Raw genomic sequence first — 56,146 nt, 5'->3', positions numbered from 1 at the left:
CAGATCGACGGCCCGTGCAGCCGCGCGAAGCGCTGCGCGAACGAATCCGGTTCCGCGTTGATGATGAAGTTGATGTCGCCCTGGCGGTATAGCGTCACGTCCTTGTGGCGATGGCGCGCGACCGCGGTGAAGCCCATCCGCTCGAACAGTTGGCCGAGCGCTTTCGGATCGGGGGCGGTGTATTCGATGAATTCGAAGCCGTCGGTGCCGACGGGATTGTCCCAGGTGGGGATTTGCATGGCGTCTCCTAGCCCCCGGCGGGGCATGCGTCTTGATGAATGTCTGCGGCAAAGTGTAGCGGGGCGGGCCGGGTGGAAACTTGCGAACTTGGTCGTGCAACGCTACGCTTGCGCAATTTCTCGTCCACACGAACAAGCAGGGAGACAGGAAATGGCGCGCGTGGAATTGGATGCGATTGACCGGCGCATTCTTTCGATTCTTCAGGAGAATGGGCGTTTGTCGAACCAGGACATCGCCGAGCGGGTGAATCTGTCGCCGAGCCCCTGTCTTCGGCGGATCCGCCGGCTCGAGGAGATGGGCGTGATCACCGGCTACGTCGCGCTTCTCGATCCGCAGAAGCTCGGGCTCGATCTGCTCGCGTACGTGAGCGTGCGGCTGGAGAAGCGCGGCGGCGTTGCGTCCGCGCGCGGCGACGAGACGTCCGCGCGCGCCGGCGCGACGCATGCCGAGCTGTTCCGCGCGGCGGTGCAGGCGTGGCCGGAAGTCGTCGCGTGCCACGCGATGACGGGCGACATGGATTATCTGTTGCGCGTGCAGGTCGAGGACATGGCGCATTTCTCGCGCTTCATGCAGGAGCAGTTGCTGCATCATCCGTCGGTGATCGACGTGAAGACGAGCTTCTCGCTCGAACGCTTCAAGGAGACGACCGCGCTGCCGATCCGCTGAATGCGGATGTGGCGCGCCGGCCGAGCGGCCGGCATCGGCCGAATGGCCAAAAAAGAACGGGCGTCCCGTCGTGGGCCGCCCGTTCTCGTTCGTGCGTGGCGAAGCGCTTACGCGGTGAGGCCCGCGGGCAGCAGCGATTCGAAGATCTGCGTCGCGCGGCGCGCCTGGCGCTTGAGCGCGTAGTCGAACACGGCCGCCTGCTCCTGCATCATCTCGGCGATGATCGTCGAGTGATCGGCGGGCGGCAGCGACAGATACGCATCGGCTTCGCCGTACGCGTACTCGATGCGCATTCCCGATTTCTTCGCGATGTGCATCATCGTCGCGTTGCGCGACAGGCAGTGCATGTAGAGCGTCGTCACGTGCGTGTTGCGGCTGCGGATCGCGGCGCGCTCGAACAGCTTCGAGCCGACGCCCTGGCCGCGCGCGCGTTCGAGCACCGACACGCCGAATTCGGCGGTGCGTTTGTCGCCTTCCGCGGGCAAGTATGCGAGATGGCCGACGCCGATCAGTTCGAGCGCGTGATCGAACACGCCGAACACGGTGTCGCGGCCGAAGTCGATCGTGCGCACGTAGTTCTCGATTACGTGATCGGGCACCGCCTGGCCGAAGCGCAGCAGCCGATCGTCCGCGTCGAGCGCGAGAAAATGGGTGAGCAGTTGCTGGCGGTCGCCGGAAGCCAGTTCCCGAACGAGAACTGGCGCGGGACCGGCGATGCCGACCGACTCGGCAGGGCGGAGGTCTGGCTTGTTCATCGTAGGTTCCTCAAAAAGACCGCACATTGATTTGTGCATTGCAGCGCAATTTTAACCGAACGGCCGTGCGGAGATTGGGGAAAACCCGGATATTTGAGTCGAGGTCAAGCTCTAAACTCATCGATTGATGTGTGTAAGTATTTGATTTTATTAGTATTTAAATGATCTTTGACAAGGGTGTGAGCAAAGCATCGCACTGTTACGCCGGCGCAACGCTTGCTGCTCTGCAATAAATCAGACGATTCAGCTACCGAGCCCGCGCTCGATCATGCCGATCACCTGCTCGGCGAAATCGCGATAGCCGAGGCGGCCGCCCGGCTTCAGCCACGTGAACGTCCAGTTGATCATCCCGAACACCATCATCGTCACGGGCGTCTGGTTGTCCTTCGAGATCCGTTCCGGATACGCGCGCGCGAGCTGGCGCGAGAACGCGGCGACGATGTCGCGCTGGCGGTCGAGGATGATCTGGCGCTGCGTGTCCTCGAGGTACTTCACGTCGTTCAGCAGCGCAACATGGCGGCTGTGCGACGTCTCGTATTCGGCAAGGAACGCGCGCACGAGCTCAGCGAACGCCTCGCGCTCGGTGAGCCCGCGCCGCTGGCTCGCGCCCTCGACCTCGGCGATGATCAGCATCAGCCGCTTCGTGTAGCGGTCGAGCAGGTCGAAGAGGATCGCTTCCTTGCCCTCGTAATAGTGATAGAGGCGTGCCTTCGACGTGCCGCTCGCGTTCGCGAGGTCGGTCATCGACGTGCTCGGGTAGCTCGTCTGCGCAAACTTGGCGGCGGCGAGATCGAGGATCTGCTCGCGCTGGGATTCGTGGTCGGGGGCGCGGGTGCGGGCCATGTGATTCGGTGCGTGTTCGGTGCGTGAAGCGGGGGCGGGTTAGCGGGGGAGGGCGACGGCGGGCGTCGTGCGCAGCGTCGCCGTTCTCAGGTCGTCGATCGATCGGGCGTCGCCTTGCAGCTCGATGCGGCCGGCCGCCGCGAGCTCGCGGCAGCGCCAGAACGCGATCACGTCGCCGACGAACAGGTGCCCGTGGTCGGCGAACGCCATCACGGCGCCGACCGTGCGCGCGGCGGGGCCCCATTCGTCGGGCGCGTGCTCGAGCACGAGCGCGTCGATGTCCGCGTAATGGCCGCTCTTGAACGTGTTGCAGATCCAGTAGCGCAGCTCGGCGTTCGTCTGCTTCGCTTCCTGCCATTCGAGCGCGAGCCGGCTGATCCGCAGCACCGAGATCGGCGCCGCCTCCGGCAGTTTCGCGAGCAACCGGGCGGGCGAAAAGATGCCGGTGGCCGTCGCCTGGTCGGCGCGCAACCGCACCCACGACTGCGGATCGTCGATGTCCGCGCTCGACAGCCGCACCTCGTTGAGGCGCTGCGGCGCATTGCGCAGGTGGTAGGCGACGCGCCGCAGCATCAACTGATCGGCGACGCTGTGCGCGTGCCAGACGACGACCTGGCCCGTGCCGGCCGCGAGCGTCTCGAGCTTCGCGAAGTCGTCGCCGAGCCCGGCGATCCAGTCCTGCTGCACATCGCCGATCGCGCGCTCCCAGAACGCGGCGCGCACGTCCGGCGTGTCGTCCGCGCCGCGCAGCGGGCCGACCGACAGATCGTCGAACAGCCCGACGACGCTTTCGTCGCGGCCCGCGTCGGCGAGCGCGATGCGAAGAGAAGCGGCGGCGGAGCCGCCCATGGTCACGTGGATGGTGCTCATTGGCCTGTCGTCAACATGAGAAAAGCCGCCGGGAAGCCGGCGCGCGTCCGGCCTGCAGGCGGCCCCTAGCAGGCTGTTGAATTTGGGCCCAGCGTAAACGGGCGTTGAGAGTCGCGCGTTATGGATATCGTGTTCATGACCTTGGGCAATGAGAGCGATGCGCGGAATGGACGAGATGCAAGAACCGCTGTTCACAACGGTCAAGCTGGAAGACTTCGTGCCGGCCGATCACCCGCTGCGGCCGGTACGGCAACTTGTCAACGAAGCGCTCAAGCAGCTCAACGGATTGTTCAGCGTGATCTACGCGGACAGCGGCCGCGCGTCGATTGCGCCGGAGAAGCTGCTGCGGGCGTTGCTGCTGCAGGTGCTGTACTCGGTGCGCAGCGAGCGCATGCTGATGGAGCAGATGCGCTACAACCTGCTGTTCCGCTGGTTCGTCGGGCTGGCGATCGAGGACGCCGTGTGGGACCACTCGACGTTTTCCAAGAACCGCGACCGGCTGCTCGAACACGAGGTCGTCGAAGCGTTCTTCACCAAGGTCATGGGCTTGGCCGAGCAGCGTGGCCTGCTCTCGCGCGAGCACTTCTCGGTCGATGGCACGCTGATCCAGGCCTGGGCCAGCCACAAGAGTTTCCGCCCCAAGGACGGCCCGGGCGACGAGCCGCCCGCGGGTGGCGCTCGCAACGCCGACACTGACTGGCGTGGCCAGCGGCGCAGCAACGAGACACACCAGTCGAGTACCGATCCGGATGCACGCCTGTTCAGGAAGAGCAAGCAAAGCGGGGCCATCCTCGCTTACCAAGGACACATTCTCATGGAGAACCGCTCGGGCCTGGTGGTGGGTGCCGTGGTGAGCCATGCCGACGGCTTTGCCGAACGCGCGAGCGCCCTGCGCTTGCTTGATTGTGTACCGGGCCGCCATGCCAAGACGCTGGGCGCCGACAAGGGTTACGACATGCGCGACTTCGTTGGCGATTGCCGGGCACGCAAGGTGACGCCGCACGTGGCACGCAACGACACCCGCCAAGGCGGCAGCGCGATCGACGGCCGCACCTCGCGGCATGCCGGCTACCGGATCAGCCAAGTCATCCGCAAACGCATCGAAGAGCACTTCGGTTGGGGCAAGACGGTGGGCCGGATTCGGCAGACGGTGTATCGCGGCATCCGGCGCGTCGATCAGCACTTCAAGCTGACGATGCTCGCCAGTAACCTGACTCGCATGGCTCGAATACTGACGGTGGTGTCGCCCCGAGTTGCGCAATAAGCCGCCTGAGCGGGGCCGACGTGCGTCGGCATGCCGGCTGGCATGTCCACCAGCCGGGAGATTTGCATGGTGCTGCTGTAATTCACCGCTTGATCGCACGTGAAATCCTTTTAACCAGCGCTCCGGTTGTCATGACGGAGGGCTTTTCAACAGCCTGCTAGAGCAAAAACCCTGACGCCGCGCCTTCCTCGGGTCAAGTCGCCCGTTCCCGCAGCCGTAAACCAATAGGTCCGCTCCACACCCACCGCTCCTCATGCTCTCCTCGATCCGGTCCCGCATTCTCGTCGCGTGCCTTGCCATCGTCATCGGTTCGCTCGTCATCAACACGGCGCTCAACTATTTCGTCGCCAATCGCTACAACCGCGAGTCCATCAGCCAGAACCTCAGCGCGGTGCTGACCGGCCACGAAACCGGCATCGCCGACTGGGTTGCGTCGAAGACGCAGATGATCGTGTCGGTCGAAGACGCCGCGATCTCGCCCGACCCGATCCCTTCGCTCAAGCAGATCGCCGCCGCCGGCGGATTCACGAACGTCTATGTCGGCTACGCGGACAAGACCGCGAAATTCTCGGACCCGACCGGCATTCCGCCCGACTACGATCCGACCGGCCGCCCGTGGTACAAGCAGGCTGCGCAGGCGGGCAAGCCGGTCGTCACGCCGCCTTACGTCGACGTCGGCACGGGCAAGCTCGTCGTCGCGTTCGCCGCGCCGATCGTGCGCGACGGCGCGCTGAAGGGCGTCGTGTCCGGCGACGTCGCGATGGACAGCGTGATCGCGAACGTCAAGGCGATCCATCCGACGCCCGGCAGCTTCGGGATGCTCGTCGACCGCGGCGGCCACATCGTCGCGCATGCCGATCCGAAGCTCACCCTCAAGCCCGTCACCGATCTCGCTGACGACCTGAGCATCGACGCGCTCGCCGCGTCGTCGTCCGACGAGAACGCCGCGCCGATCGACGCGCACGTCGCGGGCGCGGCGAAGCTGATGCGCGCGCGCGCCGTGCCGGGCACCGACTGGCTGACTGTCGTCGCGCTCGACAAATCCGATGCGATGGCCGGCATGCATTCGCTGCTGCTCGTGTCGATCGGCACGCTCGTCGCGCTCGTCGCCGCCGCCGCGCTGATCGTCGGCGCGATCACGGGCGTCGCGTTCCGGGGGCTCGCGCGCATTCGCGACGCAATGGAATCGATCGGCTCGGGCACGGGCGATCTGACGCAGCGCCTGCCCGATGCCGGCCGCGACGAAGTGGCGCAGATCGCGCGCTCGTTCAACGCGTTCGTCGGCAAGCTGCAGGACGTGATGCGCGTGATCCGCGACGCGAGCGATTCGGTGCGGCATGCGGCGGGCGAGATCGCGTCGGGCAATCACGACCTGTCGCGGCGCACGGAATCGGCGGCGGCGAGCCTGGAGCAGACGGCCGCGTCGATCGAGGAGATCACGTCGACGGTCACGCAGTCGGCGGGCGCCGCGCGCCAGGCCAACGACATCGCGACGAACGCGGCGAGCGTCGCGTCGCGCGGCGGCACGGTCGTGTCCGACGTCGTGTCGACAATGCACGAGATCGAGGGCGCGTCCGGCAAGATCAGCGACATCATCGGCGTGATCGACGGCATCGCGTTCCAGACCAACATCCTCGCGCTGAACGCGGCCGTCGAGGCGGCGCGCGCGGGCGAGGAGGGGCGCGGCTTCGCGGTCGTCGCGGGCGAGGTGCGCTCGCTCGCGCAGCGCAGCGCGCAGGCGGCGAAGGAGATCAAGGCGCTGATCGACTCGAGCGTGTCGAGCGTCGCGACGGGCGCGACGCTCGTCCAGCAGGCGGGGCAGACGATGAACGACATCGTCGGCACGGTTTCGAACGTGACGACGATCATGCGCGAGATCTCGAACGCCGCCGACGAGCAGACGCGCGGCATTCAGGAAGTGAATCGCGCGGTGGCGCAGCTCGACGAGATGGTTCAGCAGAACGCGGCGCTCGTCGAGCAGTCGGCTGCGGCCGCTTCGGCGCTGCAGACTCAGGCGGTCGAACTCGCCGAGGCGGTCGGGAAGTTCAAGGTTGCGTGATCCGATTCCGCGGGGCGGCGCGCGACGCATTTTTTCAGCGGCGCCGACGCGTCGCCCGGCATCGTCAGGTTCGGCATGTCGCATGCGCCCGGAGACGAACGAACCGCGGTGCAGCGCATCGGGTTCAGTCGCCGCCGCGCGCGAGCCAATCGATCAACGCCTGCGTGACGAACGCCGGATTCTCGAGATTCGAAATATGCCCGGCTTTCGGCACGAACACCTTTTCGCAGCCGATCAGCGCTGCGATTTCGTCGGCTTCCTCGGGCGGCCGCGCGACGTCGTTCGCGCCGCACATCACGAGCGTGCGCTCAGCCGGCAGCGCGCTGAGTTTCGCGCGCGCGTCTTCGCGGCCAAACGTGATCTTGCCGAGCGGAATCACCGAGTCGCGCAGCCTTTCGGCCGTGAACGCCTGCAGCGCGCGCCGGAAGCCCGCAGGCAGCTCGCTCGCGAGATCGATGCCGGGGCGGAAGAAGATCGGCACGATCGCGTCGAGCAGCGGCGCGGGAATCGCGCCTTGCGCGTCGATGGCCGCGAGCATCTGGAAATATTTGCTGCGCGTCGCGTCGGGCTCGACGCCGACGTAGGTGTCCATCAGCACGAGACGGTCGATCCGTTGCGGCGCGCGATGCGCGAGCGGCACCGCCCACATGCCGCCCACCGACAGCCCGACGATCGAGCAGGTGTCGATGCCGAGATGATCGAGGAGCGCGCACATCTGCATCGCAAGATCGTCGAGGTCGTTCGTGCCGTCGGGCAGCGGGCCGGATTGGCCATGTCCCCACAGGTCCGGCGCGATCACGCGATACGACTTCGAGAGCGCTTCGAGCTGCGGCTCCCACATCGACGAATCCCACAGGTAGCTGTGCCCGAACAGCACGGGCGCGCCGGAGCCCCTGATCTGATAGTGCAGGGGTTGGCCATCGATAGTGACGAAAGGCATGTCGATAAGGTCGCTTGGCAATGAATCGGTTAAGGGAATTCGGTGAACGCGCGCAATCGATGCGCGTGCCGAAGCAATCGGCGGCAATCGTGTGAATTGCCGCTTTCGAGTGCGGGATGGGGAAATTGTCGCACCACCCTATCTCGGCCGTTTGTCGAAATCGAGCGCACAGGCGGCCGTCGCCGTTGCCCAGGGGGCGGGCGAATTCGTGCGGTCTGCGCGTGCCAAGTGGGTCTGCACGGTCGACATCGCGAAATGTACGGATCGAATCGCATCGACGAAATGCGCGACAGGCGCGTGCTGTTGCGGTCGCTCGACATTCGGCACTTTTTTGTTGTCGCGCGTGCATGGTTGCCGTTATCGTTGCGCACTACGACAATAATCGCGTGTTGTGAGAGCTTAGTGGCAGCACATAAGAAAAGTTTGCGCCTGGCTTCGTTCAGGCATCGGGGGGCGGCGAAAGGTTGCGGCCGCATCGAATCCTCGCGTCGCGCGTGCGGGCTCGGCGCCGTCAGGCCGCACGCGACGCCGCGTCGCGCGCCCGCACGGACGCGCCGGCGCGCGGCCGCAACCGCCGGCCGCCGCGCGCGAATCCGCTCCATTCGCGTCATTCGCGCTTCCCATTCGATTCCTCATCTGACGTACGGCGTCGCATCGCGTGTTGCTTGCGCGATGCGACGCCGTCGACACGGCATGTTTAGCGATCTCCAAGGAGGGACCATCGTTTGAAAACTTCGAAGACAGTTCTGGCGTGCCTCGCGGCATCGGCCATCGTCGCATTGAGCGGTTGCGCGACCGAGGCGTCGCGCACGCTGCCCGTGCCCGCGTCGGCGAGCGCGCAGAAGCCGTTCGCGGGCAAGCCGGTCGGCATCGCGGTCGGCAAGTTCGACAATCGTTCGAGCTACATGCGCGGCATCTTCACCGACGGCGTCGACCGCCTGGGCGGCCAGGCGAAGACGATCCTCGTCACGCAGCTCCAGCAGAGCCGCCGCTTCAACGTGCTCGATCGCGAGAACCTCGACGAGATCAAGCAGGAAGCCGCGTTCATGAAGAAGGCGCAGGCGGTGAAGGGCGCGAACTATGTCGTGACGGGCGACGTCACCGAGTTCGGCCGCAAGGAAGTCGGCGATCAGCAACTGTTCGGCATTCTCGGCCGCGGCAAGAGCCAGATCGCATACGCGAAGGTGAACCTGAACATCGTCGACACGACGACGTCGGAAGTCGTGCTGTCGAGCCAGGGCGCGGGCGAATACAGCCTGTCGAACCGCGAGATCATCGGCTTCGGCGGCACGGCCGGCTATGACTCGACGCTCAACGGCAAGGTGCTCGACCTCGCGATCCAGGACGCGGTCAATCACCTCGTCGAGCAGGTCGACGCGGGCGCGCTCGCGTCAGGCAAGTAAGCGCGCCCGCACGGCGCGGACGAATTCGTTCATCCATCGTTTCCATCGACAACGACAACAATGAAGAAGACCTTCAAGACGGGAGTCTGGCTGCCGGCCGCGGCCGCGGGCGTGCTGCTCGCGGGCTGCGCGGCGAATCAGCCGAAGCCGCTCTATCAATGGGACGGCTATCAGCCGCAAGTCTACGAATACTTCAAGGGGCAAAAGAGCCCCGAAGACCAGATCGACGCGCTCGAGAAGGCGCTGCAGCAGATTCGCGCGAAGGGCAACCGTCCGCCGCCCGGCTTCGAGGCGCATCTCGGCATGCTGTACGCGAGCGTCGGCAAGGAGCAGCAGGCCGAGCAGGCGTTCCAGGCCGAGAAGGCGTCGTTTCCCGAATCGTCGCCGTTCATGGATTTCCTGTTGAAGAAGAAAGCCGCGGCGCCGCAATCGAAGCCGCAAGCGCCGGCGCAAACGCAAGTACAAGCACAACAACAATAAGGGCTGCCATGTTCAAGTTCATTTCCGCAAGACTCCTGTCGGCCGCGTCCGTGCTGGCGCTGCTCGCCGCGTGCGCGGCGCCCGCGAAGCACGTCGACTACACGGCGTTCAAGAAGAGCCAGCCGCGCGCGATCCTGCTGCTGCCGCCGCAGAACGACACGTCGGACGTGAAGGCGACGTACGGCTTGCTGTCGCAGATGACGCGGCCCGTCGCCGAAGCGGGCTACTACGTCGTGCCCGTCGCCGTGATGGAAGAGACGTTCAAGCAGAACGGCCTGACGAACGCCGCCGACATCCAGACCGTTTCGCCCGCGAAGCTGCGCGACATCTTCGGCGCGGACGCGGCGCTGTACACGACGGTCACGCAGTACGGCTCCGTCTACACGGTGCTCGACAGCACGACGGTCGTGTCGGCGTCCGCGAAGCTCGTCGATCTGCGCACGGGCGACCTGCTGTGGCAGGGCAGCGGGCGCGCGACCGGCAAGGAACTCGGCTCCAACGTGGATTTCAGCGGCTTCGGGTTGATCGCGACGCTCGCGCAGGCGGCCGTCAAGCAGATCGCGCACACGCTGAGCGACGACGCGGTCGACGTGGCGGGGCTCACGAGCGGCCGGATGCTGTCCGCCGGCCAGCCGAACGGCCTGCTGTACGGCCCGCATTCGCCGAAGTACGGAACCGATTGAGCGAAGGTTTCGAGCGATCGACTCAAAACGGCCCGGCCCGGGCCGTTTTTCTTTGGAGCGACGGCGCCGGCTTGGTCCGCGCTTGCCGCGACATCGCGCATCGATGTTTCGTTTTTCTGTTCATGCATCGATCAAGCAAGGTTTCATGCAAGCGGCACGCTATAGTCGCGATTGTGGCGTTTTCGTGACAATGCGCGGCCAGGCCGATTCGGCCAATCGGCGGACATTGATGGACCGCACGACCAACCAGAAGATCGAGGAGCAGAAGTGACTGACAAGCATCCCCCGTCGACCGACCTTCCCGAGGACCCCGACCGCCGCCGCGTGCTCGGCGGCATCGCCGCGCTCGGCGCGAGCGTCGCGCTCGCCGGCTGCGAGACCGCCGCGCCGCGCTCGGCGGCCGATCTGCGGCTCGACGCCGCGCTGCGCCGCGAAGTGCGCAACATCGTCGTGATCTATGCGGAGAACCGCAGCTTCGCGAACCTGTTCGGCGACTTCCCCGGCGTGCAGCAGCCGCTCGGCGCGGTATCGCCCGAACGCTACGCGCAGTTCGATCGCGACGGCAAGACGCCGCTGCCGACGCTGCCGAAAATCTGGGGCGGCCTCGTACCGCAGGCGCAAGTCGTCGACGGCAAGCGCTACATGATCGGCGAGCACGACATCACCGGGCTGCCGAACGCGCCGTTCGTGATTCCCGACGCGCAAGGCAAGCCGCTGCCGAACGGCGTGATCACGCGCGATTTGTGGCACCGCTTCTATCAGAACCAGATGCAGATCAACGGCGGCCGCAACGATCAATTCGCCGCGTGGGCCGATTCGGGCGGGCTCGTGATGGGGCATTACCGCAATTCGGCCGAAACGCTGCGGCTCTGGAATCTCGCGCGCCGGTACACGCTCTGCGACAACTTCTTCATGGCCGCGTTCGGCGGCTCGTGGCTGAACCACATCTTCCTGATCTCCGCGCAGGCGCCGCTCTATCCGGACGTGCACACGAGCCCGGCGAAGCATCTCGTATCCATTGTCGAAGGCGACGATCCGGCCGGCGCGCGGCTGAAGCTCGCGGCGGATTCGCCCGCGTCGGCGCTCGACGGCCCGCCGAAATTCGAGAACGACGGCCTCTTCACGCCGGACGGCTACGCGGTGAACACGATGGCGCCGCCGTATCAGCCGAGCAGCGCGCGGCCGCCCGCCGACGGCAACCCGGCGTATGCGGACCCGTCGAACCCGCGCGTGCTGCCGCCGCAGCATTACGCGACGATCGGCGATCGCCTGTCGGAGAAGGGCGTCGACTGGGCGTGGTACGGCGGCGCGTGGCAGTACGCGCTCGAGCATCGCGACACGGGCCCGGTGCCGGACTTTCAGTATCACCATCAGCCGTTCAACTACTTCGCGAACTACGCGCCGGGCACTGACGCGCGGCGGCGCCACCTGCGCGACGCGGGCCTCGGCGACGATCCGTCGACGAACCACCTGATCGCCGACATCGACGCGGGCCGCCTGCCGACCGTCACGTTCTACAAGCCGCAGGGCAACCTGAACATGCACGCGGGCTATGCGGACGTCGAGTCGGGCGATCGGCACATCGCGACGGTGATCGACCACATCATGCGCGGCCCGCAGTGGGCGCACACGGTCGTGATCCTGACGGTCGACGAGAACGGCGGCTGGTGGGACCCGGTGTCGCCGCCGAAGGGCGACCGCTGGGGGCCGGGCTCGCGGATTCCGGCGATGGTGATCTCGCCGTTCGCGAAGAAGGGCTACGTCGATCACACGCTGTACGACACGAACTCGATCCTGCGCTTCATCTCGCGCGTGCACGGGCTCGCGCCGCTCGACGGCGTGCTCGCGCGCGAGCGCGCGTTCGCGGCGCGCGACGCGCAGCCGCCGGGCGATCTGACCGCGGCGCTCGATCTCGGCTGACGTTCAGCGGAAATCCGGCTGCGAACGGCACGCCACATGCGAAGCGTCAGCTTCGCGACATCCCGAGCGTCAACGCGCCCGCGCCGATCAGCGCGGTGCCGCCGCCGTAGCCGAAGCGCCGCTGCGCGGCTGCGCCCGTCAGCCGTGCGGCGGCGAAACGCGCGATGCGCGCATAGCAGGCCGCGTTGATCGACGCGAGGCAGACGAAGGTCGGCAGCAGGACTGCGCATTGCCGCGCGAACGTCTCGTGCGGCGAGATGAACTGCGGAACGAACGCGACGAAGAACACGATGCTCTTCGGATTCAGCGCGGTGACGGCCCACGCGGACAGGAAGCGCCGCTTCGCCGAGCGGCGCTCGACGCTGACTTCCGTCGCGCCGACGCGGCGCGCGTGCAGGATCGAACGAATCCCGAGATAGATCAGATAGCCGCCGCCGACGAGCTTGAGCGCGGTGAACGCGGCCGCCGACATCGCGAGCAAGGCGCCCGCGCCGGCGAGCGAGATCGTCATCGCGGTGGTGTCGCCCGCCGCGACGCCGGCGACGGTGCTCCACGACGAGCGGTTGCGGTTCGCGAGCGAATCGCCGATCACGAGCAGGATCGTCGGGCCGGGAATCATCAGGAGGACGATGCTCGCGCCGGCGAAGGCGAGCCAGGTTGCGGCGGTCATGGGGGGGCCTTCGCGTTGCGAAAGGTGTCAGTGATCCACGCCGGCGGAAGGTTTGTCAAGCGGTTGCCTTTCGTCATTCGTTGTTCCGCGTCAACAGCGTTCGCCGGTCGTGAGAAGCACGCTCAATTTTTCAATATTGAGGTCGTTAAATCATCTGCGCGGGTTGGAGGTTCAGCGTATTTCTGATTCGACAACGAGCTATTGCGTGGGTATATGCGTAATCGAATGAAGCTGCTGATCGGCGCAATGACGGCCTCGGCTTCCTGTTCCGCAATGGCGAATTGGGAACTCTATAGAACAGTCACGCTCGATGGCTATGCCAATTCCATTCCGGGCGGAAGTTACTACCACGAACTCTCGATTCCATCTGGCGTAACGAAAATTTCTTCATCTGAATTTCCCTGACGCATGACGAAGGCCGATGCTGTGTTTGCTTTCTCATGTGTCGTGCATGGGCTGCGGTCCATTTTTATTAACTTGAATATTTCGTGAGAGAACTCATTTATGCGCAAAAAAATTGTCGCAGGCGTGCTTGCGTCCATCATCCCTTTCGTCTGCGAAGCATCGGCCACCGTTGTGGTCGATGCGAAGCGCAATTGTCTTTCGAACACTGGCAATGTTTCTGGCGGCACGCCAGCACTGCTCACGCTTGCACCGGGAAGATATGTCATTTCGATTGGCTCAAACAATATGAGGTGCTCCGCTGGCGGACTGACCAACGGCTGCTTGATCAATTCCGTGATGCTGCAAGGCGGGTTTGGAAATAACCGATGGGGCACCACCATTACCCAGCCAACGGTCGTCGACGTCCCTGGGAATACCTCGACATATATTGCCTATGTCAGTGACGACGCTTGTGGCGACAACACGGGGCAGGCGACTCTGCTCATTCAAACGGCTAACTGAGCTGATGTGCCGGTCTCATCCGCGAGACGCTACGGCGTCGGGCGATGAAATTCACTCCGACGAAGTTTGAGCGGGTGACGCGCTGCCGGCCTGACGCGACCCGCGTGAGCGGGCCGCAAAACTGCGAACTGAACTGGCTAATGCTGATTTGCCATGCTGGCAGCGCGCCTGAACTTGTCATCGCCACGATGAGCGAGTTCGCTTTGTTGAGCGAGTGCGATCTGCTGGCTCAATCGGGCTGCGCGGCGCGATTCCAAGCCGGAAGCGATTGCCGACTGGCGAATCGCGTGCGTACGCACGCCTTAAAAAAAACCCGCCTTGCGGCGGGTGGGAGTAGAACGAGCACGCGTCGAAACGCGTGATTTATTGTTGTGTGGGGGGAATCCTGAGGCTCAGAATTGCGCGGCCGCCTGATAGGCGCCCGCCTTGCCCAACCGGTCCATCGCGGCGCGGTATTCAACCTGCAACTCGGCCTGCGCCGCCTTCGCGTTCGCGAGGAGCGCCGTGTCGATCGCCTGGATTTGGCGCACGAGCGCGAGCGACGCGGGCGTCTGCTCGGCCGAGATCGACATCAGATACGGCGAGCGCTCTTCGGTCAGGCGCGCGGCTTCGGTCCAGTCGGCCATCTGCACCGCGTGATCGATTTCGCGGGTGATCGACAGCACGTGTTCGATCAACGACATCTGATCCATATCAGGCTTCTCCATCGCATTCGATTCGTTACTTGTTGTTCGCCATCGCGCCCGAGCTGTTGCTGCCGCCGAACAGTTGCGTCAGGTAGTTCGAGTTGCTGTTCATCTGCGCCATCAGCGTGTTGAGCGCGGTGAACTGCGCGTTGTATTGCGACGTCAACTGCGACGCGTACGATGCAAGTTGTGTCTGCTGCTGCGCGAGGCTCTTCAGGTCCTGGTTGAGCGCGTTCGAGCGCGTATCGAAGACGCCGCCCGTCTGCACGTAGTTCTGAATCGTGCTGTTGAGCGTCGCGCCGACGCCGTTCGTCGAGTTGAAGAGGGCGGCGACGGTCGACGGGCTGTTTTGCAGCGCCGCGTTGAGCTTCGCCGTATCGATGGTCAGCGTGCCGTCCGTTTGCGCAGACGACGAGCCGTCGGCGAACGTGATGCCGATCGACGCGAGTGACACGGTCGAGCCGCCCGTCGTGACGCCCGCGCCGACCACGCGCGCGAGCGAGTTGCGGATCATGTTGAGCGTGGAGTCGCCAAGGAGCGGCCCCGCGCTTTGCGAGCTGGTGCCCGCGCCCGACAGCGACGACAGCGACGACATCGTCGTGACGACCGTGTTGTACAGGTTGACGACGTTCGTGATCGCGGCGGCCTGCGCGGTCGTGTCGGTGGAGACGTTGAGCGTCTGCGTGGTGCCGACGGCGGCTTGCGTGAGGTTCAGCGTGACGCCAGCGATTGCGCCCGACACCGCGTTGCTCGCGCTCGACGCGGCGATGCCGCCCACCGTGAATTCGGCGTCCTGAGCGGAGGTGCTTTGCGTCCATGCGATGCTGCCGCCCGACTGGATCGTCGACTGGCCGCCCGTCGTGCTCGCCGTCGACGTGACGGCGAGGCTCGACAGCCCGTTGTCGCCGGACAGGTTGCTCACGCCGACGTTGATCACGTTGGCTGCGCCCGTCGTCGCCGAGCGCAGCACGAGGTGCGCGCCGTCGGTGCCCGTGACGATCGTCGCCGTCACGCCGGGGTTGTTCGACGCGGAGTTGATCGCGGCGGCGATGCCGGAAAGCGTGTTGTTCGTCGAATCGATCGAGATCGACGTCGATTTGCCGCCGACGCTCAGCGTCAGCGTGCCGGTGCCGAGCTGCTGCGTCGCATTGAATGCGCCGGAAGACAGTGTCTGCGACGTGGCGATCTGCGTGACGGCGACCGAATAGCTGCCGGCCACCGCGCCCGCGCCCGTCGTCGCGGTGAGGCCGGTGCCCGTCGCCGTGGCGGTGAATTTCTGGGTGAGCGTGCCGTCGCTGAGCGAGCCGATCCCCGCTTGCAGCGCGGTGAGCGCGGCCTTCAGCGTGCCGAGCGCGGAAAGCGTCGTCTGGTCGGTGGAGACCGCCGTCGACAGCGCCGCGGTTTGTCCCGCCGTCTTCGCGTTGACGAGTGCGGTGACGAGCGAGTTGACGTCCATCGACGAGTTGCCCGTCGAGCCGCTGATGATCGACTGCGCTGCTTGCTGCAACGCCGAATTGGTTTGCTGCTGCGTCGTGCTGGTGACGGGCGTGGACATCGGGTGGCTCCCTTCGCCGCCGGATATGGCGGGCGAAAATCGCGAAATTCGGAAGAGTCAGAAAACAAAAACGTGCGGCGGCCACGAGGGTGTTGCGCCGCCGCACAAAGGCGGGCCGCCGGACAGCGCGGCCCGTCGTTCGGTACACGTTATTGCAGGAGCTTCAGCACTTGCTGCGGCAGCGAGTTCGCTTGCGCGAGCACCGAGATGCCGGCTTGCTGGAGCACTTGCGCGCGCGACAGGTTCGCGGTTTCCTGGGCGAAGTCCGCGTTCTGGATTTGCGATTGCGCCTGCGACAGGTTGGTCGAGCCGGCTTGCTGCGTCGTCGCGATCGCGGTGAAGCGGTTCTGGGCCGCACCGAGCGTCGCTTGCAGGTTGTTCACCGTTGAGAGCGCGTTGTCGACCGACACCAGCGCCTGGTTTGCGCCCTGCAGCGTGCTGATGTCCAGATTCGAAACCGTCGGCGGCTGGTTGACAGCGTTGATCTGCGCGACCATTGCCGTCGCGGCCGCCTGATCGGCCGCGCTCAGCGAACTGGTCCCGGCGGCGGCAAGCGTCAGCGTCTGGAACGCCGGGGCAGACTGAGTGCCCGTACCGGCGGTCGATGATCCGAACAGCGCGGTGACGGCTCCGGCGCTCAGCGCCTGGTTGTTCTGATCGGTGAACGTAAAGCCGCCCTTGCCGTCCGACAGGACGTTGATCTGCGTCGTTTCCTGGCCGGTGCTGGTTCCCGGCGTCCAGGCCGCGCCGGACGAATCGACCGCGACCTTGATCGTGCCGAGCGTCTGGCCCGACTGAACCATGCCGCCGCCGATCTTCGCGGCCGACATGCTTTGCGTCAGGTCCACGCTGACCGTCTGGCCGACGTTCGCACCGACCTGGAAGCTCAGCGTGCCGGCCGAGCCGTCGAGAATGTTCTTGCCGTTGTAGGTCGTCTGCGAAGCGACGCGGTTCACTTCAGCGATCTGAACGGCAACTTCCTTTTGCAACGCTGCCGCGTCGCTCGAGCTCAGCGGGCCGTTCGAAGCTTGCACCGCGAGCTGACGGATACGCTGAAGGCTGTTGGTCAGCGCAGACAGGCCGCTCGATGCCGTTTGCAGGATCGACACGCCGTCGTTCGCGTTCGACACGCCCTGGTTCAGGCCGTTGATCTGCGTTTGCATCCGGGTGGCGATCGCGAGGCCGGCTGCGTCGTCCGCTGCGCTGTTGATGCGCTTGCCCGACGACAGGCGGGTGATCGCCTGGGACAGGGCGCTTTGCGAGCCGTTGAGGTTCTGTTGCGCGACCAACGAGTTGATGTTGCTGTTGATTCCGAGCATGAAAATCTCCTAATTGAGCCGTATAGCCCATCAATGCCACTATTGGCGTGGGCGGAAGCACTCGTTCTTTGCCGGCCGCCTTGTGCTGGATTTCGGCGCATGCAAAAAAAACTTGAGGGACATAGTGAGATTCGGCCCGAATTTTTGTGCCGATCGTGCCGATTTGCGCTGATCGTTCGGTGAGCAAACGTTGGATGCTCCCGTTCGCGTACGCGGCTGGAGGCGCCGTCCGGCGGGCCGCGCAGCGGCGCGGACGCGGGTTTTCGATCGGAAAGCGGTAAACTAGTGGTCGAGCCGATGTTTACCTGTTATGATGGCGAGCTGAATTGAGATTTCTGTCACGCCTTTGCCGTTTACGCCCATGCGTAGGGCATGTCTGCTGGCAGTCAAACGCGGCGCCTGGTGTTGGTTGCCGAGCGTTTCGCGGTGCATTCCGCCTCTCTTTTCCGGCCTCCGAGGCCGCTACCCGCTCGTTTCGCCCGTTCGTGGAAACGCCCGGAAGGCCGGTGCGTGGCGCTTGGCCGCTACGTTTTTGACCGTATCAAGCAAATTAGGAACGACATGACGACGATTCTTTTGAAAGAAAACGAGCCGTTCGAAGTGGCGATTCGCCGCTTCCGCCGCGCCATCGAGAAGAACGGCCTGATCGCCGAGCTGCGCGAGCGCCAGGCATACGAAAAGCCGACCGCCGTGCGCAAGCGCAAGAAGGCGGCTGCGGTGAAGCGCCTGCACAAGCGCCTGCGCAGCCAGATGCTGCCGAAGAAGCTCCACTAAGCTTCGTTCGCTTCGCCTCGACGGCGGTGCCGCTTCGTAAGAAGCCGCGCCGCCGTTTTGTTTTGTGGTCGCCGGTGAGGCGCCCTGGGGTAGGGCGAGGCGCCACAAGCGAATGCGCGCCGTTGCTCGCACGCGTCGCGCCGCCGCCCTTTGACGCCTTGGCGCGGCCAGCATGCGATCCGTTGGAAATTGATCTTCGCGGTGATGCGCATCGTGCGCGGATCGCCGGGCTTCGCGTAATCCGCGTACTGGACTGGAATTCCCGATAGCGCCGGCTCCTCGGGTTGTCGATCGACGCGCACAGTGTCACGTCGCGCTGGCCGAGCGCGACGTCATTCGAATTCGGTCGCTCGCCGCGGCGACGCCGATTGCCGCGGCGGAGCGGGGCTGTCGGATCAGGCGGCCGGCTTTCTCTTTCTGCTGGCCTTCTCGCCGAGCGCCGCGCAGCGCGTGTGGCACGGGCAGGTTCTTTCGTGATCGTTGACCATGCCCGTCGCCTGCATCAGCGCATAGCAGATCGTCGAGCCGACGAACTTGCAGCCGTAGCGCTTGAGCGCCTTGCTGAGCGCGTCCGAGCGCTCGGTCGACGCCGGCGCGTCGCGGTACGACGCCCACGCGTTCTGCAGCGGCGCATGATCGACGAACGACCACAGGAACGCGGCGAGCGAGCCGTGCTCCGCGCGGATCTGCTGGACCGCGCGCGCGTTGGCGACGGCCGCCTCGATCTTCGCGCGGTTGCGCACGATGCTCGCATCGAGCACCAGTTCGTCGATCCGCTTCGGCGTGAAGCGGGCGACCTTGTCGACGTCGAAGTCGGCAAACGCCGCGCGGTAGCCGGCGCGCTTGTTCAAGATCGTCGACCAAGACAGGCCCGCTTGCGCGCCTTCGAGCACGAGCATTTCGAATAGATGCCGGTCGTCGTGCGACGGCACGCCCCATTCGGTATCGTGATAGTGAGCGTCCGCTTCGGTTTTTACCCAACTGCAGCGTTCCTGCTTCGGCATCTCGCATGTCCCGTCGATCTGGTCGCGTCAGCATAACGGATCGGCGGGGGCGCGCAAGCCTGGCCGTTCGGCCGATGGGCGCGGCGAGCCGTTGCGGTTAAGCTTCTTGCATCAACGGCATTTCGTCGAATCAACTGAACTGAAGCACGCGATGGGCAACGACATTTTTCTGATCGGCATCGACGGCGGCGGCACCGGCACGCGCGCGGTGCTCGCCGATGCGCGCGGGCGCGAGCTTGCGCAGGGCAGCGCCGGGCCTTCCGGGCTCGCGCTCGGCATCGAGGCTGCGTGGCGCTCGATCGAGGCTGCCAGCGCGGACGCTTGCGCGCGCGCTGGCGTCGCGTTCGACTGGCGGCATTGCGTGCTCGGCTGCGGGCTTGCCGGCGTGAATCATCGCGAGTGGCTGAACGCATTCCGCGCGAGCGCGCCGCTTGCCGCATTCGTGGTCGAAAGCGATGCGTATACGACCGTCGTCGGCGCGCACGGCGGCGGGCCGGGCGTGATCGTCGCGCTCGGCACGGGCAGCATCGCGGCCGCGCTCGATGCGTCGGGCGCATGCCGGATTGCGGGCGGATACGGCTTTCCTTCCGGCGACGAGGCGAGCGGCGCGTGGCTCGGCTTGCGCGCGCTGTCGTACGCGCAGCAGGCGCTCGACGGCCGTGCGCCGCTCGACGCGCTCGCCCGGGCGCTCGTCGCGCACACGGGCGCGTCCGGCCGCGATGCGCTCGTCGTCTGGTCGTGCGAAGCGAATCAAACCGCATATGCGGGGCTCGCGCCGATCGTGCTCGCCCATCGCGACCACCCGGCGGCCGCGCGCTGGATCGAGCAGGCGGGCATCGAGATCGCGAGGATGATCGACGCGCTCGATCCGGCGGCGGCGCTACCCGTCGCGTTGTGCGGCGGGCTGGCGGAGGCGCTTGCGAGTGCGGTGCCCGAACCGCACCGCGCGCGGCTCGTCGCGCCGCAAGCCGATTCCGCGCACGGCGCGCTGCGGCTCGCCCAACGGGAAGCGGCGCGGCTCGGGCTCGCGGCGCCGCGCTGAACGCGATCGGGGCGGGCTGCGGGCGAGAACGGCCCGCCGCGAGCGGCATTCTTCGTCCGACGATAAAATGTCCGCTTCCTCCCGTGTCACCCGCATCCTCCGACGTCCGCCATGTATAAAGTCATCGCCACCGATCTCGACGGAACCCTGCTCAACAGCGACCACCAGCTCGATCCTTATACGATCGATACCGTGCGGCGGCTCGCGGAAGGCGGCGTGCCCTTCGTGATCGCAACCGGGCGCCACTACGCGGACGTCGCCGGCATTCGGGACGTACTAGGCATTCGCCCTTACCTGATCACATCGAACGGCGCGCGCGTGCACGCGCCGGACGACACGCGGATCCACGCGCAGGACGTGCCCGCCGACGCGGTGCGGCAACTGGTGCGGCCCGAGCTCGTCGGCACGCACGGCCGCGTGATCGTCAATCTGTTCACGAACGACGGCTGGCTGATCGACCGAGACGCGCCGCATCTGCTCGCATTCCATCAGGATTCCGGATTTCGCTACGACGTCATCGACATGCTGTCGCACGACGGCGCGGACATCGCGAAGGTGCTGTACATCGGCGAGCCCGAGGATCTGGCCATCGTGTCGGACAGCCTCGCGCGCCAGTTCGGCGGTGCGCTGTACGTCACGTATTCGCTGCCTGACTGCCTCGAGGTGATGACCGCGAACGTATCGAAGGGGCGTGCGCTGCGTGTCGTGCTCGAGCGGCTCGGCGTCGATCCCGCGCACTGCGTCGCGTTCGGCGACAACATGAACGATATCGATCTGCTCGAGACGGCCGGGCATCCGTTCATGATGAACAATGCGAATCCCGATCTCGTCGTGCGCCTGCCGAAGGTGCCGCGAATCGGCAACAACTTCGAAGCGGGCGTCGCGCGTCATCTGCGCGCGCTGTTCGCGCTCGAGGATTCCACCACGCACTGAGCGCCGCGCCGATCTCGCCGGCACGCGCGGCCAGCCGCATCCGCAACGAAAACGGGCGCCGCGGCGCCCGTTTTCGCTTTTGTCCCGTCGCCGGCGGCCGGCGCGAGTCCGGCCGCGCCGTCATCAGCTTTCGTCGCGCCCCGCGACGAGCGGATACACGACGCCCGCGATCGCCGCGCCGATGATGGGCGCCACCCAGAACAGCCACAGTTGGCCGATCGCCTCGCCGCCGACGAAGAGCGCCGGGCCCGTCGAGCGCGCCGGGTTCACCGACGTGTTCGTCACCGGGATCGAGATCAGGTGGATCAGCGTGAGGCACAGGCCGATCGCGATCGGCGCGAAGCCGGCCGGCGCGCGCTTGTCGGTCGAGCCGAGGATCACGAACAGGAAGAAGCCCGTCAGCACGACTTCGCAGATGAACGCGGCCCCGAGCGAGTAATGGCCGGGCGAGCGCGCGTCATAGCCGTTCGTCGCGAAGCCGCTGCCGACGACGTCGAAGCCCGGCTTGCCGGTCGCGATCAGATACAGCACGAATGCGCCGAGCGTGGCGCCGACGACCTGCGCGACGATGTACGGCACGAGATCGCGGGCCGGGAAACGTCCCGCCACCGTCAGGCCGACGCTCACGGCCGGATTCAGGTGACACCCGGAAACGTGGCCGATCGCGAACGCCATCGTCAGAACGGTCAGGCCGAATGCCAATGCGACTCCGGCAAAGCCGATGCCGAGGCCCGGAAAAGCGGCCGCCAGAACGGCGCTGCCACAGCCGCCGAGGACGAGCCAGAACGTGCCGAACACTTCCGCTGCGAGACGCTGAGGTAATTTCATTGGAGTAGTTCCTGGTCGTGAAAATCGAAAACGGATTGCGCCGTGAAAAGCAGGGACGCATCCACGAATGCCGACTGGATTATAGGAAATTCTATGGTCTCCGAAGGGTCAACGATTGTCAAATTGAGATTGATCGATCGGCGTTTTTATTAGAATAAGGCCGCATTGCAGGACGTATTGTAATTGAATTTTAAAATTTATCAGACGAAATGGTTTCCGCAGATTTCGTAGCAATTCTGATTGCGCAATAGAACCTTTGTGTCTAGGCTGGGAATTGCCAGGCGGATCATGATATAGGGAGTTGAAATGTCTCAGTACGCGAAAATCAAGGCGCAGATCGTAGAGCTGCAGGCCCAGGCCGAAGAAGTGCGTCGCCAGGAGATCGCGGCCGTGGTCGCCGAACTGCAAGGCAAGATCGCCGAGTACGGGCTCACGGCACAGGACTTGGGATTTGCCGAGCGGGCACGGCGCGGCCGTCCGCCGAAGAAGGGGCCGCTGCCCCCCAAGTACCGCGATCCGAAGTCAGGCAGCACGTGGAGCGGCCGCGGGAAGCCCCCGCATTGGATCGTCGGCAAAAACCGCGAGCGCTTTTTGATCGGCTGATTATCCGGCGCCTGGCAAAAAGAAAGCCGCATTTCCCGATGCGGCTTTCTGCTATGCAAAACGTAATGGACGCATCATTTCTGCAATGACGCCGGCCAAAGGGTTAACCCGCCGCTACGCGTCGCCATTGCGGCTGCTTGGATGCGTCGCGCAGCGTTTCATAGATGTCGATATAGCGCCGCGCCATTGCATGCGAGCTGAAACGTTGCTCAAATTGCGCGCGGATTGCATCGCGTGACAATTCGTCGATCCGGTGCAGCGCGCCCACGGCGCCCTGCACGTCCTCGACGATGAAGCCCGTGAGGCCGTCGTCGATGACTTCCGGCACGGAGCCGCGGTTGAACGCGACGACGGGCGTGCCGCACGCCATCGCCTCGATCATCACGAGGCCGAACGGCTCGGGCCAGTCGATCGGGAACAGCAGCGCCTTCGCGCCCGACAGGAACGCGGGCTTCTGCGCTTCGTTGATCTCGCCGATGAACTCGACGTGCGCGGAATCGAGGAGCGGTTCGATCTCGGCCTTGAAATAATCCTCGTCGACCTTGTCGACTTTCGCGGCAATCTTGAGCGGCAGGCCGCTTTGCGCGGCGATCCGGATCGCGGTGTCGACGCGCTTTTCCGGGCAGATGCGGCCGAGGAACGCGAGATACTCGGGCTGGCGGCCGGCCTGCGGCGTGAGCAGCGTGTCGGGCAGCCCGTGATAGACGGTGCCCGCCCAGCCGGCCTGCGGCAGTGGCGTGCGCTGCGAATCCGAGATCGACACGACGGGCGCGTTCGGGAACGCGTCGAATACGGGCTGCAGCTCCGGCAGGTCGAGGCGGCCGTGCAGCGTCGTGACGAACGGCGCGTCGAGGCGCGACAGCAGCGGGAACGGCAGGTAGTCGAGGTGGACATGCAGGATGTCGAACGTGTGCGCGGCGCGCGCGACCTGCTCGAGCAGGCGCATATGGGGCGCCATCGCATCGCGGATCGACGGATCGAGGCGCAGCGCGCGCGGCCATGCGGCTTCGAGGCGCGCCGACGTGACGGAATCCCCGCTCGCGAACAGCGTGACGTCGTGCCCCATTTCGACGAGCGCCTCGGTCAGGTAGGACACGACCCGCTCGGTGCCCCCATAGAGTTTGGGCGGAACGGCTTCGTAGAGCGGGGCGATTTGGGCAATGCGCATGAGCGTTTCTCCGTTGCGAAGAGGGCGGAACTCGCCGGGGGGCGGTGCGAGCTTCGCTCCGGTAAGCGGTGAGCGCCTGCGTGCAGGCAGACGGGGCGGTGCGCGGCGAACGTCGCCGGACCGGGCGTTCCGATTCATTATCGGGATCGCCCGCGCGGTATCGAGCGATTTTTCAAACGCTTAACCCTTGTTACAGGATGAAATACGCAAAAACCCTAGAAAACGCCCGGCCGAATGACTAGGATGTGGCAGAAAAGGGATGCGAAAGCCGCGCGTCGCAATGGCGCGAATTCCGTCGGCCCGCTGCCGTCGCGCCTGAAGATGGTGTTTTCCCGGCCTTGATTGGCGGGACTTTCGGCCGGACGGGCGTTTGCGGGCCATTCCCACCCTTTGTCGGAAAAATTCCTACACGGTTTACAGACAATTCCGGCAAAGCGCATTCCCCTTCACTGATAGCGGCTCCCCCGACGATTGGCCAAAATGCCCGTAAGAATATAAACAAGCCGATTGCCCCCTTCTCGGTGGGTAGATCGAGCAAACGTTTTCACTGGCATTACCGATTGGCCAAGGATTTCTTACGGGGGAATCGAATCATGAGCGCAACCAGCGAAATGCTCGCCGAGATCAACGAAGTCAACCTGTCTTACCTGCTGCTCGCCCAGCGGCTGTTGCGCGAGGACAAGGTCATGGGCATGTTCCGCATGGGGATTTCGGGGGAACTCGCCGACGTGCTCGTGAACCTGACGCTCGCCCAGACGGTCAAGCTCGCCGCATCGAACCAGATGCTCTGCCGTTTCCGCTTCGACGACCACGCGCTCCTGTCGTCGCTCGCCGACAAGGGCCGCAATTCCGCAGTCGCTCACGCGCATTCGGCGATCCTGATGGCCGGCCAGCCGGTCGAAAGCTTCCGCTGAACGGAAAGCCGCGCGCCGCGCCCGGGCGCATTGCTGCATAAGTGGAAGCGGGAAATCTGATTGTTTTGTTTGGGTAAATGGCGGAGAGCGACGATGGCGTCCAAGAGCGTAGTGGTCGAAGTCAAGGAGATCACCCTGGCGATCGAGCTGATCGAGCTGGGCGCGCGGCTGCAACTGCTCGAAGCCGAGACGAACCTGTCGCGCGATCGCCTGATCAAGCTCTACAAGGAACTGAAGGGCGTGTCGCCGCCGAAGGGAATGCTGCCGTTCTCGACCGACTGGTTCATGACGTGGCAGCCGAACATCCATTCGTCGCTGTTCTACAACGTCTACCGCTTCATGCGCGAGCACGGCGGCTGCGATTCGATCCAGTCGATCGTCAAGGCATACCGGCTGTATCTCGAGCACGTCGGGCTGTCCGACGACGAGGCGGTGCTGAGCCTCACGCGCGCGTGGACGCTCGTGCGCTTCTTCGATTCCGGGATGCTGCAGACGACGCCGTGCACCCGTTGCGGCGGACACTTTGTCGCACACGCGCACGACCTACACCACGGCTACGTGTGCGGCCTTTGCCAGCCGCCGTCGCGCGCGGGCAGGACCCGCAAGGCCGCCGCGCGGGCCGACCACGCCGCAATCGCCGCGTAAGCTTCTTCGCCGGGCCGCGCCGGCCGCGCATCGGGCGGCCTGCCTCCGTCATTGTCCCGTCTGCTGGTTTACACCGTCGAGCCTCTCCGGGGCGGTTTCCCAAAGTTTTCGTTGCGACTGCCGTAAACCACTTAACGGCGGCCTCCCGGCTGCTCATTCGTGAGGGACAGGCAGTGCTGATTTTCGTGGGAACTCTCGTGACCTTGTTGTCCGTGTTCGGCGGCTATGCGCTGGCGGGCGGGCACCTGGGCGCGCTCGTGCAACCGGTCGAGATCCTGATGATCGTCGGCGCGGGCGTCGGCGCGTTCATCATCGGCAACGGCATCAAGACGATCAAGGCGACGCTGCGCGTACTGCCCACGCTGCTCAAGGGCTCGAAGTACAACAAGGACATCTACATGGAGCTGATGGCGCTCCTGTACGTGTTGCTCGCGAAGGCGCGCAAGGAAGGCACGCTCACGCTCGAGGCGGACATCGACGAACCCGAGAAGAGCCCGATCTTCACCCAGTATCCGAAGATCCTCGCCGACCATCACATCGTCGAATTCCTGACCGACTACCTGCGCCTGATGGTGGGCGGCAACATGAACGCGTTCGAGATCGAAAGCCTGATGGACGAGGAGATCGAGACGCACCACGCCGAAGGCGAAGGTCCGGCGCACGCGCTGATGCGCGTCGGCGACGCGATGCCGGCGTTCGGGATCGTCGCCGCGGTGATGGGCGTCGTCCACACGATGGCGTCCGCCGACAAGCCGCCCGCGGTGCTGGGCGCGATGATCGCGCAGGCGCTCGTCGGCACGTTCCTCGGCATCCTGCTGTCGTACGGCCTGATCGGCCCGCTGTCGAGCCTCGCGGAGCAGCGCGTCGCCGAGTCGACCAAGATGTTCCAATGCATCAAGGTGACGATTCTCGCGAGCCTGAACGGCTATGCGCCCGCGATCGCCGTCGAGTTCGGCCGCAAGGTGCTGTTCTCGACCGAGCGCCCGTCGTTCGCCGAACTCGAAGAGCACGTGCGCCGCGTGAAGGCGAAGTGAGCGCGAGGGCACCGACATGAGCAAGGGCAAGGATCAGGCGATCATCGTCAAGCGGGTGAGCCAGCAGAAGAAGGGGCACCACGGTGGTGCATGGAAGCTCGCGTACGCGGACTTCATGACCGCGATGATGGCGTTCTTTCTGTTGATGTGGCTGCTGTCCGCGGTGACGCCCGTGCAGTTGAAGGGGATCGCCGACTACTTCAACACGCCGCTGAAGGCCGCGATCTTCGGCAGCGGCGACCGTAGCGCCGACGATTCGAGCATCGTCAAGGGCGGCGGCCGCGACATCTCGAGCGTCGAAGCCGGCGCGACGCGCCTCACCGACGGCTCCACGCATCTCGCCGACCGCGTCGCGAAGAAGAGCGAAGACGACGCGCTCGCGCAGGCGCAGGGCTCGCTCGAGCGCCGCGAGCAGGTTCGGCTGCACGACCTGCAGGTGAAGCTGATGGCGGCCATCGAGGCGAATCCGACGCTGCGCCAGTTCAAGCAGCAGATCCGCATCGATTCGACGCTGATGGGGCTGCGCATCGAGATCGTCGACACGCAGAAGCGGCCGATGTTCGCGATGTCGAGCAACGCCGTCGAGCCGTACATGCGCGACATCCTGCGCGAGATCGGCAAGACGCTCAACGACGTGCCGAACCGCATCATCGTCCAGGGCCACACCGACGCCGTGCCGTATGCGGGCGGCGAGAAGGGCTACAGCAACTGGGAGCTGTCCGCCGACCGCGCGAACGCGTCGCGCCGCGAGCTGATCGCGGGCGGCATGGACGAGGCGAAGGTGCTGCGCGTGCTCGGCCTCGCGTCGACGCAGAACCTGAACAAGGCGGACCCGCTCGATCCGGAGAACCGCCGGATCAGCATCATCGTGCTGAACCGCAAGTCCGAGCTCGCGCTGATGCGCGACGACGCGACGACGACGACGCTGTCGTCCGACGCGGCCGGCTCGGCGCGGCTCGCGCAGCAGATCACGCCGCCCGGCGCGGCCGACGCGCCCGCGTTGCCGGGCGCGTCGGCCCCCGCCGCGAGGAAACCCTGACGCATTCGAGACACGCATTCGAGACACGACATGATCCGAACCATTCTCGCCATCGACGACTCCGCCACGATGCGCACGCTGCTCAGCGCGACGCTCGGCGAAGCGGGCTACGACGTGACCGTCGCCTCGGACGGCGAAGTCGGGCTCGATGTCGCGATGGCCACGCCTTTCGACCTGGTGCTGACCGATCACTACATGCCGAAGAAGAATGGCCTCGAGCTGATCGCGGCGCTGCGCTCGCAGTCGGCCTACGAAGCGACGCCGATTCTCGTCCTGACGACCGAGAACGGCGACGCGTTCAAGGATGCGGCGCGCGCGGCGGGCGCGACCGGCTGGATCGAAAAGCCGCTCGACCCGGACGCGCTGATCGAGCTCGTCGCGGCGCTTTCGGCGTCGTCGAGCCTTTCGTGACGAACACGACGTTTTTATGCGGTGAACCGGCATGACTCTCGATATCACACAGTTCTATCAGACGTTCTTCGACGAAGCCGACGAGTTGCTCGCGCAGATGGAGCAACTGCTGCTGAACCTGGACGTCGCGTCGCCCGATCCCGAGGATCTGGCGGCTATCTTCCGCGCCGCGCATTCGATCAAGGGCGGCGCCGCGACGTTCGGCTTCACCGCGCTCACGGAAACGACGCACATCCTCGAATCGCTGCTCGATCGCGCGCGCAATCATGAGCTCACCCTGACGAAGGAGATGGTCGACGCGTTCCTCGAGACGAAGGACGTGCTGTCCGACCAGCTCGCCGACTACCGCGCGAGCGCCGAGCCCGATGCGGCCGCCGCGGCCGCGATCTGCGCGAAGCTCGAGCGGCTGAAGGCGTCGGCGAGCGGCGCGCAGGCGGCGCCGGCCGCCGCTCAATCGGCCGCGCCCGTCGTCACGGCCGGGCCGGCCGCGTCGACGATGGGCGTATGCGGCGCGCCCGAGCACGTCGTCGAGCAGGCGGTCGAGGCCGCGCACCCGGTGCCCGGCGCGCCTGGCGCCACGGGCGGCGGCGATGGCCCGCATCTGAAGATCACGCTGACGGGCGTCGGCGACAAGGACCAGGAACTGCTGACCGAGGAGCTCGGCAATCTCGGGCGGATCGTCGGCCGCACGAAGACGGGCGACGCGCTCACGCTGTGGCTCGAGACCGACGTGTCGTCGGACGACATCGTCGCCGTGTGCTGCTTCGTGATCGACGAAAGCCAGATCGCGATCGGCCGCGGCGCAGCGCCGGGCGCGGGCGACGCGCAGGCGGCGGACGCCGCGACGCCGGTGGCGCAGCAGCGGGGGGAAGCCGCCCACGAAACCGCCCACGAAACCGCCCATGAAGCCGCGGCCGTTGAAGCCGCGCCGGAACCGGCGGCGGCCCGGCCGGCAGCGGCGCTCGTCGCCGAAGCGCGGCCGGCCGCGCCAGTCGCCGCACCGAGCGCACCCGCCGCCACGCCCGCCACGCCGGCGCCGGCCGCGGCATCCGCCGCCGCGCAGCATCACGACGACCGCAAGCCGCGCCCGGCCGCCGCCGCGAGCGCGGAGGGCAGCTCGATCCGCGTCGGCGTGGAGAAGGTCGACCAGTTGATCAACCTCGTCGGCGAGCTCGTGATCACGCAGGCGATGCTCGCCGAGACGACGAGCGCGTTCGATCCGGCGCTGCACGACCGCCTGTACAACGGGATGGCGCAGCTCGAGCGCAACGCGCGCGATCTGCAGGAAGCGGTGATGTCGATCCGGATGATGCCGATGGATTACGTGTTCAGCCGCTTCCCGCGGCTCGTGCGCGATCTCGCGGGCAAGCTCGGCAAGCAGGTCGAGCTCGTCACGTTCGGCCAGGCGACCGAGCTCGACAAGAGTCTCATCGAACGGATCATCGATCCGCTGACGCACCTCGTGCGCAACAGCCTCGATCACGGGATCGAGACCGTCGAGGCGCGCCGCGCGGCAGGCAAGGACGCGGTCGGCCAGCTCGTGCTGTCGGCCGCGCACCACGGCGGCAACATCGTGATCGAGGTCAGCGACGACGGCGCGGGCCTGAGCCGCGACAAGATCCTCGCGAAGGCGGCCAAGCAGGGGATGCAGATCTCCGAGAACATCAGCGACGAAGAAGTGTGGAACCTGATCTTCGCGCCGGGCTTCTCGACCGCCGAAGTCGTGACCGACGTGTCGGGCCGCGGCGTCGGGATGGACGTCGTCAAGCGCAACATCCAGTCGATGGGCGGGCACGTCGAAATTTCGTCGCAGGCCGGTCGCGGCACGACGACGCGGATCGTGCTGCCGCTCACGCTCGCGATTCTCGACGGGATGTCGGTGAAGGTGGGCAGCGAGATCTTCATCCTGCCGCTGAACTTCGTGATGGAGTCGCTGCAGCCGGCGGCCGACGACATCTACACGATCGGCAACGGCGAGCGCGTCGTGCGCGTGCGCGGCGAATACCTGCCGCTCGTCGCGCTGCACGAGGTGTTCTCGGTCGACGACGCGCGCACCGATCCGACGCAGGGCATCGTCACGATCATGCAGACGGAAGGCCGCCGCTTCGCGATGCTGATCGACGAGCTGGTCGGCCAGCAGCAGGTGGTCGTCAAGAACCTCGAGACGAACTACCGCAAGGTGTACGGCATTTCGGCCGCGACGATTCTCGGCGACGGCAGCGTCGCGCTGATCGTCGACGTCGCGGCGCTCAATCGCGAGACCCGCACGACGCACGGCTCGCACGCGAGCGCCGCGCTCGCGGTGTCCTAATTTACGTGATCCATCGACCTGGGGGCTAACGTGTCCGAAGTCCAAACGAATCATCCGGCCGCGCCGAACGCGGCCAGCCGCCGCGACGCCGAGCAGGGCGACGCGGCGGGCCAGGAATTCCTCGTCTTCACGCTCGGCGACGAGGAATACGGCATCGATATCCTGAAAGTGCAGGAAATCCGCGGCTACGACAGCGTCACGCGGATCGCGAACGCGCCCGAGTTCATCAAGGGCGTGATCAACCTGCGCGGCATCATCGTGCCGATCGTCGACATGCGGATCAAGTTCCATCTCGGCCGTGTCGACTACGACCATCAGACCGTCGTGATCATCCTGAACGTCGCGCATCGCGTCGTCGGGATGGTGGTCGACGGCGTGTCCGACGTGCTCACGCTGTCGACCGAGCAGATCATGCCCGCGCCGGAATTCGGCGGCGTGCTGACGACCGAGTACCTGACGGGGCTCGGCACGGTCGATGGCCGGATGCTGATCCTGATGGACATCGAGAAGCTGATGACGAGCAAGGAGATGGCGCTGATCGAGACGCTCGGCGCATAAGCGGGCTCGACGCAGGCAACGGAATTACGGGGAGCTGACGATGCTGCACAACTGGTCGATCCGCACGACGCTCACGGCCGTCGGATGCATGCTGGTGCTCGTCGCCGCGCTGGTCGGCGGGCTCGGGCTGTATGCGCTCAATCACGCGAGCCGCTCGCTCGACGCGATCGCGCACGGCGATCTGCCGACGATCCACACGCTCGACGACGCGTCGTCGTACCTGCTGCGCGCGCGCGTCGCGCTCGACCGCTTCAAGACGCTGTCCGAGGCCGGCAACGCCGACGAGGCGAAGAAGGTGCTCGCGCGCGCGCAGGAGCTGTACGCGAAGTCGACGCAGAACTGGCAGGCGTATGCGGCCGCGTCGAAGGAGGGCGTCGACCCGGCGCTGACCGACGAGCTCGCCGCGCGCTACGCGACGCTCGCGAAGGAAGGCGTCGAGCCGGAATTCGCCGCCGCGGGCGCGGGCGACCTCGCCGCGTATCACGCGATCGCCGACACGAAGATCAGCCCGATGTTCGTCGCGTACGACAAGGCGGCGGCCGCGGTGGTCGCCGCGTATTCGACGCGCGCGGAATCGCGCTTCGACGCGACGCAGGCGCGCATCTCGCTGATGATCGCGCTGATCGCGGCGGGCATCGTCGCCGCGTTCATGATGGTGATCGGCATCCGCTTCGCGCTGCGCGGGCTCATCGTGCAGCCGCTGAACGTCGCGATCGCGCAGTTCGAGCGGATCGCGGCGGGCGACCTCACGCCGGCGGCGCAGGCCGCCGGCAACAACGAAATCGGCCGGCTGTTCCAGGGCATCGGCCGGATGCAGGCGGCCGTCGCCGACATGGTGAAGGCCCTGCATCGCGGTGCGCAGGCGGTCGACGTCGGCGCGCGCGAGATCTCGAGCGGCAACGCGGACCTGTCCGCGCGCACCGAATCGCAGGCGGCGTCACTGCAGGAAACCGCGTCGAGCATGGAGCAACTGACGGGCACCGTGCGCCAGAACGCGGAGAACGCGCGGCAGGCGAGCCAGCTCGCGGTCAACGCGTCCGACATCGCGACGCAGGGCGGCGAGGTCGTCGGCCAGGTCGTCACGACGATGCAGGACATCGCGACGAGCTCGACGAAGGTGGCCGACATCATCGGCACGATCGAAGGGATCGCGTTCCAGACCAACATCCTCGCGCTGAACGCGGCCGTCGAGGCCGCGCGCGCGGGCGAGCAGGGCCGCGGCTTCGCGGTCGTCGCGGGCGAGGTGCGCTCGCTCGCGCAGAGGAGCGCGACGGCCGCGAAGGAAATCAAGCAGTTGATCGGCGATTCCGCGCACAAGGTGCAAAGCGGCTCCGCGCTCGTCGAGCGCGCAGGCACGACGATGGCCGAGATCGTCCAGGCGGTGCGCCGCGTGACCGACATCATGGGCGAGATCAGCGCGGCGTCCGAAGAGCAGTCGACAGGCATCGTCCAGGTGAACCGCGCGGTCAGCCAGATGGACGCCGTCACACAGCAGAACGCGGCGCTCGTCGAGGAAGCCGCCGCCGCGGCCGCGTCGCTCGAGGATCAGACGCGGCAGATGAAGCAGATCGTGTCGGCGTGGCGCGTCGAAGGCGGGATCGCGTCGTCGGCGGCGCCGGCTTCGTCGGCGGCTTCGTCGGCTGCTTCGTCGTTGGCGGCTTCGGGCGTGCGTTCGAACGTGAATGCCCGCGCGAGCGCGTCGAGCGGGCAGCGTGCCGCGAGCGCGACCGCAACTGCCGGCGTGTCCGGATCGTCGCGGGTGTCGGCGGCCGTCGCGCCGGCTGCCGCACACGGCGAGCGTGCGGCGCATGCCGCCGCGCCGCATTCCGCGAAGACTTCCGCCGCATCGCCGGCGTCGTCCGCCTATGCGCCGAAGCTCGCGAAGCCCGGCGCCGCCGCGCGCCCGGCAACGAACGCGGCCGCGAGCGCGGCCGGCGCCGCCGCGCCGCAAGCCGCCCCCGCCCCCGCGTCGTCCTTCGCGCTCAAGCGCCCGGTGCTGTCGGGCGAGCCGAAGCCCGCAGCCGTGTCTGCCGCTTCCGACGACGACTGGGAAACCTTCTGAGCCATGACGCCCGCACGCGCCGCCACTCGTCTCGACGCACTCGAACCGCAAGAGCGGTCGGGCGACGCTGCGCGGGACTTCGAATTCACGTCCGCCGATTTCGCGAAGATCCGCGCGCTGATCCATCGGCGCGCGGGCATCTCGCTGTCCGAGCACAAGCGCGACATGGCGTACAGCCGCCTCGCGCGGCGGCTGCGCGCGCGTGGGCTCGACCGCTTTTGCGATTACCTCGAGCTGCTCGAACGTGAAAACGACCCGTCCGAATGGGAAGCGTTCACGAACTCGCTGACGACGAACCTGACCGCGTTCTTCCGCGAGTCGCATCACTTTCCGATCCTCGCCGAATTCGTCAAGCGCCGCGAGCAGCCGGTGTCGGTGTGGTGCTCGGCGGCGTCGACGGGCGAAGAGCCGTATTCGATCGCGATGACGCTCGTCGAGGCGCTCGGCGAATCGGCCGCGCGCTCGGCGAGCGTGCTCGCGACCGATCTCGACACGCAGGTGCTCGCGAAGGCCGAGGCGGGGGTCTACGCGTTCGAGCAGGTCAAGCACCTGTCGCCCGAGCGGCTCAAGCGCTTCTTTCTGAAAGGCACGGGCGCGCAGGCGGGCCGCGTGAAGGTGCGCCCCGAGCTGCGCGCGATGATCCGCTTCGGGCAGTTGAACCTGACCGACGCCGACTACGGCCTCACGAAGCCGTTCGACGCGATCTTCTGCCGCAACGTGATGATCTACTTCGACAAGCCGACGCAATCGCAGGTGCTCGCGCGCTTCGAGCCGCTGATGAAGCCGGGCGGCCTGCTGTTCGCCGGCCATTCGGAGAACTTCACGTATGTGACGCAGGCGTTTCGCCTGCGCGGGCAGACGGTCTACGAGCTGACGCGCGACGGGCAGCCGGCCGCGCCGCGCGCGCGCGCGCGCGTCGCGGCGGCGGAGGCGGAACTCCGATGAGCGGGCTGCCGATCGCGACCAATCTCTATTTCGACGCGCACTTTCACCGCCGCGGCGTGAAGCTGCTGCCGAACGAGTTCTACACGACGCACGAGGACATGGTCCTCGTCACCGTGCTCGGTTCGTGCGTCGCCGCGTGCCTGCACGATCCGATCGCGCGGATCGGCGGGATGAACCACTTCATGCTGCCGGACGACGGCGCGGACCCGTCCGCCGCCGCGTCCGAATCGATGCGCTACGGCGCGTATGCGATGGAAGTGCTGATCAACGAGCTGATCAAGGCAGGCGGCCGCCGCGAGCGCTTCGAAGCGAAGGTGTTCGGCGGCGCGGCCGTGCTCGCCGGGATGACGACGATCAACATCGGCGATCGCAACGCCGATTTCGCGCGCCGCTATCTGGCGCTCGAGCGCATCCGCATCACCGCGGAGGATCTGCAGGGCGTGCATCCGCGCAAGGTCGCGTTCATGCCGCACACGGGGCAGGCGATGGTCAAGAAGCTGCGCGTGCAGGCGCCCGATGTCGCCGAGCGGGAAGCCGCGCTCGCGCGCGAGGCGGCCGGCCCGCGCGTCGAGCGCGCCGCCCGCGCGCGGCCGCGCGTCGAGCTGTTCGGCACGCCCGCGCCGAAGGCTCAGGCGAAGCCTCGCATCGAATTGTTCGGTACGCGGGCCACGCAGCCCGCCACAAGAAAGCAGGAGGCTTGAACGCTGTGCAGAAGAAAATCAAAGTGCTGTGCGTCGACGATTCGGCGCTGATCCGCAGCCTGATGACCGAAATCATCAACAGCCAGCCCGACATGGAGGTGTGCGCGACGGCGCCCGATCCGCTCGTGGCGCGAGAGCTGATCAAGCAGCACAACCCGGACGTGCTGACGCTCGACGTCGAAATGCCGCGGATGGACGGCCTCGACTTTCTCGAAAAGCTGATGCGCCTGCGGCCGATGCCGGTCGTGATGGTGTCGTCGCTGACCGAGCGCGGCTCGGAGATCACGCTGCGCGCGCTCGAGCTGGGCGCGGTCGACTTCGTGACGAAGCCGCGCGTCGGGATTCGCGACGGGATGCTCGACTACGCGGAAAAGCTGGCCGACAAGGTGCGCGCGGCATCGCGCGCGCGCGTGCGGCAGAATCCGCAGCCGCATCCGGCTGCCGCCGCGGCCGCGCACGGCCACGCGGGCGCCGTCGCGCCGCTCATCAACAACCCGCTCGTCAGTACCGAGAAGCTGATCATCGTCGGCGCGTCGACGGGCGGCACCGAGGCGATCCGCGAAGTGCTGACGCCGCTGCCGCCCGACGCGCCCGCCGTGCTGATCGCGCAGCACATGCCGCCCGGTTTCACGCGCTCGTTCGCGCAGCGCCTGAACGGGCTGTGCCGGATCTCGGTGAAGGAGGCGGAGCACGGCGAGCGCGTGCTGCCGGGCCACGCGTACATCGCGCCCGGCCACGCGCACCTGCTGCTCGCGAGAAGCGGCGCGAACTACATCGCGCACCTGTCGGACGATCCGCCCGTCAACCGTCATCGCCCGTCGGTCGACGTGCTGTTCCGCTCGGCCGCGCAGCACGCGGGCAAGAACGCGCTCGGCGTGATCCTGACGGGGATGGGCCGCGACGGCGCGGCCGGGCTGCTTGAAATGAAAAAGGCGGGCGCGTATACATTCGCGCAGGACGAGGCGAGCTGCGTCGTGTTCGGCATGCCGCGCGAGGCGATCGCGATGGGCGGCGTCGACGACGTCGCGCCCCTTTCCGACATGAGTCGCCGTATCATGGCGCGCCTCGCGTCGATGGGCGATCGCGTGCAGCGCGTGTAACGCCGGCCACGCCATCAGCGTGGACAGGCCCCAGGCGCCACCGTTACAGGACATGAATCAGGAAAGGAACAGACGATGGACAAGAGCATGAAGATTCTGGTGGTGGACGATTTTCCGACGATGCGCCGGATCGTCCGCAACTTGCTGAAAGAGCTGGGCTATTCGAACGTCGACGAGGCGGAGGACGGTCTGGCGGGCCTCGCGAGGCTGCGCGGCGGCGGCTACGACTTCGTGATCTCCGACTGGAACATGCCGAACCTCGACGGTCTCGCGATGTTGAAGGAGATCCGCGCGGACGCGTCGCTCACGCATCTGCCGGTGCTGATGGTGACGGCCGAATCGAAGAAGGAGAACATCATCGCGGCCGCGCAGGCGGGCGCGAGCGGCTACGTCGTGAAGCCGTTCACGGCGGCGACCCTCGACGAGAAGCTCAACAAGATTCTGGAAAAGATGGCGAAAGCGGGGAGCTGACGTGAACGAGCCGATTGATGTGGCGGTTGCCGGCGCGAGCGCCGACGAACGCCTTGCCGACGCCGCCGATCTGGCGAGCGACCGTATTCTCGCGCGCATCGGCCAGTTGACGCGCACGCTGCGCGACTCGATGCGCGAGCTGGGGCTCGACAAGCACGTCGAGAAGGCAGCGGAAGTCGTGCCGGATGCTCGCGATCGGCTGCGCTACGTCGTCGCGATGACCGAGCAGGCGGCCGAGCGCGTGCTGACCGCGATCGAGATCGCGAAGCCCGTGCAGGAGCGCCTGCAGCAGGACGCCGCGGCGCTCGACGCGCGCTGGGCGAAGTGGTATGAAACGCCGATCGAGCGCGCGGAAGTGCGCGGCCTGATGGACGACACGCGCGAGTTCCTGCGCGCGCTGCCGGACGCGACGGGCGCGACCAACGCGCAACTGCTCGAGATCATGCTCGCGCAGGACTTCCAGGATCTGACGGGCCAGGTGATCAAGAAGATCATGGACATGGTCTACCTGATCGAGCAGCAACTGTTGAACGTGCTGGTGGAGAACATCGCGCCCGAGCGCCGCGAGCAGTTCGCCGCGACGGCCGCCGCGCTCGCCGCCGAGCAGGCGGGCGGCGCGATGACGCCGGAATCGCTGCTCAATGGGCCGCAGATCAATCCGGAAGGAAAGGCAGACGTTGTGCAGGATCAGGCGCAAGTCGACGATCTGTTGGCGAGTCTGGGATTTTGAGTCGAATTGTTTTGCAATAATTAAAAATTATCGAGATTAATGCCGATAGGTTTTTGACATAAGCTGCAGGCATACTACGCTCCTGATCTGCAGGCTCTCGAGGGCTTTCTTTTCACTTTCGATTGTCGATAATGAGCGGCGTGTGTCCGTCGGACCTACGCTGCCCGAATACAGAGCCTGAATTCGAGGAGGAATGGAGTGAGATCGAGTCGATTCTGCCGGATCGCCGCGACGGCGGCCGGCTTCATGTGCGCGTGGCTTGCCGCGCCCGCCCACGCAGGCCTCGGCGGCGCGCCGATGACCCCGCCCGCCGCGGACACCGCCGCGACGGTGCATTCGATGCAGCGCAGCATCCGCGCGGCGGGTGGCGCATCGACAGCCGCCGCCGGCTACACGGTGCGCGAAACGACGCTCGGCTCGGGCACGGTCGTGCGCGAATACGTGTCGACGGCGGGCACCGTGTTCGCGCTGTCGTGGCAGGGCCCGGTCGCGCCGAACCTGTCCGACCTGCTCGGCACCTATTTTTCGCAGTACGAGGCAGGCGTGAAGGCGTCGCGCGCCGCGCACGGGCCGCGCGCGCCCGCCGCGATCGACACGAGCGGGCTCGTCATCCACACGGGCGGCCACATGGGCTCGTATTCCGGTCAGGCATGGCTGCCGCAGGCGCTGCCTGCCGGCTTCTCCATCAACGACATCCAGTGATCGCGCCGGGAGGGGACAGATCTTGCGCTTCCAACACACTCTGACTCGCTGGCTCGGCGCGCTGAGCCTCGCCGCAGCCACGGTCGCGCTCGTCGCCGCGTGCGGCGGCGGCGACGGCGGCTCGAACGCGTCGGCGAACACCGGCTCCGGCGGCGGCAACACGTCCGCGGGCGGCGGCTCGAACGGCGGTTCCGGCGGCACGCCGCTCGCGTCGAACCAGGCGGCGATCACCGTCAGCACGGGCGTCGCGACCATCATCAATATGCCGACCGTCAGCGTGACGATCTGCGCGCCCGGCACGTCGACGTGCCAGACGATCGGCAACGTGCTCGTCGACACCGCGTCGTACGGGCTGCGGATCGTCAACACCGCCGCGTCGGGCGTGCTCGGCAGCCTGCCCGTGTCGAGCGTGAGCGGCGGCGCGCTCGTCGAGTGCGGCAAGTTCGTGACGAGCTACACGTGGGGCACCGTGCGCACCGCCGACGTGAAGATCGCAGGCGAGCAGGCGAGCTCGCTGCCGGTCCAGATCATCGGCGACCTCGGCTCGTCCGGCGTGCCGACGTCGTGCTCGAACGGCAACTCGCCGTCGAACACCGCGGCAGACCTCGGCGCGAACGGCATTCTCGGGATCGGACCCGCGCCGTACGACTGCGGCTCGAATTGCACGACGTCGACGCTCTACAGCAACTACTACGCGTGCCCGAACGGCAACACGAGCTGCCAGGTCACGACGGTGCCGCTCGCGAAGCAGGTCGCCAATCCGGTGCCGAGCTTTGCGGGCGACAACAACGGCGTGATCGTCGCGATGAACCCGCCGTCGGGCGGCAGCGCGACGGGCACGCTGACGTTCGGAATCAACACGCAGTCGAACAACGCGCTGCCGGCGGGCGTGACGAAGCTCACGTCGACGACCGCGGGCGATCTGACGGGCACGCTGCTCGGCCGCGCGATCACGCAGGCGTTCTTCGACACCGGCTCGAATGCGTACTTCTTCGATACGGGCGGCAGCACGGCGGTCTCGCTGCCCGTGTGCGGCAACAATTCGTCGTTCTACTGCCCGTCGAGCATGCAAACGACGACGGCCACCGTCGTCGGCCTGAACGGCGCGCAGGCTTCGCCGTCGATCTCGATCGGCAATGCGAGCTCGCTGTTTTCGTCGTATGGATCGGCGGTGCCGAACCTGGGCGGCCCGTTCGGCAACACGCGGATGCTCGACTTCGGCTTGCCGCACTTCTTCGGCAAGACGCTGTACTTCGGGATGGACATGACGGGCAGCGGCGGTCCGCCGCCGTATGTCGCGTTGTGACGCGGCGCGCGCGGGTGTCCCGTTCCTGGGGCCCGCGCGCGGCGACTGACGGCAAAAGGGGCGCGAGAAAAATCGCGCCCCTTTTTGCATCGAGACGACGAAAGCCGCGGGGCCGCGCGCGGCGCGTCAGGCGGCGGGAGCCTCGGCGAGCAGGCCGCTGTCCGCTTCGCGCTTCCGGCCTCCGCTCCCGCTCCCCGATCGCTCCCCGATCGCGCCCCCAAGACCCCCTTACACCCGCCGTTCGCCCCCGCAACCGATTCGAAGAAATACCCCGGTTTTCCCGCTTTCCTCGACCGATCGCCCGTTGACCGCCGCGGGAATAATCGGTGTCACTGGAAAGCGGCATCCCGCCGCGCCATCTGGAGGCCCGCGTGGCTGAGGACAGCGATCTCGACCGGACAGAAGCCGCCACGCCCAAGCGCCGCGAGAAGGCGCGCGAGGAGGGGCAGGTCGCGCGCTCGCGCGAGCTGGCTTCGTTCGCGCTGCTGTCGGCAGGCTTCTATGGCGCGTGGATGCTGTCGGGCCCGATCGGCGAGCACCTGCGCACGATGATGCGCGCCGCGTTCTCGTTCGATCGCGCAGCCGCGTTCGACACGAACCGGATGCTGTCGCACGCGGGCACGCTGAGCCTCGAAGGGCTCTACGCGCTCGCGCCCGTGCTCGCGCTCACCGGCGTCGCGGCGCTCGCCGCGCCGATGGCGCTCGGCGGCTGGCTCGTGTCGACGAAGACGTTCGAGCTGAAGTTCGATCGCCTGAACCCGGTCACGGGCCTCGGCCGCATTTTCTCGATTCAAGGTCCGATCCAGCTCGGGATGTCGATTGCGAAGACGCTCGTCGTCGGCGGGATCGGCGGCATCGCGATCTGGCGCAGCAAGGACGAATTGCTCGGCCTCGCGACCCAGCCGCTCGATGCGGCGCTCGCCGGCGCGCTGCATCTCGTCGCCGTGTGCTGCGGGATGACGGTGGCGGGGATGCTCGTCGTCGCGGGCCTCGACGTGCCGTACCAACTCTGGCAGTACAACAAGAAGCTGCGCATGACGAAGGAAGAAGTGAAGCGCGAACACCGCGAGAACGAAGGCGATCCGCACGTGAAGGGGCGGATTCGCCAGCAGCAGCGCGCGATGGCGCGCCGCCGGATGATGGCGAACGTGCCGACGGCCGACGTCGTCGTCACGAACCCGACGCGCTTCGCGGTCGCGCTCAAGTACACGGACGGCGAGATGCGCGCGCCGAAGGTCGTCGCGAAGGGCGTGAACCTCGTCGCCGCGCGGATCCGCGAGCTCGCGGCCGAGCACCGCGTGCCGCTCCTCGAAGCGCCGCCGCTCGCGCGTGCGCTCTATCACAACGTCGATCTTGAGCGCGAGATTCCCGGCACGCTGTATTCGGCCGTCGCCGAAGTGCTCGCGTGGGTGTATCAGTTGAAGCGCTTTCACGCCGAAGGCGGGATCGCGCCCGAGACGCCCGTCGATCTCGACGTGCCGGCGGAACTCGACAAGGGCGCGCACGTCGCGCCGCAAGACGAGCGCGAAGAGGCCGAGGACGCGCTCGGCGGCCGCGCCGCCGGAGGTGCCGCATGAACATGCCGGCCGGCCTCCTCGGCAAGCGCGCGCAGCTTTTCGCGGGCACGAACCTGCGCGCGCTCGCGGGCCCGATCCTCATCTGCATGATTCTCGGGATGATGATCCTGCCGCTGCCGCCGCTGCTGCTCGATCTGTTCTTCACGTTCAACATCGCGCTGTCGGTGATGGTGCTGCTCGTCAGCATGTACACGATGAAGCCGCTCGACTTCGCAGCGTTCCCGAGCGTGCTGCTGTTCTCGACGCTCCTGCGCCTGTCGCTGAACGTCGCGTCGACGCGCATCGTGCTGCTCGAAGGCCACACGGGCCCCGACGCGGCCGGCCAGGTGATCGAGGCGTTCGGCCACTTCCTCGTCGGCGGCAACTTCGCGGTCGGCATCGTCGTGTTCGTGATCCTGATGATCATCAACTTCATGGTGATCACGAAGGGCGCGGGCCGGATCGCCGAAGTGTCCGCACGCTTCACGCTCGACGCGATGCCCGGCAAGCAGATGGCGATCGACGCCGACCTGAACGCCGGCCTCATCAACGAAGAGCAGGCGAAGAAGCGCCGCCGGGCGGTCGCGCAGGAGGCGGAGTTCTACGGGTCGATGGACGGCGCGTCGAAGTTCGTGCGCGGCGACGCGATCGCGGGCCTCATCATCATGGCGATCAACGTGATCGGCGGCCTCATCGTCGGGATTCTCCAGCACGACATGAGCTTCGCCGCGGCGGGCAAGAACTACACGCTGCTCACGATCGGCGACGGCCTCGTCGCGCAGATCCCGTCGCTCGTGATCTCGACCGCGGCCGGCGTGATCGTCTCGCGCGTCGCGACCGACGAGGACATCGGCACGCAGCTCACGACGCAGCTTTTCACGAACCCGCGCGTGCTGATGATCACGGGCTCGATCATCGTGCTGATGGGCCTCATCCCGAACATGCCGCATTTCGCGTTCCTGCTGCTCGGCGGCGGCGCGATCTGGCTGTCGCGCACGATGACCCGGCGCGAGGCCGCGAAGAAGGCGGCGGGCATGGTCGCCGAGATCGCGCCGCCCGCGGCGCTGCCGGCCGACAGCCACGAGGCGACATGGGAAGACGTGACGCTCATCGATCCGCTCGGCCTCGAAGTCGGCTACCGGCTGATTCCGCTCGTCGACAGGAACGCCGACGGCGAGCTGCTCAAGCGGATCAAGAGCATCCGCAAGAAATTCGCGCAGGAAATCGGCTTTTTGCCGCCCGTCATCCATATACGCGACAACCTCGAGCTGCGCCCGAACGCTTACCGGATCGCGCTCAAGGGCGTCGCGGTCGGCACGGGCGAAGCGTATCCGGGCCAGTGGCTCGCGATCAACCCGGGCCAGGTTACGGCCGCGCTGCCGGGCGCGCCGACGCAGGACCCGGCGTTCGGGCTGCCCGCCGTGTGGATCGACACGGCGCTGCGCGAGCAGGCGCAGGTGTACGGCTACACGGTCGTCGACGCGAGCACCGTCGTCGCGACGCATCTGAATCATCTCGTCGTCCAGCACGCGGCCGAGCTGCTCGGCCGCCAGGAAGTGCAGGCGCTCATCGAGCGCACCGGCAAGGACGCGCCGTCGCTCGTCGAGGATCTGGTGCCGAAGACGATCTCGCTCACGACGCTGCAGAAGGTGCTGCAGAGCCTGCTCGACGAAGGCGTGCCGATCCGCGACATGCGCACGATCATCGAAGCCGTGTCCGAGCAGGCGGGCCGCATCACCGATCCGTACGACCTCACGGCCGCCGTGCGTCTTTCGCTCGGCCGCGCGATCACGCAGCAGTGGTATCCGGGCGCGGGCGAGATGCAGGTGATGGGGCTCGACGCGAATCTCGAGCGCGTGCTGTCGCAGGCGCTCGCCACGGGTGCGAATCCGGGCCTCGAGCCGGGGCTCGCGCACACGCTGCTCGTCGGCACGCAAGACGCGATGCTGCGCCAACAGAACATGGGGCTGCCGCCCGTGCTGCTCGTCCAGCACGCGCTGCGCGCGATGCTCGCGCGCTTCCTGCGCCGCAGCCTGCCGCAATTGAAAGTGCTGTCCTACGCCGAAGTGCCGGACACGCGCACGATCAAGGTCGTTAACGTCATTGGGGGTACCGCTTGAACATTCGCAAATTCATTGGTCCGACGAGCCGCGACGCGCTGCGCCTCGTGCGCGAAGCGATGGGTGCCGACGCGGCGGTACTGTCCAACCGGACGCTCGAAGACGGGCGCGTCGAGATCGTCGCGCTGCCCGCCGCCGAGCTCGCCGACATCTCGACGCGCCGCGCGGCCGAGGCTGCCGCGCACGGTGCGGCCCAGCCGCATGCGCCTTCGGGGCCGTCGTTCGCGTCGCCCGCCGCATCGGTCGTCGTGCCGAGCGCCGCCGCGTCCGGCGCGTCGGCCTCGGCGCCGACGTTGCGCGCGGCCGCGAATCCGTACGCGGCGGGCTGCATGCCCGACGTGTTCTCGTCGGTGTTCGGCGCGAGCGTCGACGCATCGGCCGACGGCGACGCGCAGCCCGCCGTCTCCATGCCCGCCCAGCCCGCCGCGCCGTCCGAGCCCGCGCCGTGGCTCGTCGAGCACGCGAAGCGGCTGACGAAGCAGCACGACGAGCTCGTTGCGCGGCCGCGCGCCGCGGCGCGCGCAACGCACGCAACGCACGCGCCGCGCGAGCGCGCGGTAGCCGACGAAGCGCCCGAATGGGCGCTCGACATCGTGCGCCATGCCGCGCGCCGGCTGCCGCCCGACGAACCTTCGGCGGCGAAGCCGGCGCTGCGCCTGCCCGAGGATGCGGCAACCGCCGTCGCGGACGCGGTGAAGGCGCGCATCGAGCGCATCGTCAACGATACGGTGATGCAGGAGCTCGGCTCGCTGCGCGAGCTGATGGAAGAGCAGTTCGCGGGCCTGATGTGGAACGAGCGCCAGCGCCGCAACCCGGTGCACGGCGCGCTGATGAAATACCTGTTCGCGGCGGGCTTCTCCGCGCAGCTCGTGCGGATGATTGTCGACAACCTGCCGGAAGGCGCGGGCTACGACACGCTCGACGCGGCGGCCGACTGGGCGCAGTCGGTGCTCGCGGCGAACCTGCCCGTGCTCGACAGCGAGGATGCGCTGATGGAGCGCGGCGGCGTGTTCGCGCTGATGGGCCCGACGGGCGTCGGCAAGACGACGACGACCGCGAAGCTCGCGGCGCGCTGCGTGATGCGCTTCGGCGCGAGCAAGGTCGCGCTGCTCACGACGGACAGCTACCGGATCGGCGGCCACGAGCAACTGCGCATCTTCGGCAAGATCCTCGGCGTGCCGGTGCATGCGGTGAAGGACGGCGGCGATCTGCAGCTCGCGCTTGCCGAGCTGCGCAACAAGCACATGGTGCTGATCGACACGATCGGCATGAGCCAGCGCGACCGCACGGTGTCCGACCAGATCGCGATGCTGCACGGCGCGGACACGCCGGTGCAGCGCCTGCTGCTGCTGAACGCGACGAGCCACGGCGACACGCTCAACGAAGTCGTGCAGGCGTATCGCAGCGCGGCCGGCCAGTCTGAAGCGGCCCTGCCCGATCTCGCGGGCTGCATCCTGACGAAGCTCGACGAGGCGAGCAACCTGGGCGGCGTGCTCGACACGGTGATCCGCTACAAGCTGCCGGTCCACTACGTGTCGACCGGCCAGAAGGTGCCCGAGAACCTGTACGTCGCGACGAAGAAATTCCTGCTCAAGAGCGCGTTCTGCGCGCCGCGCGAGGATTCGCCGTTCGTGCCGCACGACGACGACCTGCCGGCGATGCTGTCCGCGTTGAGCCCGCGCACCGGCAACGAACTGCACGAGGTCCGCTTTGGATAAGCGCATCGCCGACCAGGCAGAAGGATTGCGGCGCCTGCTCGCCGGACGCGCGTCGCGCGTCGTCGCGGTGACGGGCGGACCGTCGGGCGTCGGCTGCACGTCGACGGTCGCCAATCTCGCCGCGGCGCTCGCCGCGCTCGGCAAGGACGTGCTCGTCGTCGACGAGCGCGCGAACGTCCGCTCGATCACGGCGACGCTGTGCGGCTCGTGGCTGCGCGACGGCGAGCCGGTGCGGCACGAGCTCGGCTTCGCGGTGTGCGAGGCGTCGCGGCTCGCGCGCGTCGGCTACAGCGATGCGCAGCTCGAGACGCTCGGCGACGGCGCGGCGGACATCGTGCTGGTCGACGCGCAGCTCGACGCGAGCGGCGCGTTCTCCGCGCTCGCGCGCGACGCGCACGACGTGCTCATCGTCACGCGCGTGTCGGCGTCGGCGATCACCGAGGCGTACGCATGCATGAAGCGGCTGCACTACGCGCACGCGCTCGCGCAGTTTCGCGTGCTGATCAATCACGTGCAGAGCGCGGCCGACGCGAGAGCCGCCTACGAGAACCTCGCGGGCGTCGCGAGCCGGTATCTGTGCGTGTCGCTGTCGAACGCCGGTTGCGTCGCCGCCGATGCGCTGATCGAGCGCGCGCGCGGGCTCGCGCACACGGTGGTGGACGCGTTCCCGTCGGCGGCGGCGGCGCGCGATTACCGGCAGATCGCCGCCGATCTGCTGTATTGGCCGATGCGCCCGAGTCCGGGCATCGGCCGGGTCCGGACGGGAAGTTCGGCGTTTGAACGAGGCGCGGCTCATGCCGCCTGAACGCCACGACGAAGAGAGGGCATGATGTATAACGCTCAAGGCAAGATTTCCCAGGACGAAGTGCTGACGCAATATGCGCCGCTCGTGCGTCGCCTCGGCCTGCAGCTCGTCGCGAAGATGCCGGCGAGCGTGGACCTCGACGACCTGATCCAGGCCGGCATGATCGGCCTGCTCGACGCGGCGAGCCGCTACAAGGAAGACCAGGGCGCGCAGTTCGAGACCTATGCGACGCAGCGCATCCGCGGCGCGATGCTCGACGAGCTGCGCAGCAACGACTGGCTGCCGCGCAGCCTGCGCAAGACCTCGCGCGAGGTCGAGCACGCGGTGCATCAGGTCGAGCAGCGGCTCGGCCGCTCGGCGAACGAGACGGAGATCGCCGCGCACCTGCAGATGCCGCTCGACGAGTACCAGTCGATGCTGCAGGACCTGCACGGCAGCCAGCTCGTCTACTACGAGGACTTCGACCGCTCGGCCGACGACGAGCCGTTTCTCGACCGCTACCGCGCCGATCACAGCGATCCGCTGTCGGCGCTGCTCGACGAGCATCTGCGCGACGCGCTCGTCGATGCGATCGAGCACCTGCCGGAGCGCGAGAAGCTGCTGATGTCGCTGTACTACGAGCGCGGGCTGAACCTGCGCGAGATCGGCGCGGTGCTCGAGGTGAGCGAGTCGCGCGTGTGCCAACTGCACAGCCAGGCGGTCGCGCGGCTGCGCGCGAAGCTGCGCGAGCAGGCGTGGGTCGGCACGGAGAGCTGAGCGGCCGCGCGGCGGCCTCGCGCGCGAGGCGCGGCTGAACCGCGCGCGCCGGCGAAGCGGGCAAAATGCCGCACGGGAGCGGCCGGCCCCGCCCGACAGGAAAATTTCGTCTCGATTTGCTACAATCCCACCTCGTTTCCGAGGAGCGTTGCGACGGGCCCCGCCCGCCAGGCTCGGAAATGGTCAACCGAGCGGTGTGTCGGCGCAGCATCGTCGCTTAGCGGCGATCGTTCCCGCCGATGTCGGCCGCTTACTTGAACGGCGCTCACGTCACAATTTTCTAGAACTTTTTTTAGAAAGGAGGGCGTGATGAACGCCGCTGTCATCGATTCCCAATCCGCACAAGATTACGTCGTCGCCGATATCGCGTTGGCCGGCTGGGGCCGCAAGGAACTGAACATCGCCGAGACCGAGATGCCCGGCCTCGTGCAGATCCGCGACGAATACAAGGCGCAGCAGCCGCTGAAAGGCGCGCGCATCGCCGGCTCGCTGCACATGACGATCCAGACGGGCGTGCTGATCGAGACGCTGAAGGCGCTCGGCGCGGACGTCCGCTGGGCGTCGTGCAACATCTTCTCGACGCAGGATCACGCGGCCGCCGCGATCGTCGAAGCCGGCACGCCCGTCTTCGCGTTCAAGGGCGAATCGCTCGACGAATACTGGGAGTTCTCGCACCGCATCTTCGAATGGCCGAACGGCGAGTTCGCGAACATGATCCTCGACGACGGCGGCGATGCGACGCTGCTCCTCATCCTCGGCTCGAAGGCCGAGAAGGACCGCTCGGTGATCGCGACGCCGACCAACGAGGAAGAAGTCGCGCTCTTCAAGTCGATCGAGCGCCACCTCGAGGCCGACGGCAACTGGTACTCGAAGCGCCTCGCGCACATCAAGGGCGTGACCGAGGAGACGACGACGGGCGTGCACCGCCTGTACCAGATGGAAAAGGACGGCCGCCTGCCGTTCCCGGCGTTCAACGTGAACGATTCCGTGACGAAGTCGAAGTTCGACAACCTGTACGGCTGCCGCGAGTCGCTCGTCGACGGCATCAAGCGCGCGACCGACGTGATGATCGCGGGCAAGATCGCGGTGGTCGCGGGCTACGGCGACGTGGGCAAGGGCTGCGCGCAGTCGCTGCGCGGCCTTGGCGCTACGGTGTGGGTGACGGAAATCGATCCGATCTGCGCGCTGCAGGCGGCGATGGAAGGCTACCGCGTCGTGACGATGGAATACGCGGCCGACAAGGCCGACCTCTTCGTGACGGCCACCGGCAACTACCACGTGATCAATCATGATCACATGAAGGCGATGCGCCACAACGCGATCGTCTGCAACATCGGCCACTTCGATTCGGAAATCGACGTCGCGTCGACCCGCCAGTACCAGTGGGAGAACATCAAGCCGCAGGTCGACCACATCATCTTCCCGGACGGCAAGCGCGTGATCCTGCTGGCCGAAGGCCGCCTCGTGAACCTCGGCTGCGCGACGGGCCACCCGTCGTTCGTGATGTCGAACTCGTTCACGAACCAGACCCTCGCGCAGATCGAGCTGTTCACGCGCGGCGGCGAGTACGGCAACAAGGTGTACGTGCTGCCGAAGCACCTCGACGAAAAGGTCGCGCGCCTGCACCTCGCGCGCATCGGCGCGCAGCTCTCCGAGCTGTCGGACGATCAGGCGGCGTACATCGGCGTGTCGAAGGCGGGCCCGTTCAAGCCGGATCACTATCGTTACTGATATCTTGATCCGTACCCGGCGCGCGGGCGCCGGGCGGCCGCTCGCCTGACGTCCGCCGCGCGCGGCGCGTCGGCGGGCGAAGTGCGCCGCCCGACGCATCGCGCGTTCTCATCTTCCGGGGCGGCCGCGCCCGGCCGGATCGTCAACCGCAGAAGGAGCAATCCATGACCGTCATCCTGACCTGGATCATCAACGCGCTCGCGCTCTTGATCATCACGTACCTCGTGCCGTCGATCCACATCAAGAGCTTCGGCACGGCGCTCGTCGTCGCGGTCGTGCTGGGTCTCATCAATGCGGTGATCCGGCCGGTCCTGATCCTGCTCACGCTGCCCGTGACGATCGTCACACTCGGCCTCTTCATCCTCGTCGTGAACGCGCTGTGCTTCTGGCTCGCGGCGTCGCTGCTGAAGGGCTTCGAAGTGTCGGGATTCTGGTCCGCGTTCTTCGGTTCGATCCTGTACAGCATCGTGTCGTGGCTGCTGTCCGCCCTGATCTTCGGTCAGCGCAATATCGGCTGACGGGGTGACACCTGAATCATGAACCCGATCGAACTTTCCTTTGAATTCTTTCCGCCGAAGACGGCGGAAGGCGTCGACAAGCTGCGCGCGACGCGCGCGCAACTCGCGCCGCTCAAGCCGAAATTCGTGTCCGTCACGTTCGGCGCGGGCGGCTCGACACAGCAAGGCACGCTCGACACCGTGCTCGACATGCAGAAAGCGGGGCTCGAGGCCGCGCCGCATCTGTCGTGCATCGGCTCGTCGAAGGACAGCCTGCGCGCGATTCTCGACCAGTACCGCTCGCACGGCATCCGCCACATCGTCGCGCTGCGCGGCGATCTGCCGTCCGGCATGGGCGAGGTGGGCGAGCTGCGCTATGCGTCCGAGCTCGTCAGCTTCATCCGCGCCGAGCACGGCGACTGGTTCCGGATCGAAGTGGCCGCGTATCCCGAGTATCACCCGCAGGCGCGCTCGCCGAAGGCCGATCTAGAGAACTTCGCGCGCAAGGTGAAGGCGGGCGCGAACGCCGCGATCACGCAGTACTTCTACAACGCGGACGCGTATTTCCGCTTCGTCGAAGACGCGGCGAAGCTCGGCGTCGACGTGCCGGTCGTGCCGGGCATCATGCCGATCACGAACTTCTCGCAGTTGATGCGCTTCTCCGAGATGTGCGGCGCGGAAGTGCCGCGCTGGATCGCGCGCCGGCTCGAAAGCTTCGGCGACGACAAGGACTCGATCCGCGCGTTCGGCGCGGACGTCGTCACGGGGCTTTGCCGGCGGCTCGTCGACGCGGGCGTGCCCGGTCTGCACTTCTACACGCTCAACGGCGCGGCGGCGACGAAGATCGTCTGCGAGCGGCTGGGGCTCTGACGCCGGCCGGCGCGGCCCGTGCGGCTGCGCGCCGCATTCGTCGCTCATCGCCCGCCGCTCACGCCTGCGCGTGCGCGAGCGGCGGCCGCTTGTCGAACCACGGCTGCGCGAGCTCGAGCTGACGCGCGAGCGTGAACAGGCGCGCATCGTCGCCGTGCCGCGCGACGAACTGAACGCCGACCGGCAGCCCGCGCGCGGTCCAGTGCAGCGGCACCGACATCGCCGGCTGCCCGGTCAGGTTGAAGAGCTCCGTGCAGCCCGCCCACGCGAACGCCTGCTGCGACGCTTCCGCGAGCATGCGCTTGAGGAGCGGCTTCATCGGCAGCACGCCGAGCAGCTCCATCTGCCGCGTCTCGAACGGCGTCGGCTGCATTGCGCCGATCTTGATCGGCGGCGCGGCGAGCGTCGCGCACAGGATCACGTCATAGCGCGACACGAGGCCCGCGACGCGCGCGGTGATCTGCCGCTGCAGCTCGAGCATGTGCGGCAGCCGCTCGCGCGCGAGCCGGCGGCCGACCTGCGCCATCGCCCACGTCGCCGGCTCGAATTCGGCGCGCGCCGGCTTGCGCCCGGTGATGCGCTCCGCGCCGAGCACGAGCTCGTCGGCGATCGCCGCCCAGATCGTCAGGAATACCTCGCCGATCTGCGCGAAGTCGAGGTTGAACGCCGCCGGCTCGACGTTGTGCCCGAGCGACGCGGCAAGCGACGCGGTGTGATCGAGCGCGTCGCGCACGTCGGCCGACAGCGCCGGCGCGAGCATCGGGTCCGTCACGTAGCCGATCTTCAGCGCGGGCGGCGGCGCGTCGAGCGCGCCGAGATACGTGCCGGGCGCGCCCGCACCGTCGAGCGCGCCCGGCGCAATCCGCCCGGTGGTGATGTCGAGGAGGAGCGCGCTGTCGCGAACGCTGCGCGAGACCGCGTGCTCGACGACGATCTCGCCCGGCACGGGCCACGGCGCTAGCGCCGGATCGCGCGACGGCTTGAAGCCGAACAGGCCGCAGCACGACGCGGGAATCCGGATCGAGCCGCCGCCGTCGGACGCATGCGCGAGCGGCACGATGCCCGCGGCGACGGCCGCCGCCGCGCCGCCGCTCGAGCCGCCCGGCGTGTGATCGAGATTCCACGGGTTGCGGCACACGCCGAACAGCGCCGATTCGGTGTACGGCATCTGCCCGAGCTCGGACGTGTTGGTCTTGCCGAAGATGTTGAGCCCGGCCGCCCTCGTTCGCGCGATGAGCGGCGAATCTTCGGCCGGCACGTAGTGACGATAGTGGCGGCTGCCGAGCGACAGCGGCAGCCCGCCCACCGCGGAGCCGAGATCCTTGACGAGATACGGCACGCCGGCGAGCGGGCCGTTGAGCGCGCCGCTCGTCGCGCGATCGCGCGCGGCCGCGTAGTCGTTCAGCACGATCGCGTTGAGCGCCGGATTGAGCGCTTGCGCGCGGCCGATCGCGGCGTCGAGCAGCTCGCGCGCGCTGACTTCGCGCTGCGCGACGAGCTGCGCGAGCCCGATCGCGTCGTGGCACAGATAGTCGGACTGCACAGTCATCCCCCGTGGTGACGAGCGGCGAACGATTCGGAATGCGAGAGCGGTGACACGGCGCGCGCCCGCGCGATGCGCGGGCGCGGCGATTGCCGGCAGCTTACAGGTGTTCGGCGAGGAAAGTCAGCGTGCGGCCGTGCGCGAGCGCCGCTGCGCGCTGGCCGTACGATGCGCGGTCCGGGCAGTTGAAGCCGTGCTGCGCGTCCGGATACAGGTGGAATTCGGCGTTCGCGCGGCCGGCGAACGCGGCCTTCACCGTGTCGACCGCGTCGGGCGGAATCGACTGGTCGTGGCCCGCGTAGTGGAACAGGATCGGCTGCGTGACCTTCGCCGCGACGTCGACGTGATTCTGAATGCCGCCGCCGTAATACGCGACTGCGACGTCGACGTGCCGCTGCGCCGCCGCGAGATACGCGAGACGCCCGCCGAAGCAATAACCGATCGCGGCCAGCTTGCCCTCGACCTCGGGGCGCGCGCGCAGCGCCGCCGCGGCCGCGCCGATGTCTGCGACCGCCTGCGCGACGTCCGTCTTCTGCAGCAGCTCGATGCCCTTGTCGCGGTCGGCGCCTTCGTAGCCGAGCTCGACGCGCGGCTGCGTGCGCCAGAACACGTCGGGCGCGAGGGCGACGTAGCCGTCGGCCGCGTACTGATCGGCGATCGAACGGATGTGGCCGTTCACGCCGAAGATCTCCTGGATGATGACGATGGCCGGGCCCTTGCCGCGCTTGGGCAGCGCGAGGTAGCCGCCGAACGTGTCGTTGCCGGCGGGGATGTCGATCCATTGCGAAGCCATGCTGATCTCCTGGCAAAGCAAGACCGGTGAAGGTCCTGACGGTGAATGGGGAAGCGGCGCCCAGTGTGCCATCAAACCCGCGTCGTTGCAGCGCGGCGAAACGGCTCGCGCGGCGCGCGCGGCGGCCGAATCGGCGGGCCCCACGCCCCCCCGCGAGCCTTCTCGCCGCGCGAACGGACCGATCTGGATTATTCATTTTTCACGCATCGCGCGTGCGCGTAGAGTCGGTTCGTCGAGTATTCGATTCCGCCCGTCTTTTTGCATGACCGCCTCCGCATCCCGGCCTCCCATCCATTCGAGGATTCGCCATGACTTCCCGTATCGCTACGACTCCGTTCGCCGCCCGTTTCGATTTGCGCCTGCCGCTCGTGCAGGCGCCGATGGTCGGCGCGACGACGCCCGCGCTCGTCGCGGCCGCTTCCAACGCCGGCGCGCTCGGCAGTCTGGGCGGCGCGTCGTTCGCGCCGGACAAGCTGGCCGCCGAGATCGCCGCGGTGCGCGCAGCGACGCGCCGCCCGTTCGCCGTGAATCTGTTCGTGCTGCCCGACGCGCATCCGGACGACGCGGTCGTGCGCCGTGCGCTCGGCGCGATCGATCCGCTGCGCGCGCAGTTCGGGCTGCCGCCCGGCGCGCCGCCGGCGCGCTACGCGCCCGACTTCCACGCGCAGCTCGACGCGCTCGTCGATGCGCGCGTGCCGGCCGCGAGCTTCACGTTCGGCGTGCTCGATAAAGACGATGTCGCGCGGCTGCAGGCCGTGGGCACGTATGTGATCGGCACCGCGACGCATGTCGCCGAAGGGCTCGCGTGGCGGGCGGCGGGCGCCGACGCGATCTGCGCGCAAGGCGCGGAAGCGGGCGGCCATCGCGGCACGTTCGTCGGCTCGGCCGAAGACGCGCTCGTCGGCACGATGGCGCTCGTGCCGCAGCTCGTCGACGCGACGGAGCTGCCGGTGCTCGCGGCGGGCGGCATCATGGACGGGCGCGGGATCGCCGCCGCGCTTGCGCTCGGCGCGCAGGCGGCGCAGCTCGGCACCGCGTTCCTCACGTGTGCGGAAAGCGCGATTCCGGCGTGCTGGAAAGCGCGTCTGCTCGCGAGCGACGATACGTCGACGTCCGTCACGCGCGCGATCACGGGCCGTCATGCGCGCGGCATCCGCAATGCGCTGATGGCGCAACTGACCGAGCGACTCGATTCGGTCGCGCCCTATCCGGTGCAAAACGCGTTGACGCAGGAGTTGCGGCAAGCCGCCGCGCGTGCGGGCGACGCCGAGTATTTGTCGTTGTGGTCCGGCCAGGGGGCGCCGCTCGGCAAGCACCGCGATGGAGCGCAAACGGCCGCTCAATTGATCGACGCGCTCGACGCCGAATGGCACGCGACCCTTTCTCGCCAGGGTATTTCGGTAGCCTGACGAATTGGCCGGCGCGACAAAAAAGCACGCCGGCCGCATTGCCGATACGTTCTGCTTGCCGAATTATTTCAGCCGGAAAGCATTGATTAAAAACATGATTAAAATCGCTTTCCCAATCATTAAGCATGCCTTTCATTTTCCGCATTCATTCTTCATCCGAATAGGCGCAAACCCTTATGTGGAGCGGGTTTGCGGCCGGCGATCCCGGCTTTGAAAAAAGGCGACATCGGTAGTCATCCCAGTTCTCTAAAAATATCCTACTGATAAATTTGATCACCTACACTTGCGCGCAAGCACGTGAAGGCCGCCCCGCATGCGGTGCATCGCGCGCTTAATTGGTGCAGGTGGATAAAGCAATGCAGCCGGCGAATGCCCAGTGATTTTTGTCGAGCACGGGGATCGGTGCGGGGCGTCGGTGAAAGTGTTTTCTTGGGATTGAAACTGGAGACTTACATGAATATCAAGATGCAAAAGCTGCTGCCGATCAGCGCGGCGGCTATGCTGTTGGCTGCAGCCGCCACGAACGCTGCCGCCGACCAGGTCGTCAAGATCGGCCATGTCGCACCGTTGACGGGCGGGATCGCCCACCTTGGTAAGGACAACGAAAATGGTGCGCGCCTCGCGGTCGAGGAGATCAACGCAAAGGGTCTCATGATCGGCGGCCAGAAGGTGACGCTCCAGCTCGACGCACAGGACGACGCGGCCGACCCGCGCACCGCAACGCAAGTCGCGCAGAAGCTCGTCGACGACAAGGTCGTCGCGGTCGTCGGCCACCTGAATTCGGGCACGTCGATCCCGGCCTCGAAGATCTACAGCGATGCGGGCATCGTGCAGATCTCGCCGTCGGCGACGAATCCGGCGTACACGCAGCAAGGCTTCAAGACGACCTACCGCGTCGTCGCGACCGATGCGCAGCAGGGCCCGGCGCTCGCGAACTACGCGCGCTCGAAGGGAATCAAGAGCGTCGCCGTCGTCGACGATTCGACGGCCTACGGGCAGGGTCTTGCGAACGAGTTCGAGAAGAAGGCGAAGGCGCTCGGCCTGAAGGTGGTGTCGCATGACGCGACGAACGACAAGGCGGTCGATTTCCGCGCGATCTTGACGAAGATCAAGGGTGAAAATCCGGATGCCGTGATGTACGGCGGCATGGACGCGACGGGCGGCCCGTTCGCGAAGCAGGCGAAGCAGCTCGGCCTGCGCGCGAAGATCTTCGCGGGCGACGGCGTCTGCACGGAAAAGCTCGCGGACCTCGCGGGCGATGCGACCGACAACGTCGTGTGCTCGGAAGCGGGCGCGTCGCTGGAAAAAATGCCGGGCGGCGCGGCGTTCAAGGAGAAGTACGAGAAGCGCTTCGGCCAGCCGATCCAGATCTACGCGCCGTTCACGTATGACGCGGTATACATCATCGCCGACGCGATGAAGCGCGCGAACTCGACGGACCCGGCGAAGATCGTCGCGGCGATGCCGAAGACGAACTACACCGGCGTGATCGGCACGACGACCTTCGATTCGAAGGGCGACCTGCAACACGGCGTGATTTCGCTGTACGACTACAAGAACGGCAAGAAGTCGTTCCTGGCCGAAGTGAAGATGTAACCGTCTGAGCGGCCGACGGAGGGGGCGAGGCGCGCATGCCCGAAGGCATGCGCGCCTCGTTTTTTTGTCGATGCGGAAAGCGCGCGATGCGCGCGGCGGCCGATGGCCGATTGAACGCCGTTTCGCCGCTGCGCCGGGGCGTCGCCTCGCGGGCTCGCCTCGCCGATTGCCGGGTCAGATCTTCAGCCGGCTCAACGCCTTCGGCGCGACGATTGCGACGAGCGCCGCGCACAGCGCAACAATCGACAGCCCGACCGACAGGTTGGCCGCCTGCGCGACCGCGCCGATCGCGACCGGCCCGAACAGCATCCCGAAGTACGCGAGCCCCGCGACATGCGCGAGCCCTTCGGCCGCATGGATGCCTTCGACCCGCGCGGCGGCGGCGAACAGCACGGGCATCATGTTGGCGAGGCCGAGGCCCATCAGCGTGAAGCCGATGAGCGCGACGACAGGATACGGCAGCGCGAGCGCGCCGATCATGCCGACGCACGCGAGCGTCGCGCTCGCGCAGACGAGCTGCGGCGCGCCGAAACGTGCGCGGACCGCATCGCCCGCGAAGCGCGCGGCGGCCATGCCGCCCGAGAACGCCGCATAGGCGGCGCTCGAGAACGCCGGCGACGCCAGGACGACGTCGCGCATGTAAACAGTCGCCCAGTCGTACATCGCGCCTTCGGCGATCAACGCGACGAGTGCGATCGCACCGAGCGCCCACAGCGCAGGCGAGCGCCAGCGGTTCGCGCGCGGGCCGCCGTGCGCGGCGGCCGCGTGCGGCGCGTGCGGCAGCACGGCCGGGCACGCGAGCCCGAGCACGAGCGCGCTCACGAGCGCGGCGAGCGCGAGATGCACGGCGCTCGCCATGCCGGCCGACAGCAGCGCGCCGCCCGCCGCCGCGCCCGCCATCCCCCCGACGCTGAACATCCCGTGCAGCATCGACATGATCGGCTTGCCGAATGCCGATTCGACGGCGCTCGCCTCGGCGTTCATCGCGACGTCGAGCGTCGCCATCGAGAAGCCGAACAGCGCGAGCACCGCGAGCAGCAGCGGGTAGGTCGGCACGACGAGGATCAGCGCGCCGCACGCGGACATCGCGAGGCCGCCCGCGAGGCACGCGGTGCGCGATCCGACGCGCGCGATCCAGCGCGCGTTGGTCGTCATCGCGACGATTGAGCCGATCGCGACCGCGAGGAGTGCGAACGACAGCAGCGCGGGCGACAGCGCGAACTTGTCGCGCACCGTCGGCACGTGCACGCCCCACGAGGCATACATCATGCCTGCGACGAAGAAGAGCGCCATCATTGCCGCTCTCGCGCGCTGACGGGTGGAGGCGGGAAGCCGGCGATGGCCGGAGGCGGGCGAAGCGAGATCGGGTGACTGGTCGGGCACGGGGAAGCTGGGCGAAGGAATGGAGAGCGGTTGCGAACAGCTTGCAAAGCTTACGCGACACTTAACGAAAACAGCGCCGATTCTAGCGGAGCGCGGAGCATCTCGCTTGCGCTGCCGGGTTGCGCACGAGATGCCGCCGGGCGCATGCTTGACGTGCGCCCGGCGCGGACAGTTGCGCCGGCGCGACCAACGTTTCGCTCTTGCAAGCAAGGATTGCGCACGTGAACATTTCCGCCGCCTTACCGCTTCATTTGCTTCACCGCAATGCGCTCGGCACGCTCGCGACGCACACGCGCGCGCCCGAAGGCTATCCGTATCCGACCGTGGTGCCGTACGCGGTCGACGCGCGGCACCGGCCGGTCGTGCTCGTGAGCGGGCTCGCCGAGCATACGCGCAATCTCGCGGCCGATCCGCGCGCCGGGTTTCTCGTCGTCGACGGCCTGGGCGACGCGGCGGGCGCGGCGGACAGCGTGCTCGAGGCGGAGCGCGCCACGCTCGTCGGCCGCTTCGAGCCGGCCGGCGCCGATCCGCACGTGGCCGCGCGCTATCTGCGCTATCACCCGGACGGCGAGCGCTATCTCGCGCTCGGCGACTTCACGTTCTGGGCGCTCGCGTGCGAGCGGCTGCGCTATATCGGCGGATTCGGGCGGATGGGATGGCTCGACGCAACCGAGCTGGACGCGCTCGCGCCCGTCGGCTGTGACGACGAGCGCGCGCTATGGGACGAGTACGACGCGTCGCCGGAGCGGCGCGCGGGGCTCGAGCTGCTCGGCGTCGACCGTTACGGCGCGGACTGGCGCTTGAACGGGCGCAGGCGCCGCACGCCGTT

At 67.1% G+C, this 56,146-nt stretch carries 56 protein-coding genes and 1 riboswitch (2 of these 57 running past the window's edge); of the genes, 41 read left to right on the top strand and 15 right to left on the bottom strand.

Annotation, left to right across the window (positions count from 1 at the left end; genetic code table 11):
• A protein-coding gene (gene hppD, locus WS92_RS28165) for a 4-hydroxyphenylpyruvate dioxygenase (protein WP_006023759.1) crosses the window boundary here: on the bottom strand, window positions 1-239 show its beginning. The gene continues 859 nt to the left of window position 1, outside the view; the window shows 239 of its 1,098 coding nt (coding positions 1-239); its start codon is at window positions 237-239; the stop codon falls past the left edge of the window.
• Between the two features lie 151 nt (window positions 240-390).
• Here hppD and WS92_RS28160 point away from each other — a divergent pair, with 151 nt between their 5' ends.
• The gene (locus WS92_RS28160) at window positions 391-906 is read left to right on the top strand and encodes an Lrp/AsnC family transcriptional regulator (protein ID WP_006023758.1); all 516 of its coding nucleotides are present in this window, start codon (window positions 391-393) and stop codon (window positions 904-906) included.
• Between the two features lie 107 nt (window positions 907-1,013).
• Here WS92_RS28160 and WS92_RS28155 read toward each other — a convergent pair whose 3' ends face one another.
• The 3 genes from WS92_RS28155 to WS92_RS28145 form a co-directional block, all read right to left on the bottom strand.
• Window positions 1,014-1,661, bottom strand: a complete 648-nt coding sequence (locus WS92_RS28155) for a GNAT family N-acetyltransferase (protein WP_015600051.1) — start codon at window positions 1,659-1,661, stop codon at window positions 1,014-1,016.
• A 243-nt stretch (window positions 1,662-1,904) separates the two neighbouring features.
• Window positions 1,905-2,504 (bottom strand): TetR/AcrR family transcriptional regulator, encoded by a 600-nt coding sequence (locus WS92_RS28150; protein ID WP_015601996.1) that lies wholly within the window; start codon window positions 2,502-2,504, stop codon window positions 1,905-1,907.
• 39 nt (window positions 2,505-2,543) lie between these two features.
• Window positions 2,544-3,374, bottom strand: a complete 831-nt coding sequence (locus WS92_RS28145) for a DUF1835 domain-containing protein (protein ID WP_015601954.1) — start codon at window positions 3,372-3,374, stop codon at window positions 2,544-2,546.
• Between the two features lie 166 nt (window positions 3,375-3,540).
• Here WS92_RS28145 and WS92_RS28140 point away from each other — a divergent pair, with 166 nt between their 5' ends.
• Both WS92_RS28140 and WS92_RS28135 read left to right on the top strand, forming a co-directional pair.
• Complete coding sequence (locus WS92_RS28140) at window positions 3,541-4,638, top strand: IS5 family transposase (protein ID WP_015602980.1); 1,098 nt, start codon at window positions 3,541-3,543, stop codon at window positions 4,636-4,638.
• Window positions 4,639-4,891: 253 nt separating this feature from the next.
• Entirely contained in the window at window positions 4,892-6,697 is a 1,806-nt protein-coding gene (locus WS92_RS28135; protein ID WP_015602085.1) for a methyl-accepting chemotaxis protein, read from the top strand.
• Window positions 6,698-6,821: 124 nt separating this feature from the next.
• Here the strand turns inward: WS92_RS28135 and WS92_RS28130 are convergent, their stop codons facing one another.
• Window positions 6,822-7,637, bottom strand: a complete 816-nt coding sequence (locus WS92_RS28130) for an alpha/beta fold hydrolase (RefSeq protein WP_059934755.1) — start codon at window positions 7,635-7,637, stop codon at window positions 6,822-6,824.
• Between the two features lie 725 nt (window positions 7,638-8,362).
• Here WS92_RS28130 and WS92_RS28125 point away from each other — a divergent pair.
• The 5 genes from WS92_RS28125 to WS92_RS28110 all read left to right on the top strand — a co-directional run bounded on the left by WS92_RS28125 (window position 8,363) and on the right by WS92_RS28110 (window position 12,123).
• Window positions 8,363-9,040, top strand: a complete 678-nt coding sequence (locus WS92_RS28125) for a CsgG/HfaB family protein (RefSeq protein WP_009913933.1) — start codon at window positions 8,363-8,365, stop codon at window positions 9,038-9,040.
• Between the two features lie 60 nt (window positions 9,041-9,100).
• On the top strand, window positions 9,101-9,520 hold the full coding sequence (locus tag WS92_RS28120; RefSeq protein WP_015602080.1) for a DUF4810 domain-containing protein: 420 nt from the start codon (window positions 9,101-9,103) through the stop codon (window positions 9,518-9,520).
• A gap of 8 nt (window positions 9,521-9,528) precedes the next feature.
• The gene (locus tag WS92_RS28115) at window positions 9,529-10,203 is read left to right on the top strand and encodes a DUF799 domain-containing protein (RefSeq protein WP_006023846.1); all 675 of its coding nucleotides are present in this window, start codon (window positions 9,529-9,531) and stop codon (window positions 10,201-10,203) included.
• 103 nt (window positions 10,204-10,306) lie between these two features.
• Complete coding sequence (locus tag WS92_RS33635; RefSeq protein ID WP_006023845.1) at window positions 10,307-10,474, top strand: hypothetical protein; 168 nt, start codon at window positions 10,307-10,309, stop codon at window positions 10,472-10,474.
• Window positions 10,471-12,123, top strand: a complete 1,653-nt coding sequence (locus WS92_RS28110; RefSeq protein WP_059934756.1) for an acid phosphatase — start codon at window positions 10,471-10,473, stop codon at window positions 12,121-12,123. Before WS92_RS33635 ends, WS92_RS28110 begins: the two co-directional genes overlap by 4 nt.
• Window positions 12,124-12,169: 46 nt before the next feature.
• On the opposite strand, the gene WS92_RS28105 is transcribed toward WS92_RS28110, so the two are convergent.
• Complete coding sequence (locus WS92_RS28105) at window positions 12,170-12,793, bottom strand: LysE family translocator (RefSeq protein WP_059934757.1); 624 nt, start codon at window positions 12,791-12,793, stop codon at window positions 12,170-12,172.
• A gap of 225 nt (window positions 12,794-13,018) precedes the next feature.
• Here WS92_RS28105 and WS92_RS35330 point away from each other — a divergent pair, with 225 nt between their 5' ends.
• The 3 genes from WS92_RS35330 to WS92_RS35325 all read left to right on the top strand — a co-directional run bounded on the left by WS92_RS35330 (window position 13,019) and on the right by WS92_RS35325 (window position 14,061).
• Complete coding sequence (locus WS92_RS35330; protein WP_138110403.1) at window positions 13,019-13,198, top strand: hypothetical protein; 180 nt, start codon at window positions 13,019-13,021, stop codon at window positions 13,196-13,198.
• A 99-nt stretch (window positions 13,199-13,297) separates the two neighbouring features.
• Window positions 13,298-13,699, top strand: coding sequence for a hypothetical protein (locus WS92_RS28100; RefSeq protein WP_061083891.1), 402 nt, complete (start codon window positions 13,298-13,300; stop codon window positions 13,697-13,699).
• A 44-nt stretch (window positions 13,700-13,743) separates the two neighbouring features.
• Window positions 13,744-14,061, top strand: a complete 318-nt coding sequence (locus tag WS92_RS35325) for a hypothetical protein (protein WP_141668095.1) — start codon at window positions 13,744-13,746, stop codon at window positions 14,059-14,061.
• 30 nt (window positions 14,062-14,091) lie between these two features.
• Here the strand turns inward: WS92_RS35325 and WS92_RS28095 are convergent, their stop codons facing one another.
• The 3 genes from WS92_RS28095 to WS92_RS28085 all read right to left on the bottom strand — a co-directional run bounded on the left by WS92_RS28095 (window position 14,092) and on the right by WS92_RS28085 (window position 17,259).
• Window positions 14,092-14,406 (bottom strand): flagellar protein FliT, encoded by a 315-nt coding sequence (locus WS92_RS28095; RefSeq protein WP_041861554.1) that lies wholly within the window; start codon window positions 14,404-14,406, stop codon window positions 14,092-14,094.
• A 13-nt stretch (window positions 14,407-14,419) separates the two neighbouring features.
• A complete protein-coding gene (fliD, locus tag WS92_RS28090) occupies window positions 14,420-15,940 on the bottom strand; it encodes a flagellar filament capping protein FliD (protein ID WP_059934758.1) in 1,521 nt (506 codons plus the stop codon).
• A 149-nt stretch (window positions 15,941-16,089) separates the two neighbouring features.
• Window positions 16,090-17,259: a flagellin gene (locus WS92_RS28085; protein WP_059934759.1), complete on the bottom strand. Its 1,170-nt coding sequence runs from the start codon at window positions 17,257-17,259 to the stop codon at window positions 16,090-16,092.
• A 561-nt stretch (window positions 17,260-17,820) separates the two neighbouring features.
• Here WS92_RS28085 and rpsU point away from each other — a divergent pair.
• Window positions 17,821-18,033 carry a 30S ribosomal protein S21 gene (rpsU, locus tag WS92_RS28080; RefSeq protein WP_004198205.1) on the top strand — a complete coding sequence of 71 codons (213 nt, stop codon included), beginning with the start codon at window positions 17,821-17,823 and terminating at the stop codon, window positions 18,031-18,033.
• Between the two features lie 395 nt (window positions 18,034-18,428).
• On the opposite strand, the gene WS92_RS28075 is transcribed toward rpsU, so the two are convergent.
• On the bottom strand, window positions 18,429-19,037 hold the full coding sequence (locus tag WS92_RS28075) for a DNA-3-methyladenine glycosylase I (RefSeq protein ID WP_006023838.1): 609 nt from the start codon (window positions 19,035-19,037) through the stop codon (window positions 18,429-18,431).
• 106 nt (window positions 19,038-19,143) lie between these two features.
• On the opposite strand from WS92_RS28075, the gene WS92_RS28070 reads away from it, so the two are divergent.
• Both WS92_RS28070 and WS92_RS28065 read left to right on the top strand, forming a co-directional pair.
• A complete protein-coding gene (locus WS92_RS28070) occupies window positions 19,144-20,079 on the top strand; it encodes a glucosamine kinase nucleotide-binding domain-containing protein (protein ID WP_171845247.1) in 936 nt (311 codons plus the stop codon).
• A gap of 111 nt (window positions 20,080-20,190) precedes the next feature.
• The gene (locus WS92_RS28065; protein WP_059934761.1) at window positions 20,191-21,012 is read left to right on the top strand and encodes a Cof-type HAD-IIB family hydrolase; all 822 of its coding nucleotides are present in this window, start codon (window positions 20,191-20,193) and stop codon (window positions 21,010-21,012) included.
• 123 nt (window positions 21,013-21,135) lie between these two features.
• On the opposite strand, the gene aqpZ is transcribed toward WS92_RS28065, so the two are convergent.
• Window positions 21,136-21,840, bottom strand: coding sequence for an aquaporin Z (gene aqpZ, locus WS92_RS28060; protein ID WP_059934762.1), 705 nt, complete (start codon window positions 21,838-21,840; stop codon window positions 21,136-21,138).
• A 306-nt stretch (window positions 21,841-22,146) separates the two neighbouring features.
• On the opposite strand from aqpZ, the gene WS92_RS28055 reads away from it, so the two are divergent.
• Complete coding sequence (locus WS92_RS28055) at window positions 22,147-22,443, top strand: H-NS histone family protein (RefSeq protein WP_006023832.1); 297 nt, start codon at window positions 22,147-22,149, stop codon at window positions 22,441-22,443.
• Between the two features lie 103 nt (window positions 22,444-22,546).
• On the opposite strand, the gene WS92_RS28050 is transcribed toward WS92_RS28055, so the two are convergent.
• The gene (locus WS92_RS28050) at window positions 22,547-23,611 is read right to left on the bottom strand and encodes a glycosyltransferase family 4 protein (protein ID WP_059934763.1); all 1,065 of its coding nucleotides are present in this window, start codon (window positions 23,609-23,611) and stop codon (window positions 22,547-22,549) included.
• Window positions 23,612-24,204: 593 nt separating this feature from the next.
• Here WS92_RS28050 and flhD point away from each other — a divergent pair.
• The 23 genes from flhD (at window position 24,205) to metF (ending at window position 48,593) form a co-directional block, all read left to right on the top strand.
• A complete protein-coding gene (flhD, locus tag WS92_RS37035; RefSeq protein WP_006023830.1) occupies window positions 24,205-24,525 on the top strand; it encodes a flagellar transcriptional regulator FlhD in 321 nt (106 codons plus the stop codon).
• 93 nt (window positions 24,526-24,618) lie between these two features.
• Entirely contained in the window at window positions 24,619-25,170 is a 552-nt protein-coding gene (gene flhC / locus WS92_RS28040; RefSeq protein ID WP_059934764.1) for a flagellar transcriptional regulator FlhC, read from the top strand.
• A 173-nt stretch (window positions 25,171-25,343) separates the two neighbouring features.
• Entirely contained in the window at window positions 25,344-26,204 is an 861-nt protein-coding gene (gene motA / locus WS92_RS28035) for a flagellar motor stator protein MotA (protein ID WP_009913920.1), read from the top strand.
• A gap of 16 nt (window positions 26,205-26,220) precedes the next feature.
• Entirely contained in the window at window positions 26,221-27,243 is a 1,023-nt protein-coding gene (motB, locus tag WS92_RS28030; RefSeq protein WP_006023827.1) for a flagellar motor protein MotB, read from the top strand.
• Window positions 27,244-27,273: 30 nt separating this feature from the next.
• Window positions 27,274-27,654, top strand: a complete 381-nt coding sequence (locus tag WS92_RS28025; protein WP_006023826.1) for a response regulator — start codon at window positions 27,274-27,276, stop codon at window positions 27,652-27,654.
• Between the two features lie 31 nt (window positions 27,655-27,685).
• Window positions 27,686-29,965, top strand: coding sequence for a chemotaxis protein CheA (gene cheA, locus WS92_RS28020; protein ID WP_059934765.1), 2,280 nt, complete (start codon window positions 27,686-27,688; stop codon window positions 29,963-29,965).
• A 30-nt stretch (window positions 29,966-29,995) separates the two neighbouring features.
• Window positions 29,996-30,523: a chemotaxis protein CheW gene (gene cheW, locus WS92_RS28015; RefSeq protein ID WP_006023824.1), complete on the top strand. Its 528-nt coding sequence runs from the start codon at window positions 29,996-29,998 to the stop codon at window positions 30,521-30,523.
• A gap of 40 nt (window positions 30,524-30,563) precedes the next feature.
• Window positions 30,564-32,585 (top strand): methyl-accepting chemotaxis protein, encoded by a 2,022-nt coding sequence (locus tag WS92_RS28010; protein WP_059934766.1) that lies wholly within the window; start codon window positions 30,564-30,566, stop codon window positions 32,583-32,585.
• Window positions 32,586-32,588: 3 nt separating this feature from the next.
• Window positions 32,589-33,530, top strand: coding sequence for a CheR family methyltransferase (locus tag WS92_RS28005; RefSeq protein WP_059934767.1), 942 nt, complete (start codon window positions 32,589-32,591; stop codon window positions 33,528-33,530).
• Window positions 33,527-34,231 (top strand): chemoreceptor glutamine deamidase CheD, encoded by a 705-nt coding sequence (gene cheD, locus WS92_RS28000; RefSeq protein WP_059934768.1) that lies wholly within the window; start codon window positions 33,527-33,529, stop codon window positions 34,229-34,231. Before WS92_RS28005 ends, cheD begins: the two co-directional genes overlap by 4 nt.
• A 5-nt stretch (window positions 34,232-34,236) precedes the next feature.
• Window positions 34,237-35,331 carry a protein-glutamate methylesterase/protein-glutamine glutaminase gene (locus WS92_RS27995; RefSeq protein WP_015602235.1) on the top strand — a complete coding sequence of 365 codons (1,095 nt, stop codon included), beginning with the start codon at window positions 34,237-34,239 and terminating at the stop codon, window positions 35,329-35,331.
• A 75-nt stretch (window positions 35,332-35,406) separates the two neighbouring features.
• Window positions 35,407-35,802: a chemotaxis response regulator CheY gene (gene cheY / locus WS92_RS27990; protein WP_004185006.1), complete on the top strand. Its 396-nt coding sequence runs from the start codon at window positions 35,407-35,409 to the stop codon at window positions 35,800-35,802.
• Between the two features lies 1 nt (window position 35,803).
• The gene (cheZ, locus tag WS92_RS27985; RefSeq protein ID WP_043281840.1) at window positions 35,804-36,532 is read left to right on the top strand and encodes a protein phosphatase CheZ; all 729 of its coding nucleotides are present in this window, start codon (window positions 35,804-35,806) and stop codon (window positions 36,530-36,532) included.
• A gap of 198 nt (window positions 36,533-36,730) precedes the next feature.
• Window positions 36,731-37,234 carry a DUF2844 domain-containing protein gene (locus tag WS92_RS27980; protein WP_059934769.1) on the top strand — a complete coding sequence of 168 codons (504 nt, stop codon included), beginning with the start codon at window positions 36,731-36,733 and terminating at the stop codon, window positions 37,232-37,234.
• Between the two features lie 22 nt (window positions 37,235-37,256).
• Window positions 37,257-38,540, top strand: coding sequence for a DUF3443 domain-containing protein (locus WS92_RS27975; RefSeq protein ID WP_006023815.1), 1,284 nt, complete (start codon window positions 37,257-37,259; stop codon window positions 38,538-38,540).
• Window positions 38,541-38,911: 371 nt separating this feature from the next.
• Window positions 38,912-40,117, top strand: a complete 1,206-nt coding sequence (gene flhB, locus WS92_RS27970) for a flagellar biosynthesis protein FlhB (protein WP_006023813.1) — start codon at window positions 38,912-38,914, stop codon at window positions 40,115-40,117.
• Window positions 40,114-42,216 carry a flagellar biosynthesis protein FlhA gene (gene flhA, locus WS92_RS27965; protein ID WP_059934770.1) on the top strand — a complete coding sequence of 701 codons (2,103 nt, stop codon included), beginning with the start codon at window positions 40,114-40,116 and terminating at the stop codon, window positions 42,214-42,216. The genes flhB and flhA overlap by 4 nt, the downstream gene beginning before the upstream one ends.
• Complete coding sequence (flhF, locus tag WS92_RS27960; protein WP_059934771.1) at window positions 42,213-43,934, top strand: flagellar biosynthesis GTPase FlhF; 1,722 nt, start codon at window positions 42,213-42,215, stop codon at window positions 43,932-43,934. Before flhA ends, flhF begins: the two co-directional genes overlap by 4 nt.
• Window positions 43,927-44,739, top strand: a complete 813-nt coding sequence (locus WS92_RS27955) for a MinD/ParA family ATP-binding protein (RefSeq protein ID WP_006023810.1) — start codon at window positions 43,927-43,929, stop codon at window positions 44,737-44,739. Before flhF ends, WS92_RS27955 begins: the two co-directional genes overlap by 8 nt.
• A gap of 21 nt (window positions 44,740-44,760) precedes the next feature.
• Window positions 44,761-45,495 (top strand): RNA polymerase sigma factor FliA, encoded by a 735-nt coding sequence (locus WS92_RS27950; RefSeq protein WP_006023809.1) that lies wholly within the window; start codon window positions 44,761-44,763, stop codon window positions 45,493-45,495.
• Window positions 45,496-45,629: 134 nt separating this feature from the next.
• A riboswitch (S-adenosyl-L-homocysteine riboswitch) is annotated at window positions 45,630-45,769 on the top strand.
• Window positions 45,770-45,804: 35 nt separating this feature from the next.
• Window positions 45,805-47,226, top strand: coding sequence for an adenosylhomocysteinase (gene ahcY, locus WS92_RS27945; RefSeq protein ID WP_006023808.1), 1,422 nt, complete (start codon window positions 45,805-45,807; stop codon window positions 47,224-47,226).
• A gap of 164 nt (window positions 47,227-47,390) precedes the next feature.
• Window positions 47,391-47,744 carry a phage holin family protein gene (locus WS92_RS27940; RefSeq protein ID WP_006023807.1) on the top strand — a complete coding sequence of 118 codons (354 nt, stop codon included), beginning with the start codon at window positions 47,391-47,393 and terminating at the stop codon, window positions 47,742-47,744.
• Between the two features lie 18 nt (window positions 47,745-47,762).
• A complete protein-coding gene (gene metF / locus WS92_RS27935; protein ID WP_006023806.1) occupies window positions 47,763-48,593 on the top strand; it encodes a methylenetetrahydrofolate reductase [NAD(P)H] in 831 nt (276 codons plus the stop codon).
• Window positions 48,594-48,651: 58 nt separating this feature from the next.
• Here the strand turns inward: metF and WS92_RS27930 are convergent, their stop codons facing one another.
• Window positions 48,652-50,142 (bottom strand): amidase, encoded by a 1,491-nt coding sequence (locus tag WS92_RS27930; RefSeq protein WP_059934772.1) that lies wholly within the window; start codon window positions 50,140-50,142, stop codon window positions 48,652-48,654.
• Window positions 50,143-50,236: 94 nt separating this feature from the next.
• On the bottom strand, window positions 50,237-50,929 hold the full coding sequence (locus WS92_RS27925; protein ID WP_009913901.1) for a dienelactone hydrolase family protein: 693 nt from the start codon (window positions 50,927-50,929) through the stop codon (window positions 50,237-50,239).
• 308 nt (window positions 50,930-51,237) lie between these two features.
• Between WS92_RS27925 and WS92_RS27920 the strand changes: the two genes are divergently transcribed.
• Both WS92_RS27920 and WS92_RS27915 read left to right on the top strand, forming a co-directional pair.
• Window positions 51,238-52,338, top strand: a complete 1,101-nt coding sequence (locus tag WS92_RS27920; RefSeq protein WP_059934773.1) for an NAD(P)H-dependent flavin oxidoreductase — start codon at window positions 51,238-51,240, stop codon at window positions 52,336-52,338.
• A 453-nt stretch (window positions 52,339-52,791) separates the two neighbouring features.
• Window positions 52,792-53,934 carry a branched-chain amino acid ABC transporter substrate-binding protein gene (locus WS92_RS27915; RefSeq protein WP_059934774.1) on the top strand — a complete coding sequence of 381 codons (1,143 nt, stop codon included), beginning with the start codon at window positions 52,792-52,794 and terminating at the stop codon, window positions 53,932-53,934.
• A gap of 174 nt (window positions 53,935-54,108) precedes the next feature.
• On the opposite strand, the gene WS92_RS27910 is transcribed toward WS92_RS27915, so the two are convergent.
• Window positions 54,109-55,317 carry an MFS transporter gene (locus tag WS92_RS27910; protein ID WP_059934775.1) on the bottom strand — a complete coding sequence of 403 codons (1,209 nt, stop codon included), beginning with the start codon at window positions 55,315-55,317 and terminating at the stop codon, window positions 54,109-54,111.
• Between the two features lie 221 nt (window positions 55,318-55,538).
• Here WS92_RS27910 and WS92_RS27905 point away from each other — a divergent pair, with 221 nt between their 5' ends.
• Window positions 55,539-56,146, top strand: partial view of a HugZ family pyridoxamine 5'-phosphate oxidase gene (locus WS92_RS27905; RefSeq protein WP_015600090.1) — the 5' portion only. 73 nt of this gene lie beyond the right edge of the window; only the first 608 of its 681 coding nucleotides appear in the window; the start codon lies at window positions 55,539-55,541; its stop codon lies beyond the right edge, outside the window.

It is taken from the genome of Burkholderia sp. MSMB1588, assembly GCF_001546925.1.
GTDB lineage: Bacteria > Pseudomonadota > Gammaproteobacteria > Burkholderiales > Burkholderiaceae > Burkholderia > Burkholderia humptydooensis.
The sequence above is the reverse complement of the archived record's forward strand: the minus strand, read 5'-3'. Positions and strand labels throughout refer to the sequence as shown.

What these genes read in the sequence shown, in the direction of transcription:
- WS92_RS28160 (WP_006023758.1), top strand. Translation starts at nt 391, where the DNA reads ATGGCGCGCGTGGAATTGGATGCGATTGACCGGCGCATTCTTTCGATT.
- WS92_RS28155 (WP_015600051.1), bottom strand. Translation starts at nt 1,661, where the DNA reads ATGAACAAGCCAGACCTCCGCCCTGCCGAGTCGGTCGGCATCGCCGGT.
- WS92_RS28150 (WP_015601996.1), bottom strand. Translation starts at nt 2,504, where the DNA reads ATGGCCCGCACCCGCGCCCCCGACCACGAATCCCAGCGCGAGCAGATC.
- WS92_RS28145 (WP_015601954.1), bottom strand. Translation starts at nt 3,374, where the DNA reads ATGAGCACCATCCACGTGACCATGGGCGGCTCCGCCGCCGCTTCTCTT.
- WS92_RS28140 (WP_015602980.1), top strand. Translation starts at nt 3,541, where the DNA reads ATGGACGAGATGCAAGAACCGCTGTTCACAACGGTCAAGCTGGAAGAC.
- WS92_RS28135 (WP_015602085.1), top strand. Translation starts at nt 4,892, where the DNA reads ATGCTCTCCTCGATCCGGTCCCGCATTCTCGTCGCGTGCCTTGCCATC.
- WS92_RS28130 (WP_059934755.1), bottom strand. Translation starts at nt 7,637, where the DNA reads ATGCCTTTCGTCACTATCGATGGCCAACCCCTGCACTATCAGATCAGG.
- WS92_RS28120 (WP_015602080.1), top strand. Translation starts at nt 9,101, where the DNA reads ATGAAGAAGACCTTCAAGACGGGAGTCTGGCTGCCGGCCGCGGCCGCG.
- WS92_RS28115 (WP_006023846.1), top strand. Translation starts at nt 9,529, where the DNA reads ATGTTCAAGTTCATTTCCGCAAGACTCCTGTCGGCCGCGTCCGTGCTG.
- WS92_RS33635 (WP_006023845.1), top strand. Translation starts at nt 10,307, where the DNA reads ATGTTTCGTTTTTCTGTTCATGCATCGATCAAGCAAGGTTTCATGCAA.
- WS92_RS28105 (WP_059934757.1), bottom strand. Translation starts at nt 12,793, where the DNA reads ATGACCGCCGCAACCTGGCTCGCCTTCGCCGGCGCGAGCATCGTCCTC.
- WS92_RS35330 (WP_138110403.1), top strand. Translation starts at nt 13,019, where the DNA reads ATGAAGCTGCTGATCGGCGCAATGACGGCCTCGGCTTCCTGTTCCGCA.
- WS92_RS28100 (WP_061083891.1), top strand. Translation starts at nt 13,298, where the DNA reads ATGCGCAAAAAAATTGTCGCAGGCGTGCTTGCGTCCATCATCCCTTTC.
- WS92_RS35325 (WP_141668095.1), top strand. Translation starts at nt 13,744, where the DNA reads ATGAAATTCACTCCGACGAAGTTTGAGCGGGTGACGCGCTGCCGGCCT.
- WS92_RS28095 (WP_041861554.1), bottom strand. Translation starts at nt 14,406, where the DNA reads ATGGAGAAGCCTGATATGGATCAGATGTCGTTGATCGAACACGTGCTG.
- fliD (WP_059934758.1), bottom strand. Translation starts at nt 15,940, where the DNA reads ATGTCCACGCCCGTCACCAGCACGACGCAGCAGCAAACCAATTCGGCG.
- WS92_RS28085 (WP_059934759.1), bottom strand. Translation starts at nt 17,259, where the DNA reads ATGCTCGGAATCAACAGCAACATCAACTCGTTGGTCGCGCAACAGAAC.
- rpsU (WP_004198205.1), top strand. Translation starts at nt 17,821, where the DNA reads ATGACGACGATTCTTTTGAAAGAAAACGAGCCGTTCGAAGTGGCGATT.
- WS92_RS28075 (WP_006023838.1), bottom strand. Translation starts at nt 19,037, where the DNA reads ATGCCGAAGCAGGAACGCTGCAGTTGGGTAAAAACCGAAGCGGACGCT.
- WS92_RS28065 (WP_059934761.1), top strand. Translation starts at nt 20,191, where the DNA reads ATGTATAAAGTCATCGCCACCGATCTCGACGGAACCCTGCTCAACAGC.
- aqpZ (WP_059934762.1), bottom strand. Translation starts at nt 21,840, where the DNA reads ATGAAATTACCTCAGCGTCTCGCAGCGGAAGTGTTCGGCACGTTCTGG.
- WS92_RS28055 (WP_006023832.1), top strand. Translation starts at nt 22,147, where the DNA reads ATGTCTCAGTACGCGAAAATCAAGGCGCAGATCGTAGAGCTGCAGGCC.
- WS92_RS28050 (WP_059934763.1), bottom strand. Translation starts at nt 23,611, where the DNA reads ATGCGCATTGCCCAAATCGCCCCGCTCTACGAAGCCGTTCCGCCCAAA.
- flhD (WP_006023830.1), top strand. Translation starts at nt 24,205, where the DNA reads ATGAGCGCAACCAGCGAAATGCTCGCCGAGATCAACGAAGTCAACCTG.
- flhC (WP_059934764.1), top strand. Translation starts at nt 24,619, where the DNA reads ATGGCGTCCAAGAGCGTAGTGGTCGAAGTCAAGGAGATCACCCTGGCG.
- motB (WP_006023827.1), top strand. Translation starts at nt 26,221, where the DNA reads ATGAGCAAGGGCAAGGATCAGGCGATCATCGTCAAGCGGGTGAGCCAG.
- WS92_RS28025 (WP_006023826.1), top strand. Translation starts at nt 27,274, where the DNA reads ATGATCCGAACCATTCTCGCCATCGACGACTCCGCCACGATGCGCACG.
- cheA (WP_059934765.1), top strand. Translation starts at nt 27,686, where the DNA reads ATGACTCTCGATATCACACAGTTCTATCAGACGTTCTTCGACGAAGCC.
- WS92_RS28010 (WP_059934766.1), top strand. Translation starts at nt 30,564, where the DNA reads ATGCTGCACAACTGGTCGATCCGCACGACGCTCACGGCCGTCGGATGC.
- WS92_RS28005 (WP_059934767.1), top strand. Translation starts at nt 32,589, where the DNA reads ATGACGCCCGCACGCGCCGCCACTCGTCTCGACGCACTCGAACCGCAA.
- cheD (WP_059934768.1), top strand. Translation starts at nt 33,527, where the DNA reads ATGAGCGGGCTGCCGATCGCGACCAATCTCTATTTCGACGCGCACTTT.
- cheY (WP_004185006.1), top strand. Translation starts at nt 35,407, where the DNA reads ATGGACAAGAGCATGAAGATTCTGGTGGTGGACGATTTTCCGACGATG.
- flhA (WP_059934770.1), top strand. Translation starts at nt 40,114, where the DNA reads ATGAACATGCCGGCCGGCCTCCTCGGCAAGCGCGCGCAGCTTTTCGCG.
- WS92_RS27950 (WP_006023809.1), top strand. Translation starts at nt 44,761, where the DNA reads ATGATGTATAACGCTCAAGGCAAGATTTCCCAGGACGAAGTGCTGACG.
- ahcY (WP_006023808.1), top strand. Translation starts at nt 45,805, where the DNA reads ATGAACGCCGCTGTCATCGATTCCCAATCCGCACAAGATTACGTCGTC.
- WS92_RS27940 (WP_006023807.1), top strand. Translation starts at nt 47,391, where the DNA reads ATGACCGTCATCCTGACCTGGATCATCAACGCGCTCGCGCTCTTGATC.
- metF (WP_006023806.1), top strand. Translation starts at nt 47,763, where the DNA reads ATGAACCCGATCGAACTTTCCTTTGAATTCTTTCCGCCGAAGACGGCG.
- WS92_RS27930 (WP_059934772.1), bottom strand. Translation starts at nt 50,142, where the DNA reads ATGACTGTGCAGTCCGACTATCTGTGCCACGACGCGATCGGGCTCGCG.
- WS92_RS27925 (WP_009913901.1), bottom strand. Translation starts at nt 50,929, where the DNA reads ATGGCTTCGCAATGGATCGACATCCCCGCCGGCAACGACACGTTCGGC.
- WS92_RS27920 (WP_059934773.1), top strand. Translation starts at nt 51,238, where the DNA reads ATGACTTCCCGTATCGCTACGACTCCGTTCGCCGCCCGTTTCGATTTG.
- WS92_RS27915 (WP_059934774.1), top strand. Translation starts at nt 52,792, where the DNA reads ATGAATATCAAGATGCAAAAGCTGCTGCCGATCAGCGCGGCGGCTATG.